Raw genomic sequence first — 57,671 nt, forward strand, 5'->3', positions numbered from 1 at the left:
GGCGGCTGGCTGCCGCTGATCTGCACGATGAACTGCACCGTGGCGACCGAACAGGTCGCCGCCGCGTTCGGCTTCAGCACACGCGACGGCGATGCGCATCTGCACGCCACCGCGCCCGGTGCCGACGGCCTGGTGATGCTGCCGTTCCTCAACGGCGAGCGCACGCCCGACCTGCCGCTGGGCAAGGGGGTGCTGGCGGGCCTGGACACGCACAACATGACCCCGGCCCACCTCTATCGCGCGGCGATGGAAGGGGCGACATACAGCCTGAAGTACGGCTTCGACGCATTCGTGCGCGCCGGCATGCACTTCGAGCGCATCGTGCTGACCGGCGGCGGCAGCAACAGCGGCGCGTGGCGGCAACTGGTGGCCGATGTGTTCGGCCTGCCGGTGGACGTGCCTACGCAGCCGGAAGGCGCGGCGTTCGGTGCGGCCTTGCAGGCGCTGTGGGCCGTGGGCCTGGCACGCGGCGATGCCGCTTCCATCGCCGACATCGCGCAACAGCATGTGGCGGTCGATCCGCAGCTGTCCGCCCGTCCGGATCCGGCGCGCACCCAGGCCTATGCCGCGGCCTATGCACGCTTTCTGCGCCATCTCGACGCCTGCCTGCCGCTGTTCCGCGGCTGATTCCCCGTTTCGCACGCCCTCCCACCACTACAGGAACCCGCACCATGCATACCCAGCCCTTTATCGGCAGCAAGGAATACTTCCCCGGCATCGGCCGCATCCCCTTCGAAGGCCGCGGCTCGGACAACCCGCTGGCCTTCAAGGTCTATGACCCCAACAAGGTCGTCGGCGGCAAGACCATGCAGGAACATCTGCGCTTCGCGGTCTGCTACTGGCACACCTTCTGCAACGCCGGGCAGGATCCGTTCGGCCCGGGCACGCGCCACTTCCCCTGGGAAGTCGGTGCGCCGCTGGCCAGCGCCGAGGCGAAAGTGGATGCGGCGTTCGAGTTCTTCACCAAGCTCGGCGTGCCGTACTGGTGCTTCCACGACATCGACCTGGCGCCGGACGCCGACGATGCCGGCCAGTACGAGAAGAACCTCAAGCACATGGTCGGCCTGGCCAAGGCGCGCCAGGACGCGACCGGCATGAAGCTGCTGTGGGGCACGGCGAATCTGTTCTCGCATCCGCGCTACATGAACGGTGCCGCGACCAATCCCGATTTCGCCGTGGTGGCGCGCGCCGCCGTGCAGGTGAAGGCGGCGCTGGAAGCGACGGTGGAACTGGGCGGCGAGCATTACGTGTTCTGGGGCGGCCGCGAAGGCTATGCCTCGCTGGTCAACACGCAGATGAAACGCGAACTGGAGCACTTCGCGCGCTTCCTGACCATGGCGCGCGACTACGGCCGCAGCATCGGCCTGAAAGGCAACTTCCTGATCGAGCCCAAGCCGATGGAGCCGATGAAGCACCAGTACGACTTCGACAGCGCGACGGTGGCGGGCTTTCTGAAGGCGCACGGCCTGGACAAGGACTTCAAGCTCAACATCGAGGCCAACCACGCCACGCTGTCCGGCCACACCTTCGAACACGACCTGCAGGTCGCTTCCGACCACGGCCTGCTGGGCAGCATCGACGCCAACCGCGGCAACGCGCAGAACGGCTGGGATACCGACCAGTTTCCGACCGATCTGTACGACACGGTCGGCGCCATGCTGGTGGTGCTGCGCCAGGGCGGCCTGGAGGGCGGCCTGAACTTCGACGCCAAGGTGCGCCGCGAGTCCACCGAACTCGAGGATCTGTTCATTGCCCACATCGGCGGCATGGATACCTTCGCCCGCGGGCTGGAAGTGGCCCACGCGCTGCTCACCGACTCGCCCTGGGAGCAGTGGCGCCGGGAGCGCTATGCCAGCTTCGACAGTGGCGCCGGCGAGCAGTTCGCGCGCGGCGCGCTCGGCCTCGCCGAGCTGGCGGCATTGGGCGCGAAGGGCGGCGAGCCGCGGCAGATCAGCGGCCGCCAGGAGCGCTACGAGAACCTGATCAACCAGTACCTGCTGCGCTGAGCGCGGCGGCAAGGAGCAGCGCCGTGACCGACACCGATTCCACCCGCCACAGCGGCGCGTTGCTGGCCGCACTGCTGCTCGCGCTTGCCGTGTGCAAGGGCGACGTCCAGGCCGCGGCGCCCGCTCGCGCGGAGGCCAGCCCCTGGCCCAGCGTGACCTGGCCGCTGCCCGAGGATCCCGCGCTGGAAAAGCGCCTCACCGCGCTGATCGCCACCATGACGGTGGAGGAGAAGGTCGGCCAACTGGTGCAGGGCGATATCGGCAGCCTCACGCCGGAGGACGTACGCAAATATCGCCTGGGGTCGATCCTGGCCGGCGGCAATTCCGATCCCGGCGGCCGCTACGACGCCGCGCCGGCCGAGTGGCTGGCGCTGGCCGATGCGTTCTATGCGGCGTCGATGGACACCTCGCATGGCGGCAAGGCGATTCCGGTGCTGTTCGGCATCGATGCCGTGCACGGGCAGAGCAACATCGTCGGCGCCACGCTGTTCCCGCACAACATCGGCCTGGGCGCGACCCGCAACCCGGCGCTGCTGCGCCGGATCGGCGAAATCACCGCGCTGGAAACCCGCGCCACCGGCATGGAGTGGACCTTCGCGCCGACCGTGGCGGTGCCGCAGGACGACCGCTGGGGACGCACCTACGAGGGCTATTCGGAATCGCCCGAGGTGGTGGCCAGCTACGCCGGTGCGATGGTCGAGGGGCTGCAGGGCAAGGTGGGTACGCCGGACTTCCTCGATGGGCGCCATGTGATCGCCTCGGTCAAGCACTTCCTGGGCGATGGCGGCACCACCGACGGCCGCGACCAGGGCGACACCAAAATCGGCGAAGCCGAGCTGGTCCGCATCCACGCCGCGGGCTATCCGCCGGCCATCGCCGCCGGCGCGCAGACCGCGATGGCCTCGTTCAACAGCGTCAACGGCGAAAAGATGCACGGTCACAAGACCTACCTGACCGACGCGCTGAAGGGGCGCATGCACTTCGGCGGCTTCGTGGTCGGCGACTGGAACGGCCACGGACAGGTCAAGGGCTGCACGCCGACCGACTGCCCTGCCACCATCAACGCCGGCCTGGACATGGCCATGGCCTCGGACAGTTGGAAGGGCTTCTACACCACCACGCTGGCGGCGGCGAAGAACGGCACCATCTCGCAACGGCGCCTGGACGATGCGGTGCGCCGGATCCTGCGGGTCAAGATGCGGCTGGGCCTGTTCGAGGCGGGCAAGCCGTCGGCGCGCGCGGTCGGTGGCCAGTTCGCGCTGATCGGTGCGCCGGCGCATCGCGCGGTGGCGCGGCAGGCGGTGCGCGAGTCGCTGGTGCTGCTGAAGAACCAGGGCGGCGTGCTGCCGCTGTCGCCGAAGCAGTGCATCCTGGTGGCCGGCGACGGCGCCAACGACGTCGGCAAGCAGGCCGGCGGCTGGACGCTGAACTGGCAGGGCACCGGTACCACCCGCAAGGATTTCCCGAATGCGGACACCATCTACGAGGGCTTCGCGCAGCAGGCCAAGGTCGCAGGCGGCGAGGCCGTGCTGTCGGTCGACGGCACGTACACGACCAAGCCGGACGTCGCGGTGGTGGTGTTCGGCGAGAATCCCTACGCGGAGTTCCAGGGCGATCGGCCGACCCTGGCCTACAAGCCGGGCGACGACACCGACCTGGCGCTGATCAAGCGGCTCAAGGCCGACGGCATTCCCGTGGTCGCGGTGTTCCTCAGCGGGCGCCCGCTGTGGGTCAACCGCGAACTCAACGCGGCCGATGCCTTCGTGGCGGCGTGGCTGCCGGGTTCGGAAGGTGCGGGTATCGCCGACGTGCTGCTGCGCAACCCGCAGGGCGGCGTGCAGCACGACTTCAAGGGCAAGTTGAGTTTCAGTTGGCCGCGCACGGCGACGCAATACGCCAACAACGTGGGGCAGAAGGGCTACGACCCGCTGTTCGCCTTCGGCTACGGCCTGCGCTACGCCGACAATGGCAACCTGGCCAGGTTGCCGGAGGTCTCCGGCCTCACCGGCAACGAAGCTGCGGCCGGCGTGTTCTTCGCCCGCGGCGCGGCCGGCCCGGGCATGGCGCTGCGCCTGGAAGGCATCACCGGGCAGGGCGTCACCGTCACCCGCGTGCCGGAATCGCTTGAGGGCGCGCTGCTCAAGGTCACCGGCGTGGACCACCTGGCGCAGGAGGATGGCCGCCGCCTCGCCTGGTCGGGTGGACGCGAGGCGGTGGTCGCGCTGCAGTCGCATACGCCGCTGGACCTGCAGCGCGAGAGCAATGGCGACCTGATGCTGGTGACCACGCTGCGCGTGGACGCCGCCCCGCAGGGCGAGGCGTGGCTGGCGGTCGGCTGCGGCAGCGGCTGCGCCGCGCGGGTGGCGATCAGATCGACGCTGACAGCCCTGCCGGTCGGCCAGTGGAAGCGCGTGGGCGTGCCGCTCAAGTGCCTGGCGGCGGCCGGCGCCGATCTGAGCAAGCTGGATCGTCCGTGGGCATTGACCACGGCGGGCGCGATGACGCTGTCGGTGTCGCGGGTCGCGCTCGGCGCATTGAACGAAGCGGAGAGCACTGTCGCATGCCCGAGCGCGTGAGCCTGCGTCCTGCGTCAGCGCCCCTTGGGTGGGCCGGCGACCGAACCGCGCAGCACCAGCCGGTGCGGGACCACGTGGTCGCTGGACATGCGTGCGTCGTCGCGCTTGCGGCGGATGCTGCGCAGCAGGATGTCGATGGCGGCATCGGCCATCGAGGCGATCGGTTGGTGGATGGTGGTGAGCTCCGGCCACACGGTGGTGGCGGCCGAGGTGTCGTCGAAGCCGACCACCGACAGATCGCGCGGCACTTCCAGGCCGCGCCGATGCGCGACGGAGATCGCCGCCGCGCCCATGTCGTCGTTGCTGGCGAAGATCGCGGTCGGCGGCCGCCGCTGCGACAGCAGCTTTTCGGCGGCGGCCAACCCCGAGCGATAGGTGTAGTCGCCCTGCTGGACCAGGCCGGGTTCGACCTTCAGCCCGGCCTCCTGCAGCGCAGTGACGAAGCCCTCGTAGCGCCGCGCACTGGCGCTGAGGTCCTGGCGCCCACGGATGAAGCCGATGCGCCGGTGGCCGTGCTGGATCAGGTGTTCGGCCATCTCCTTGCCGGCATGGAAGTCGTCGATGCGCACGCAGGAGATCGCGTCGCTGAGGCGCCCGGCAGCGATCGCGATCACCGGGATGCCGGCCTTCACCAGTTCGCTCACCGCCGCCTGCGATTCGCACAACGGCGGCGGCAGGATCACGCCATCCACGCGCCCGCCCAGGGCACGCGCGGCCTTGCGCTCGGCATCGGGGTCCAGGTCTTCCCAGTAGTGGATGACCAACTGGATGGCGGCGTTGGAGGCGACGCGCAGCAAGCCGACCAGCAGCTCGCGCAGGTAGGCGCCGCTGGGATTGGTGTAGATCAGGGCGATGCGGGTGTGCTGCGCGGCGGCCAGCGAACTGGCCGCCAGGTTGGGCGTGTAGCCCAGCTCGCGCACCGCACGCATCACGCGCTCGCGGGTGGCATCGCGCACCTTGCCCTGGTTGATCGCGCGCGACACGGTCATCGGCGAAACCCCGGCCAAGGCCGCCACCTCGTCGATCGTCACCCCGCTGGTCTTGCGGCGGACCGCTTTCTTCGGCTTGTCCAAAACGCGTTCCCTTTGTTGTTCCTGACGCTGCCGCGCCGCGGGTACGCCGTCAGCTTACAAGGTTTGCTGGCGGCGCTTGGGTGCCGTCCGCATGTCATGCGGTGTCAGTGGATGGCATGCGCTGCCATGGTGCTGATGGTCTGCGCGGGCAGCCTGCGCGCGGAGGACGGCGCAGCGCTGTGGCTGCGTTACCTGCCCTCGCAAGGCGCCGCACGTGCGGATGGCGACACGCGCCTGGACGAGGTGGTGGCGCCGGCGCGGACGCCGACGCAGCGGGTGGCGCGCGACGAGCTGGTGCGTGGCCTCACCGGCCTGCTGGGGCGCGCCCCGGCGACGCGTGCGGCCGCAAGCGGCGATCATGCGGTGGTGCTGGGCACGCCGCAGTCGTCGCCAGCGCTTGCGCCGTTCCGCGAGGAGATCGCGTCGCTGGGCGAGGAGGGCTACCTGCTCAAGCGCACCCGCATCGACGGGCACGCGGTGGTGCTGGTGGCGGGACGCCGGGACCTCGGTGTGCTGTATGGCGTGTTCCATCTGCTGCGCCTGCTGCAGACCGGCGCGTCGCTCGACGCGCTCGCGGTGCGCGAGTCGCCACGGATCCGCCTGCGCGTGCTCGACCATTGGGACGACCTGGACGGCCACGTCGAGCGCGGCTATGCGGGCCGCTCGCTGTGGGATTGGCAAAGCCTGCCGGAATGGCGCGACCCGCGTTACACCGACTACGCGCGCGCCAATGCCTCGATCGGCATCAACGGCACCGTGCTCAACAATGTCAACGCCAATGCGCAGAGCCTGGCGCCGGCCTACCTCGACAAGGCGGCGGCGCTGGCGGACGTGTTCCGGCCCTACGGCATCCGCGTCTACCTGAGCGCACGCTTCAGCGCGCCCATCGAACTGGGGGGATTGAACACCGCCGATCCGCGCGACCCGGCCGTGCAGCGCTGGTGGCGCGACAAGGCCGACGAGATCTATGCGCGCATTCCGGATTTCGGCGGCTTCCTGGTCAAGGCCAATTCCGAGGGACAGCCCGGCCCGCAGGACTATGGCCGTTCGCACGCCGACGGCGCCAACCTGCTGGCCGATGCGCTGGCGCCGCACGGCGGCGTGGTGATGTGGCGGGCCTTCGTCTACGCCCACGACGTGCCGGTGGACCGCGCCATGCAGGCCTACACCGAGTTCGTCGGCCTCGACGGCGCCTTCCGCCCGAACGTGATCGTGCAGGTCAAGAACGGGCCCATCGATTTCCAGCCGCGCGAGCCCTTCCATCCGCTGTTCGGCGCCATGCCGCGCACGCCGCTGATGCTGGAGGTGCAGATCACCAAGGAGTATCTGGGCTTCGCCACGCACCTGGTGTACCTGGGGCCGCTGTACGAGGACGTGCTGCAGTCCGACACCCACGCCCGTGGCGCGGGGTCCACGGTGGCGGATGTGGTGGACGGAACGCTGGAGGGCCACGCCCTGACCGGCATCGTCGGCGTCGCCAACATCGGCAACGACCGCACCTGGAGCGGCTCGCACTTCGACCAGGCCAACTGGTATGTCTTCGGCCGCCTGGCCTGGAATCCGCACCAATCCGCCCGCGCCATCGCCGAGGACTGGGCGGCGATGACGTTCTCGCCGGCGCCCGAGGTGGTGCAGCCCATCGTGGGAATGATGATGGGCTCGCGCGAGGCGGCGGTGAACTACATGACCCCGCTGGGCCTGCACCACCTGATGGCGCGCGGCCACCACTACGGCCCCGGCCCCTGGGTGGACGGCGGCCCGCGCGCGGACTGGACCGCGGTGTACTACCACCGCGCCGACCGCGATGGCATCGGTTTCGATCGCACTGCGCATGGCAGCAATGCGGTGAGCCAGTACGCCCCGGACGTGGCGGCCGTGTATGGCGACCCGGCGCGGGTGCCCGAGTCGCTGCTGCTGTGGTTCCACCACGTGCCGTGGGACCACCGCATGGCCTCCGGACGACCGTTGTGGGACGAACTGGTCGGCCGCTATACGCAAGGCGTGCGCCAGGTGCAGACCATGCAGGCCACCTGGGATGGGCTGCGCGGCAAGGTGGATGCCGAGCGGCACGCGCAGGTGGCGGCGTTCCTGCGCATCCAACTGCGCGAAGCGCAGTGGTGGCGCGATGCCAGCGTGGCGTACTTCCAGTCGGTCAGCGGACGGCCGTTGCCCGCGGGCGAAGCCGCGCCACCGCACCCGTTTGCCTGGTACCAGGCCCTGCAGTTTCCCTCCGCACCGGGAGATGGACGATGAAGCCGACCACGTGGACGGGCTGGTTGCTGGCGGCGGCCTTGGGGTGCAGCGCCACGCCCTGCGTGGCGCAAGACGCGGTGCCGCCGCTGTTGCATGCGCTGTTTCAGGATCACGCCGTGCTGCAGCGCGACCGGCCGATGCCGGTGTGGGGGAACGCCGCGCCGGGTGCCACGGTGTCGGTGACCTTCGCCCGCCAGTCGGTCAGCGCACGTGCCGATGCCGGCGGCCGCTGGCATGCCACGTTCAAGCCGGTCGCCGCGGGCGGTCCTTACGACATGACGGTGCGCGCGGGACAGGCGCGCCAGGTCGTGCGCGATGTGCTGGTGGGCGATGTGTGGCTGTGTTCCGGGCAGTCGAACATGGAGCTGCCGGTGTGGCGCGCGCTGGATGCGAGCCGCGAACTGGCCGCGGCCGCCGAGCCCAGCATCCGTCTGTTCACCGTGCCCAAGGCCGCGGCGGTCGCGTCGCAGGATGCGTTCCCTGCTGCGGTCGCATGGCAACCCGCGGCACCGGACACGGTGCGGGAATTTTCGGCCGCGTGCTTCTACTTCGCGCGGGAGCTGCAGAAGACGGTCAAGGTGCCGATGGGGCTGATCCAGGCGGCCTGGGGCGGTGCGCGGATCGAGGCCTGGACCAGCGCCGAGGCGCTGCGTGCGCAGGGCGGCATGGACGAGGCGCTGGACGTGCTGGCGCTGTACGCCACCGACCCCGTCGCCGCGAGCGCACGCTGGGGCCGGCACTGGCAGCATTGGTGGACCACGCGCGCTGGTGCCACGCCGGGCGATACGCCATGGCAGCCCGGTGCGGGCCGCACCGGGTGGCAGGACGCGCCGGCGGCACTCGGCGCATGGGAGCGCTGGGGCGTGCCCGCGCTCGCCGACTACAACGGCATGGTCTGGTACCGCACGCAGGTCACCCTGACCGCCGCGCAGGCGGCGCAGGGCGCACGGCTGGTGCTGGGGCCGGTCGACGAAACCGATGTGACCTGGGTGAACGGCGTGGCCGTGGGCAGCCAGAACGCGCCGAGCGATCCACGCCGGTATGCGCTTGTGCCCGGCCTGTTGAAAGCGGGCCTCAACACGGTGGTCGTCAACGTGCTGGATACCTACGGCGAAGGCGGACTGGCAGGCCCCGCCAGTGCGCATGCCGTCGAATTGGCCGATGGCACGCGCATCGTCCTGGATCGGCATTGGCAGTACCGGGTCGCGCCCGATCCGCAGTCACCGCCGCTGGCGCCGTGGCATGCGGCCTCCGGTATGTCGACGCTGTACAACGGCATGATCGCGCCGCTGGGGCGTTACGGGCTGCGCGGCATGCTGTGGTACCAGGGCGAATCCAACACCGGCGACGGCGCCGCCTACGCGACGCGGCTGCGCGGCTTGCGCGACGACTGGCGCCGGCAGTTCGGCGCAAAGATGCCGCTGCTGGTGGTGCAGCTCGCCGGCTACGGCCTGCCGCCGCAGGCCCCGGTGGAGAGCGGCTGGGCGCAGGTGCGCGAGGCGCAGCGCCGCGTGGCCGCGGAAGACCCGTACAGCGGCCTCGCGGTAGCCATCGACATCGGCGATGCCTACGACATCCATCCGCCGAACAAGCAGGAACTGGGACGGCGCCTCGCGCAGGCGGCGCGCCACGTGGTCTACGGCGAACACGCGCTGGCGCCGTCCGGCCCGATCCCCCGCACGGCAACGCGCACGCAGGGCGGAGTGCGCATCGTGTTCGACGACGTCGACGGCAGCCTGGTCACGACCGGGGCAAGCGGCCCCATCGGCTTCGAACTCTGCGATGCGCAGGCGCAGCACTGCACGTATGCCGACGCCGCGCTGGACGGGCGCACCGTCGTCCTGCGCAGTCCCCAGGTAGCCGCCGCCGCGCGCGTGCGCTACTGCTGGGCCGATGGCCCGGTCTGCACGCTGCGCGTCCGTTCCGGTGCGCCGGCAGGACCGTTCGAACTCGCACTGTCCGAAGGAGTTCCCTGATGCGCCCGTTGCTCGCCACGGCCGTCCTGCTGTTGTCCGCTGCGCTGCAACCGCTGTGGGCCGCGCCCGCACCGCCGGTCTATTTCGACTGGTTCGACTACGCCGGGCGCGACGCGGCCTTCGAGGCGCCCTTGCCGGCCGGGCATTACCGCAACCCGGTCCTGGCCGGTTTCCACGCCGACCCGAGCATCGTCCGCGCGAACGGGCGGTTCTACCTGGTCAATTCCAGCTTCACCTACTTCCCTGGCATCCCGGTGTTCGAGAGCGTGGATCTGGTGCACTGGAAACAGGTCGGCAACGTGATCGACCGGCCGACGCAAGTCGACTTCGATGGCCTGAGCGTGTCGCGCGGCATCTTCGCGCCGGCCATTTCCTATCACGAAGGGGTGTTCTACGTGGTCACCACCGCCGTGGACAGCGGCGGCAACTTCATCGCCACCGCGCGCGATCCCGCCGGGCCCTGGTCGGATCCGCACTGGCTGCCTGGCATCGGCGGCATCGATCCGTCGCTGTTCTTCGATGCCGACGGCCGCGTCTACCTGCTCAACAACGACGCGCCGCCCGGCCCGCCGCGCTACGAGGGCCACCGCGCGATCTGGATGCAGCAACTCGACCTGGCGAGCTTCACCCCGGTGGGGCCGCGCAAGGTGCTGATCGACGGCGGCGTCGAGCCGGCGAAGCACCCGATCTGGATCGAGGGGCCGCATCTGTATCGACGCGACGGCTGGTACTACCTGTCCGACGCCGAGGGCGGCACCGGGCCGCAGCACTCGCAGGTGGTGCTGCGCAGCCGCGAGGTCTGGGGCCCTTACCAGCCGTATGCGGGCAATCCCATCCTCACCCAGCGTGACCTGCCCGACGCTCGGCCGCTGCCGATCGCCAATGCCGGGCATGCGGACCTGGTGGAAGGGCCGGACGGTTCCTGGTGGGCGGTGTTCCTGGCCAGCCGCACCTACGACGTGCGCCACTACAACACCGGGCGCGAGACCTACCTGCTGCCGGTGCAGTGGCGCGACGGCTGGCCGGTGATCCTGCCCGCCGGGCAGGCCATCCCGTACGCGGTCAAGGCGCCGTCGTGGATGCAGGGCGAGGCGTCGCAGGCGCCGTCCACCGGCAACTTCGTCGAGCGCGATGAGTTCGATGCGCCGACGCTTGGCCGCGGCTGGTTGCGCGTGCGTGTGCCCAAGCAGGACTGGGCGGACCTGGGCACGCGTCCGGGCAGCCTGGCCGTGCATCCGCTGCCGGAGAACCTGGACACCTTGCGCAACCCCGCCTTCCTGGGGCGCCGCCAGCAGCATTTGCGGTTCGAGGCCAGCACCGCGCTGACGCGCCCCGAAGCGAGCATGGCGGCAGGGCTGGCGGCGTTCCAGAACGAAGATTGGTGGTACTTCCTTGGCGTGCGCCGTGTGGGCCGCGATCGCGTGGCCGTGTTCCTCGAAGCGCGCGCGGGCAAGGGAGCGACCAAAACTCTGGCCAGCCGCGAACTGGACGCGTCCAGCGCACTGCGCCTGAAGATCTCCGGTGACGAAGGAAAGTATGCGTTCGCGTTCGACGCCGGCACGGGGCAGGGCTGGCAGAGCCTCGCCGACGACGTCGACGGAACCGTGTTGAGTACGGATCGTGCTGGCGGCTTCGTGGGCGCCCTGCTCGGTCCTTTCGCGCGCGACGAGCGTGCCTCCAGGAGCAAACGATGATGACGCGCAGGTCTTCCTTTCGCAGCGGTGTTCGTGGCCGCCTGTTCCGCACGCTGGCCCTGTGCGTCGCTGCCACACTGGCCTGCGCCGGCCACGCCGAAGACGCCAAGCCGTGGCAGGACACCTCGGCCAGCTTCGAAGCCCGGGCGGCGGCGCTGGTCGCGCAGATGACCCTGGAGGAGAAAGCGGGGCAGATGCAGAACGCCGCGCCGGCGATCGAGCGCCTGGGCGTGCCGGCCTACGACTGGTGGAACGAGGCGCTGCACGGTGTGGCGCGGGCCGGGCAGGCCACGGTGTTTCCGCAGGCCATCGGGCTGGCCGCCACCTTCGACGTGCCGTTGATGGGGCAGGTGGCCAGCACCATCAGCGACGAGGCGCGCGCCAAGCATCACCAGTTCCTGCGCGAGGGCGCGCATGGCCGCTACCAGGGGCTGACCTTCTGGTCGCCGAACATCAACATCTTCCGCGACCCGCGCTGGGGCCGCGGCCAGGAAACCTACGGCGAGGATCCCTACCTCACCGCGCGCATGGGCGTGGCCTTCGTGCAGGGACTGCAGGGCGACGACCCGGTGTACCGCAAGCTCGACGCCACCGCCAAGCATTTCGCCGTGCACAGCGGCCCGGAGGCCGACCGCCATCACTTCGACGCGCGCCCCAGTAAGCGTGACCTCTACGACACCTACCTGCCGGCGTTCGAGGCGCTGGTGAAGGAGGGCAAGGTGGATGCGGTGATGGGCGCCTATAACCGGGTGTACGGCGAGTCCGCCAGCGCCAGCCAGTTCCTGTTGCGCGGCGTGTTGCGCCGCGACTGGGGCTTCACCGGCTACGTGGTGTCGGACTGCTGGGCCATCGTCGATATCTGGAAGCATCACCATCTGGCGCCCAGCCGCGAGGCCGCCGCGGCGCTGGCAGTCAGGAACGGCACCGAACTGGAGTGCGGCCAGGAGTACGCCACGCTGCCGGCGGCGGTGCGCCAGGGCCTGATCGGCGAAGCGGAGATCGACGACGCGGTGACGCGCCTGTTCGCCGCACGCATGCGACTGGGCATGTTCGACCCGCCCGAGCGCGTGCGCTGGGCGCGGATTCCGGCCTCGGTGAACCAGGCGCCCGCGCACGATGCGCTGGCCCTGCAGGCCGCGCAGGAATCGCTGGTGCTGCTGAAGAACGATGGCGTGCTGCCGCTGTCGCGCACGCTCAAGCGCATCGCCGTGGTCGGCCCGACCGCCGACGACACCATGGCCCTGCTCGGCAACTACTTTGGCACGCCGGCGGCGCCGGTGACGATCCTGCAGGGCATCCGCGACGCGGCCAAGGACATCGACGTGCGCTATGCGCGCGGTGTGGATCTGGTCGAAGGGCGCGACGATCCGAGCGCCACGCCACTGATCGAAGCAGCCTATCTTCGGCCCTCGGCGGACTCGCCGGAACGCGGCCTGCGCGGCGAGTATTTCCGCACGCCCGATCTGTCGGGGACGCCGGCGCTGGTTCGCACCGACGCGCAGATCGGCTTCCGCTGGGACCGCGGCTCGCCGACCGACAACCTGCTGGCCCGCGGCGAAGCGGGGCCGGGGCAGGGCATTCCCAACGATCATTTCAGCATCCGCTGGAGCGGTCAGTTGCTGCCACCGGTCTCGGGCCGCTACCGGATCGAGGCGGCCGCCGACGACGGCTTCCGCCTCTATGTCGACGGCAAGCTGGTGCTGGATCACTGGACCGACAGCGACCGCATGCGCGCCGACGGCGTGGACCTGGAGCTGCAGGCGGGCCGCGCCTATGCGGTGAAGCTGGAGTACTACGACGCCGAGCGCGACGCGAGCGTGCGCCTGGGCTGGCGCATGCCCGGGGCGAAGCCGCCGTTCGACGAGGCGCTCGATGCCGCGCGCAACGCGGATGTGGTGGTGTTCGTCGGCGGGCTGACCGGCGATGTCGAGGGCGAAGAGATGAAGGTCGACTACCCGGGCTTCGCCGGCGGCGACCGCACCGACCTGCGCCTGCCGGCGCCGCAGCGGGCCCTGCTGGAAGCGCTGCACGCCACCGGCAAGCCGGTGGTGATGGTGCTGACCGGTGGCTCGGCGCTGGCGGTGGACTGGGCGCAGGCGCATCTGCCGGCGATCCTGATGAGCTGGTATCCGGGGCAGCGCGGCGGCACCGCGGTGGGCCAGGCGCTGTTCGGCGAGGTCAACCCCGCCGGCCGCCTGCCGGTGACGTTCTACCGGGCGGACCAGGCGCTGCCCGCGTTCGACGACTACGCGATGGAAGGCCGCACCTACCGCTACTTCCGCGGCACGCCGCTGTATCCGTTCGGCCACGGGCTGTCGTATACGCGCTTCGACTACGGCAAGCTGCGCGTGGATGCGCCGCGCATCGCCGACGACGGACGCCTCAAGGTGCAGGTTGAGGTGGCCAATACCGGCAAGCGCGCCGGCGACGAAGTCGCGCAGCTGTACGTGCGGCGGCTGGCGGCCGCGCCCGGCGATGCGCAGCAGGCACTGCGCGGCTTCCAGCGCGTGCGCCTGGCCCCGGGCGAACGCCGGACCCTGACCTTCGAGCTTGACGCGCAACAGGCACTGCGCCAGTACGATGAGGCGCGCGGTGCCTACGTCGTGCCGGCAGGGAGCTACGAAGTACGGATCGGCGGTTCCAGCGCCGATGCCCGCGTGCGTGGGCGCTTCACCGTGGAGGCGCACCGTGACTGAGCCCCGCAGTGCGGAGACCGCCGTGCACGTGCTGTCGGTGCGGGAGAAGCTGGGCTACAGCCTGGGCGACCTGGCAGCGAACCTGATCTTCCAGACCCTGATCACCTACCTGGCGTTCTTCTACACCGACGTGTACCGATTGCCGGCCGCCACGGCGGCGACGATCATCTTCGTGATCGGCCTGCTGGGCGCCTTCGTGTTCACCCCGCTGATCGGCATCGCCGCAGACCGCACGGCCACGCGCTGGGGCAAGTTCCGGCCGTGGATCCTGTGGACGGCGATCCCGTTCGGCGTGCTGTCGCTGCTGGCCTTCAGCACCCCGGACCTGGGGGCGCGCGGCAAGGTGCTGTACGCGCTGACCACCTATGGCCTGCTGATGCTGGTGTATGCGGCCAACAACCTGCCGTATTCGGCGCTTAGCGGCGTGCTGACCGGCAACATGGCTCAGCGCAACAGCCTGTCGGCCTACCGCTTCGTGGCGGTGATGATCGCGCAGTTCATCATCCAGGTGCTGCTGCTGCCGCTGGTGCTGATCCTGGGCGACGGCGACAACGTGCGTGGTTTCGAGCGCCTGATGACGGTGTTCGCGGTGGTGGGCACGCTGTTCTTCCTGATCACCTTCGCCACCACCCGCGAGCGCATCGTCCCGGCCAAGGAACAGAGCGCCGGCGTGCTGCAGGACCTGTCCGACCTGCTGCACAACCGGCCGTGGAAGGTGATGCTGGCGCTGACCGTGCTGGTCTTCGTCAACCTGGCGCTGAAGGGCGGCACCTACATCTACTACTTCCAGTACTACCTGAGCGAGGCCGCGCTGGCGGGCTTTCTCGACGCCTCCGGCTTCAACGGCTTCATCGGTGGCGTGAACGCCCTGCTCGGCGGCTGGGGCCTGTCCGGCTTCACCTGGCCGCAGGATGCGGCGACCTCGGCGTTCAGCCTGTTCAATGCGTGCGGCATCCTGTGCATGATCCTGGGCATCGGCTTCTCCCGGCGCCTGGCCGACCGCTTCGGCAAGCGCGATGCCTTCGGTGGCGCGCTGCTGGTCTCCACTCTGTTCCTGCTGGTGTTCTACGTCCTGCCGCCCACTGCGATCGGCGTGGCCTTCGGCGCCTTCATGCTGCACGGCTTCTGCTACGGCATCACCATCCCCTTGCTGTGGGCGATGATCGCCGACGTCGCCGACTACTCGGAATGGAAGAACCATCGCCGCGCCACCGCGATCATCTTCTCGGCGATGCTGTGCGGGCTGAAGATCGGGCTCAGTATCGGCGGCGCGCTGGTCGCCGGCATCCTCGCGCACCACGGCTACCAGGCGGGCGCCGAACAACAGCCGCAGGCCGTGGTGGACGGCATCCGCCTGACCGTGAGCGTCTACAGCGCCATTCCGTTCCTGGTCGCGGTGGCGCTGCTGTGCTTCTACCGGATCGACAAGCGCATGGAACGTCGCATCGAACACGACCTGCAGGCGCGGCGCCAGGGCAGCGACCTCGACCACCTCGCGGCACACGCCGTCTCGCAACCACTGGTCACCCACATCTACACGGCCGATCCGTCGGCCCATGTGTTCGAGGGGCGCCTGTACATCTATCCGTCGCACGACATCGACAGCGGCGCGCCGTTCGACGACGACGGCGGCCACTTCGGCATGGAGGACTACCACGTGCTGCGCATGGACACACCTGAGGGAGCGGCCACCGACTGCGGCGTCGCCCTGCATGTGCGCGACGTGCCCTGGGCCAGCCGGCAGATGTGGGCGCCGGACGCGGCGGCACGCGACGGGCGCTATTACCTGTACTTCCCCGCCAAGGACGCGCACGGCCTGTTCCGCATCGGCGTGGCGGTAGCCGATCGTCCGGAAGGCCCGTTCGCCGCCGAACCCGAGCCGATCGCGGGTACCTATTCGATCGACCCGGCCGTGTTCGAGGACGACGACGGCGCGCACTACCTGTGCTTCGGCGGCATCTGGGGCGGGCAGTTGCAGAAATATCGCGACGATCGCTTCGATGCGGCGCACGTCGAGCCTGTCGGCGATGAACCGGCGCTGGGGCCGCGCATCGCCAGGCTCGACCCCGGCATGACGCAGCTGGCGGAGCGCACACGCGAAATCGTCATCCTCGACGAACACGGCCAGCCGCTGCGTGCCGACGACCACGCGCGCCGCTTCTTCGAGGGACCGTGGCTGCACAAGGATCAGGGCCGGTATTACCTGTCGTATTCCACCGGCGATACGCACCTGCTGTGCTATGCCATCGGCGACAGTCCGTATGGCCCGTTCACCTATCGCGGCGTGCTGTTGAAGCCGGTAGTGGGCTGGACCACGCACCACTCCATCTGCGCGTTTCAGGGGCGCTGGTACCTGTTCTACCACGACGCCCTGTTGTCCGGCGGCGTGACCCACCTGCGCTCGGTCAAGTGCACGCCGCTGCACGTCGAGCCGGACGGGAGCATTCGCACTGTCGATCCCTATGGTGGCTGAAAGGCCGTGGTCTAGTGACACTGCGCCGCCTGCGGAGTTGGCGGGCGGCGCATTGGCCTCCTCTAGGCGTCGGCTGCCATGCAGCCGAGGCGAGCGATGGGCTATGCATCCGATGGCGCAATGCGTCGGGACTGAAGTCCCTCCCACAGTGCACCCGGCAGGCTCCCGCAAGCCCCTGTGAGAGCGACTTCAGTCGCGACGAGTGAAGCCATGACCGATTGCTACAGCAGTCGGGACTGTAGTCCCTCCCACCGTGCACCCGGCAGGCTCGCCGCAAACTCCTGTGGGAGCGACTTCAGTCGCGACGAGTGAAGCCATGACCGATTGCTACAGCAGTCGGGACTGCAGTCCTTCCCACCGTGCACCCGGCAGGCTTCCCGCAAGCCACTGTGGGAGCGACTTCAGTCGCGACGAGTGAAGCCATCCAATGACCGATTGCGACAGCAGTCGGGAATGAAGTCCCTCCCACAATTGCGACAGCCAGCCATGCGCGGCGCCATTACACCGACCGCGGCAACAGTTCCAACCCCTGGATCTCGCGAATCCCCAATCCCGGCGCCTCGCCGATGCGGATTTGCGCCTCGTCGAACTGCACCCCGCCCACCACCGGGTCGAACGCGCCCAGCGACGGCCCGTCCAGGTCCACCTTTGTGATGACGTCCGCGCGCGCCACGGCAAGGTGCGCCGCCGCGGCCACGCTGATGCTCGATTCGAGCATGCAGCCGATCATGCACGGCACCCCGTACACCGCCGCGATATCGGCGATGCGCAATGCGTTGGACAGGCCGCCGGCCTTGACCAGCTTGATGTTGACGATGTCCGCCGCGCGCCGCTGCAGCAGCGCGATCGCCTGCGCCGGCGAGAACACGCTTTCGTCGGCCATCACCGGGGTCTGCACGCGCTCGGTCACGTACTGCAGGCCGTCCACGTCGCCGGCCTTGACCGGCTGCTCCAGCAGTTCCAGCGTGACCCCGGCATGTTCCAGTGCGTGCATCGCCTGCACCGCCTGCTTCGGCGTCCAGCCCTGGTTGGCGTCCAGCCGCAGTTGCGCGCGATCGCCGACCGCGGCATGGATCGCCTTGACCCTTGCGATGTCCTCGGCGAGATCGGTGCCGATCTTGATCTTCAGCGCCACGAAGCCGCGCGCCAGCGCCGACAGCGCGTCGGCCACCATCGTGTCCACGGCATTCACGCTGATGGTCAGGTCGGTGGTCAGGTGCGGCGTGCCGCCGCCGAGCAGGCGGTACAGCGGTGCGCCGTGCTGCTGCGCCCACAGGTCGTGCACGGCGATCTCCAGCGCCGCCTTGGCGCTGCTGTTGTGCTCCAGCGCGCCCTGGATCAGGCCGCGCAGGCGCTGCAGGTCGGCGATGTCCTCGCCGATCAGGCGCGGTGCCAGGCAGCGCTCGATCGCCGCAATGATCGCTCCATGGGTGTCGCCGGTGATCGGCGGCGTGGCCGGGGCGCTGCCATGCCCGATCCGGCCATCGTCGGTGTGGACCATGACCACCACGTCCTCGATCGCCTGCACGGTGCGCAGCGCGGTCTTGAACGGGGTCTTCAGCGGCACGCGCAGCATGCCCAGGCGGATCTCGGTGATCTTCATTCGGCGGTCGGCGCGCGCAGGCGCTGGATGCGGGTGATGCGGTCGATGAAAGGCGTGCCGTCGCCTAGCAGCAGCGATTCCAGTGGCGTCACCGACACGCCGTTGAGGCGCACGCGCTGCAGCTGGCCGGCGGCGTTGCGGTAGCTGGCGCCGGCCACGTCGTGGATCACCCAGGTCTGGCCGTCTTCGTGGCCGATCACCAGCATCACGTGGCCGGGGATATAGACCAGGTCGCCGACGCGCAGTTGCGCCAGCGCCTGCCGCCGCTGCGGCAGCGGGTCGCTGGCGGTGTAGGGCACCGACATCAGTGCGGGGCTGCGCGCCTGGTCGCCGGTGTTGCGCGGCAACTCGATGCCGAGGCTGCGATGCAGGTCGACGACGAAGCCGCTGCAGTCGCGCGCGTCGTAACTGTTGCCCCAGCCGTAGCGTTCGCCGAGGAACTTGAACGCCTGCTGCAGCAGCATCTGCGGCGTGGCCGGCAGCGGCGCCTCGGCGACGTCGGCGCTGCGCGGCATCAGCGCCGGCACCAGTTGCAGGCGTCCGTCGCGGTCGCGCAGCGGCAGCTGCACCACGTAGGCGGCCAGCGGCGACTGGCCGTTGACCACGTTCTGCGGCGGCCAGTCGCGCAGCAACGGCAGCGCGCTGCCCATGTCCAGCGCCACCTGCGAGGCCGCCGGCAGGTCCGGGGTGAACACGGTGGCTGCGCGCGCACCGGTGACCAGCAGCCGTGGCGTGCGCTGCGCGTAGGCCAGCACGCTGGCGCGGTCGCCCTCGGCGAGGTGGTTGCGGGCGATCCAGGCAGCGTAGTTGTTCGCCAGCACGAACAGCCACTGCCCATCGGCGCTGGCATGCAGGATTGCCACCGGGCTGCCTGGATACAGCGCCGATTCCTGGAAGCGGTCGATGTCGCGATCGGCGCGGTCGCTGAACACGCGCTCGGCGGTCGGGAAGCGCCGCAGGTCGGCGCGTTGCACCACCAGCGCGTAGCGCGGCTGCACCTGCGCCGGCAGCGCGTCCAGCGCCAGCGCGCGCTGCAGCGCCTGCAATCGCGCGGGGCCCAGTACGCCGCCCTGGATGTCGTACAGCGTGCGCGTCGGTGGCGCCGACAGCGCCAGGATCTGCGCGCGTACCTGCGCGGCGGGCAATTGCGTCGGTAGCGCCGTCAGGTCGTGCATCGACGGGTCGTCGCGCAGCAGCCGGGCGTTGAACGCGGCGCGCTGCGTCGCCTCCAGCAGCGGTGCCGACGCCGCCGGCAGCCGCGCGATCCAGTGCGCGGCCTGCAACTGCACCGGCTGTGCCTGCAGCGGCATGGCCTCGGTGGCGCGTGCCGTGGCGATGGCGCCGCTCGCCGCCGCGGCGAGCAACAGGCACAGGCCGCGCATCGTGATCATGGGAACCCACTGTCTGGAAAGAAGGTCGGCGTGTACTACACGCCGACGCCAGGATCTTCGATTCCCGGTTTTTTTCTGTCAAGGCGCTGCGTTGACAGGTTTTGCGAGCGCGTGTTACATCCGACTGCACAGGGGGCGCGTGGCGATGGCGCTGGGGAACGTGCAGGCAGCGCACGGCAGCGCCGCGTCCGCTCGGCAAGATGCAGGAACCCGCAACACGATGGCCGCGTGCCGCGCACGCGCCATCGCCGTGTGCGTGGACGCCAGGGACAGGCGCTCGGCCGTGGCCGCGCCCGCGGCGTTCGCGCCATCCACCCACGCCAGCAGGAGAGCCGCGTGCCCATGCGAATCGTTCGTCGTCCTTTTCCCTTGCGGTCCGTGCGCGTGGCGCTGGCGTCGCTGACGACGCTGGTCGCGGCCTTGCCGGCCGCGGCGCAGGAACAGGCGGCGACGCCGCGCGATCTCGATGCGGTGCTGGTCACCGGCTCGCGCATCGCCCGCGCGCAGGTGGAAGGCCCGGCGCCGGTCACCGTCATCACCGCCGAGGACATCCGCAAGCAGGGCTTCGCCACGGTGTGGGAATCGCTGGGCACGCTGACCCAGTTCAGCGGCAGCACCTTCAACGAGAGCGACCAGACCGGCAGTTCGCCCAACGGCCAGTACCTCAACCTGCGCGGGCTGGGGCCGGGCTACCAGCTGATCCTGCTCAACGGCAAGCGCATGGCCGACTACCCGCAGCCCTACGGCGCCAACGGCACCGCGGTCAGCCTGGGCAGCATTCCGGCGGCGGCGGTGGAACGCATCGAGGTGATGAGCGGCGGCGCCTCGGCCATCTACGGCTCCGATGCGGTCGCCGGCGTGGTCAACATCATCACCAAGCGCGATTTCCAGGGCGACAGCCTGCGCGTGCGTGCCGGCACCACCACCCGCGGTGGCGGCGATAGCGGGCAACTGCAGTGGACCGGCGGGCGCCGCGGCGACGGCTGGAGCGTCACCTACGCCTTCGAGCGGCTGGATCGCGAACCCATCGTCGCCCGCCAGCGCGACTTCATGGATTCCTACGACGACCATCCCGCCAACAAGGCCGATCCCAGCTCGCCCAACGTGTCGATCTCCGGCGTGTACCTGCGCCGCGGCACCACCTATCTGTGGCCGCAGGCGGGCACGCTGTCGACCTCGCCGCAGGCGCTGGCCGCGGCCTGCGCCGCGACCAATCCGGCATTCCGGCCCTACCGCACCAGCGACAGCCTGCCCGCAGCCAACCGCTGCGGCGCGTTCGACTACTACGCCGGGCGCTCGGTGCAGAACGGCTACGGCAAGACCTCGGCCTACCTGGCCGGCGATGCCGAACTCGGCCACGACGTCACCGCCTACGCGCAACTGCTGGCCAACCGCTCGCAGGACAAAAGTTCCAGCCAGACCCACTACTACATCGGCGAAGGCGCGTTCACCGCCTACGATCCGGACCTGGGGCTGGTCACCGCGCAGCGCATCTTCCTGCCGGACGAGGTCGGCGGCATCAAGACCATCGACTACGACGAGCGCAGCTGGAACCTCAACGCCGGCGTGCGCGGCAAGGCCTTCGATGGGCGCTTCGACTGGGATGCCAGCGTGTCGCTGTCGCGCTACGACATCACCACGCGGCGCCCGCGCTTCCTCACCAACGCGGTGCGCGATTACTACTTCGGGCCGGTGCTGGGCTATCGGCCGGACGGCACCGAAATCCGCCGTGTGCGCCCGGACCGGTTGTTCGCGCCCGGCAGCCCGGCGTTGTACCAGCAGCTCACCACCGAGGTGACCAGCCGCGGCGAATCGGCCACCGACCAGGCGCAGTTCGTGGTCAGTGGCGACCTGTTCGAGCTGCCGGCGGGCATGGTGCAGATCGCCACCGTGCTGGAAGCCGCGCGGCAGACCTACGACCTGCAGCCCGATCCGCGCACCACCGTCGACTACACCGGCAGCGAGCGCATCTACAACCTTACCCAGACGCCCGGCGGCGGTCCGCGCAAGCGCTACGCCGCCGGCCTGGAACTGCGCGTGCCGATCGCCAGCCGGCTCAGCGCCACCCTGGCCGCGCGCTACGACGCCTACGACGACATCACCGCGGTCGATGGCGCAGCGACCTGGCAGGCCGGACTGGAGTGGCGCCCGTTCGACACGCTGCTGCTGCGCGGCAGCCACGCCACCAGCTTCCGCGCGCCTGACCTGCTGTGGATCTACGCCGGCACCAGCGCCAACAATCCCACCGTGGTCGACGAATACCTGTGCCGCCGCGACGGTCTGGATCCGTTGTCGGCGGCCTGCGCGAGCGCGCACGAGTATCAGACCTTCTCCACCCAGGCCTCCAATCCGCTGCTGCGCGAGGAGACCGGCAAGTCGACCACGCTCGGCGCGGTGTGGGATGCGCTGCCGGCGCTGTCGCTGAGCGTCGATTACTACCGCATCGAACTCAAGGGCCGGGTCGAGGCCATCTCCAGCGAAACCCTGTTGGAGAACAACGCCAACTGCCTGCTCGGCCGCGACCGCGCCGGCGCCGCGGTGGACACCGCCTCGGCGGCCTGCCGCTTCTACCTGGACGCGGTCACACGCAGCCCCGGCACCGACCTGACCAGCGAAGGCCAGATCACCGCGTTCAAGACCTTCCCCATCAACCAGTCGCTGATGCGCACCGACGGCATCGACGCCAGCCTGCGCTACGACCTCGACCTCGGCGCCTGGGGCACGCTCGGCCTGCAGGGCGGCCTGACCCGGGTGCTGCGGATGGAGGTGGCGCAGTTCGCCGGCGCGCGCCCGGTGGACGTGATGAACGACGTCGACTACCTGGCGTTCCGCACGCGCAGCAACTGGCGTGCGAACTGGAACCGCGGCGACTGGTCGGCCAGCGTGTACGGCTACCGCTACGGCTCGCGGCCCGACTACGCCGAGCGCGGCCGGGTGGCACCCTACCTGGTGTGGAACCTTGACCTCGCCAAGCAGATCACCGACAAGGCGACCATCGGCCTGAGCGTGCTCAACGTGTTCGACGCGCTGCACCCGCGCGACGACACCTACACCACCTGGCCGTACTTCCCGCGGGTGTACAGCGCGATCGGCCGGCAGTGGTACGTCAACTTCAACTACCGCTTCTGAGTGCGCGCCGGTGAGCGTCGGCCGTCCCTGCACGCCGTCGCCGCGCCGATTGCGTACGCTTGTGCGTCGCCGACCAGGATGTGTCCATGACCCGCGTTCCCGTGCCGTCCCCATCCGCCGTGCGCCGGCTGCTGCTGCTGGGCGCGCTGGCCTTGCTCGGGGCCTGCGCGCACGCGCCGCAGCGCAATCCGCTGGCCACCTGGGTGCCGTCGCCGAACTACGACGCGCGCCGGCCGATCCTGATCGTCATCCATTACACCGACCAGCACTCGGTGCAGCAGAGCCTGGACACGCTGCGCTCGCACAACAGCAAGGGCAAGGTCAGCGCCCACTACCTGATCGGCCGCGACGGCACGCGCTACCAACTGGTCGCCGACCAGGACCGCGCCTGGCACGGCGGCGCCGGGCGCTGGGGCACCATCACCGACATCAACTCCGCCTCGATCGGCATCGAACTGGACAACGACGGCAAGACCCCGTTCGCACCGCAACAGATCGACAGCCTGCTGGTGCTGCTCGAGGACCTGTGCACGCGCCTGCGCATCCCGCGCACCCAGGTGGTCGGCCACGAGGACTTCGCGCCCTCGCGCAAGGTCGACCCAGGCCCGCTGTTTCCGTGGAAGCGACTGGCCGACGCCGGCTTCGGCCGCTGGCCGGCCGCCGACACGCCGCCGGCCCCGCCCGGCTTCGATCCGTGGCAGGCGCTGGCGCTGATCGGCTATCCGGTCGACGACCGGGCGGCGACCCTGCGCGCCTTCCACCACCACTACCGCGGCAACGACGCCACCGCCTTCGACGCCGAAGACCTGCGCATCCTGTACGCGCTGACCCAGCCGCTGCTGGCGCGCCCGCAGCCGGTGCCGGCGATGGAGCCGGACGCGCCCTGAGCCGGGGCGCTGCGGCCTGGGCGCCGGTCCCGGCGGCGTGCACGCCTGTCACTTGGCGTCGCCGCGGTTCTTGGTAGCATCGCGCGCCAACGGACTCCAAAGGACGCAGTGCGATGAGGCGAGGAACCACGGCCCTGTGGGCGGCAACCTTCCTGCTGTTGGGCGGGTGCAAGGACAAGGCCGCCGATGCGCCGGCCGCGGCGCAGACCCCGGCGACGGCGAGCGCGCCCGCATCCGCCGCACCCGCCGACGCGAGCGCCGCGGCGCAGCCGGCCGCCGCCGAGGTGCCGGCGCCGGGCCAGGTGCTGGCCGACATCTACGGCGCCAAGGGCGACGGCTCGGCGTCTTACGCCATCGACAACGGCGCGGTGGCCAGCTTTTGGTACGGCTATCGCTTCGACCTCGGCGGCAAGCAGTACTACACCGGTTTCGCCAATGCCACCGGCGGCAAGTACGCCAAGCCCGGGGACCCGGCCGGCGACCAGGACCTGCCCGACCCGGCCGCGACCGTCAGCATCAGCCAGGCCACCTACGTGCTCGACAGCGCCGGCGGCAAGCCGGCCTGGACCCTGTTCCACGCGCAGCGCTGGGCCGGCGACTTCGGCTCCGACGGCAAGGCCGACACCCTGGACGAGCAGCGCAAGCCGCAGAGCACCGAGACCAAGGATGGCCACCTGCTGCTGGCGCTGCCGACCACCCGCTTTGCCGACGGCATCACCAGTGCCGGCTTCGCGGTGTTCACCTTCGACCCGAACAAGAACGATCTCGGCGACTACAAGGGCTGGGTCTACCTGGGCACGGTCGCCGCCGGCGAGGACAACAGTGCCGCGTGCGACGACCAGGGCACCATGAGATGCGCCACCAGCACCGGCACGCTGAGCTTCGTGCCGCCGGCCAGCGGCAATGTGCCGTCGCTGCGGATCGCCCTGCAGGGCACGGCGGTGGAAGGGCCGGGCAAGGTGCGCACGCTGGGCCCCGCCGACGCCGTCACCTACACCTACGACGCCGCCAAGCAGCACTACACCCCGCCGCTGGACCGCTGAACGGACGGCGCGCGGATGTGACGCGGCGCGCGCGGCAGCGGTGGTTTCGGGCGTAGGACCTGGTTTAAGATGCGCCCCACGGGGCCTGATGATCAGGCGAGTCATTCGCGAGCGGCATGGGATGCTGCACTCGCCCGAAATGCCGGCGTGGATTGCCGGCGTGCGGTTCGCCATGCGCGACCGCCATCACCGCCCCTGCTCGGGGCCGGCGTGCACGTCACCTTGTTCCGTCCGAAGCTGCGCCTGCGGGGAGTGTGCTCTCCGTGCAGCGCGCCGCGTCCGCGTCGTGCGCCTCCTGCGTCACGCCGGCCGCGGTAGCGGGGCGCATCGGAATGTGCAGGTGGGTTCTTCCGGCTTCTTCACCGAATACAGGATGTTCTGGACATGTCGAACGACAACAAGCGCGCCGCTCCCGAAGTGCCACCCGATGCGGGCAGCGTGCTGTACCTGATCTACGGCTGGGACGGCGATGGCGCCGTGTCCTACGAGATCGACAACGGTGCCGTGGTGAATTTCTGGGGCGGCCGGCATTTCGAGCTGGACGGCAAGCAGTACTACACCGGTTTCAGTTACGCCACGCCGGGCCGGTACGGCATCGACGATGCGGAAACCTTCCCGAACCCCGGCGAGGGCGTCTCGCTCGGTGCCGCGACCTTCCAGCTGACCACCCCGGGCGGCGAGCGGCCGTGGATGGTGCTGCATGCGCAGCGTTACGTCGGCAGCTTCGGCGCCTACGCGCGCGCCGATGCGTTCGATACCACCCGCGCGCCGCAGCAGCATGCGCTGGGCGATGGCCGGTTGCTGCTGGCCGTGCCGACCACCCGCTTCGAAAACGGCATCACCGAAGCCGGTTTCGCCATGTTCGTGTTCGATCCGAACCGGCACGACCTCGGCGATTACCGCAGCTGGGTCTACTGCGGCACGGTGGCGGCCGGCGAGGACAACGAGGCGGCCAGCGACCCGGACGGCGTGGTGCCGCACGTGTCCAGCACCGGCACCCTGGAATTCCAGGCGGTGCCCGGCCAGCGCATGCCGGCGCTGCGGGTGGCGCTGCACGGCACCGCGATCGCCGGTCCCGGCCGCGCGCGCCTGCTCGATGGCAGTGACGTCCTGCAGTACGCCTACGACCCGGACAGCGGCCAGTACCAGCCGACGCCCGTCGCATGACTCCACGGCGCGCGGCGGCGCGCCGGTGACGCAGCACCCGATGTTCCGCAGTACGCAATCGTTCTGTTGACCGCGCACTAACAAGCTCATGGACGAGCTCGGTTGACCCAGGCGGCCGCGATGGCCGTACCTCAACCTCAAGGAGTTACACGAGATGGCACGCGATACCACCAAGGCAGAGAATCTCGACATCATCGAGCGGGAAGCCAGGCAGCGGCAGATTCCGGTCGACGATTTCATGCGTTTCGCCTACATCGAAACCGGCGGCCGCTTCGACGAGCAGGCCAGCCGCGGTCCCAACAGCGCCAAGGGCCTGTTCCAGTTCACGCCCGGCGCCGCCAGCGCCTACGGCATCCGCGGTCGCGAGCTCGACGCGGTGGCCAACACCGATGCCGCCGCGCGCATGTACCAGGACAACCGCAACAGCCTGACCCGCCAGCACGAGCGCGACGGCCGCGCCTACCTGTCCGGCAAGGCGCAGCCCGACGGCCTGGACATGTACATGGCGCACCAGCAGGGCGCCGGCGGCTATCGCTCGATCCAGGCCGCGATCGCCACCGGCCACTTCGAGCTGAAGGGCACCCGCGCCAACATCCTCAACAACGTCCCCGGCGAAAAGGATGCGCAGGGCGCGCGCCAGTTCCAGGCCTACACCGGCACCTGGCTGGCCGACTTCAAGAAGCTGTCCGACCAGGACATGGCCAAGGCCTTCGTGAAGTACTGGGACGCCAAGTACGACCACATCGCGATCCCGGAAAAGGGCATCAAGCCGCTCGCCGAGGGCCAGGCCGCCCAGGCGCCCGCGCGCACGCCGGCACCGGCCGGCGGCAAGCAGGGCGGCCACGACGGCATCGCGCTGACCGCCGCCTACGACCTGGGCGTCAAGCACGACGACGTCAAGTACGCGATCAACGTCAAGAGCAGCAAGTACTACCACCCCGGCGTGGACGGCAAGCATCTGTCGCAGGGCTACATCGACTGTTCCGGCTGGGTCACCGAGCTGCAGAACGCGACGATGAACGAGATCAACCGCAAGGCCGGCCGCGATGTGTTCGCCCAGAAGGACATGCTGGTGCAGGGCATGTCCGGCTCCGGCGAGATCGTCAAGAAGGCCTACGACAGCTCCGGCGTGCTGCTGGAGGGCAAGGACGTGTTCAAGCCCGGCGCGCTGAAGGAAGGCATGGTCATCGGCGTGGATTCGGGCAAGACCGCGCACGAGCACTGGAAGGGCATCGACCACATCATGATGGTCGTGCGCGATCCCAAGAGCGGCGAACTGCTGGTCAGCCAGTCCACCGGCAGCAAGGGCGTCAACACCATGCCGCTGGACGACTACCTGGCCACGCATCAGAACGCCAAGCTGTTCGCCTCCGATCCGCTGGCCAAGGGCCGCGACCTGCTGCAGGACCGCCAGCAGACCCAGGCGCAGACGCAGGGCGCGCAGGAGCCGCGCACGGCGCTGAAGCCGGGCGAGCAGGGCGCCGACGTCAAGGCGATGCAGCAGCGCCTGATCGAACTGGGCGTCAAGGACGACCAGGGCAAGCTACTCAGCGGCACCGGCTACTACGGCGATCGCACCAAGGAAGTGGTCGCCAACCTGCAACGCGAGAAGGGCCTGGCGCCAACCGGCATCGCCGACAAGGCCACCCTGGAGGCGATCGCCAAGCAGCCGGCGCAGGCCAAGGCGGAGGCTGCGGCGCTGGCCGACAACCCGCTGTACAAGCAGGCCATGGACCACCTGCAGAAGCAGGGACCCAACGGCGGCTTCAAGAGCGCCGAAGAGATGCAGCGCGCCGCCGGCCAGGTCGCGTTCGAGGCCAAGGTCAGCGGCATGAACCGCATCGACGACCTGGTGCTCAGCGGCGACCGCCGCGGCCTGATCGCCGTGCAGCGCAATCCCGACAACCCGCACGACGTCAATCGTGCCTACGTGGACAGGCAGCAGGCCGCGGCGGTGCCGCTGGAGCGCAGCCAGCAGCAGCTGGCCGCCGAAACCCAGCGGCAGGCGCAAGAGCAGCAGCAGCCGGATCCGCAGCGCGAGAAGACCCAGGCGCCGCGCTGATCGGTCTCGCGGCAACGGCCGCCGTCGCGCGTGGCGCGGCGGTGGTCGTGCGTGGCGATGTCGAGCGCTGCGCAAGACCGCCGCGCATGCGCCGGTGCGACATTGCCCAACGCCGGCCAAACACGATTGCCTGCCATCGCGGCGTGCGATGGACAGTGTGCACGACGATCGATTAGAACCTCGCCTTCCCGCTCGCGCAAACGACAAGGACGCAACCCCACCATGGCCATCGCCAAGGCGTTCCAACGCTCTTCCCTGCTGCTGTTGTGCGTGGCCGCCGCCGCGTGCAGCGCGCCGTCTTCCACACCCGGCCAGACGCAGGCACCGGCCGCTCCGGCGGCAGACGCTGCGGCCGCCGCGTCCCCTGCCGCCGCGCACGATGCCGGTACCCAGGCCGATGCGGGCGCCGCCACGCCGGCTGCACCGGCTGCGGCACCCGCCCCTTCCACCGCTTCAGGAGATTCCCCCGTGCTGCGACCGTCCTACGACACCTGCATCACCGCCGCCGGCGGCGCGACCCCGGCGATGCTGGACTGCATTTCCGACGAACACGCCTACCAGGACCAGCGCCTCAACACCGCCTACAAGGCGGCGATGGCCAAACTGAGCGAGGCCGAGCAGCACGCGCTGCGCGAGCGGCAGCGCAAGTGGATCGCCGAGCGCGACGAAAAGTGCGTCGCCGATCCGGACGGCGGCCAGGCCGAGCGCGTGGATGCGGCCGAATGCCGGCTGGAAATGACCGCGCACCGCGCCGACGAACTCGAAGCGCACTGACCACCCCCGTATCGAACCCGACGCGCGGCGCTTTCCACGCCGCGCGTCCTGCCAAGGAGAACGCGATGAGCGACAAGGATTGGGAACTGGGCCAGACCTCCAAACACTACGAGACCGGCGGCCGCGGCGCGTCGACCGTGTCCTCCGGCGTCGACGACCCGGGCGGCGTGTCCTACGGCTCGTACCAGATGACCTCGCAGACGACGACCCGTGAGGGCAAGGTCATCAACGGCGGCACCGTCGCCGCGTTCGTCAAGGACAGCAAGTACAGCGACGACTTCGCCGGCCTCAAGCCGGGTTCCGCCGAGTTCAGCGCCAAGTGGAAGGAACTGGCCAAGACCGACCCCGGCTTCGGCCAGGAACAGCACGACTACATCAAGCGCACCCACTTCGACAAACTGGTCGACCGGCTCAAGGACAAGGGCATGGACCTGTCCGACCGCGGCCCGGCGGTGCAGGACGCGATGTGGAGCACCGCGGTCCAGTACGGTCCGGGCAGCGACAAGAAGCCGGGCGGGTCCGGCGTGTTCCTGCGCGCCATGGAAGAGAAGTTCGGCAAGCAGGCGGATCTGTCCAAGATTTCCGACAAGGAGATCGTCAGCGCGGTGCAGGACTACAAGGCCGAGCACGTCAAGGAGCTGTTCCCGCGCGTGCACAAGCAGAAGACTCTGGACTCGCTGGAGAACCGTGCCGAGAACGAGAAGGCCGACCTGCTCAAGCTGGCCGACCTCGGCAAGACCGTGGCCAAGCCCGGCGAGCAGCGCGACGGGCACACCGCGCCGAAGCCGCACGACGGCCATCGCGAGCCGGCCGCGCACAACGGCGTGCTGGCGCGCAATGCGCAGGGCGAGGCGGTGAAGGGCCTGCAGGAGAAACTGGCCACGCTCGGTTACCTGGAGGCCAAGGATGCGATCGGCACCTACGGCCCGAAGACCGAAGCGGCGGTGGAGAAGTTCCAGCAGGACCAGCACCTGAAGGGCGTGGACGGCAAGGCCGGCCCGGAGACGCTGGGCGCGATCGACCGCAGCGTGCAGCGGCAGCAGGGCGTGGAGCAACTGCGGCGCGACAGTCCGCTGTTCGACCAGGCGGTCGCGCAGCTGGAAAAGCAGGGGCGCAACGGTGGCTACGGCGACCGCGAGTCCATGCAGCGTGCGGCCGGGCAGTTGGCGTTCGAGGCCAAGGTCAGCGGCATGTCGCGCATCGACGACCTGGTCGCCAGCACCGATGGCCGCGGCATGATCGCGGTGCAGCGCAATCCGGAGAACGCGCACGACGTGCATCGCGCGTATGTCGACCGTCAGCAGGCGGCGACCGTGCCGCTGGAGCAGAGCCAGCAGCAACTGGCGGCCGAGACCCAGCGCCAGGCGCAGGAGCGGCAGGTACAGGACCAGCAGCGCACCCAGACCCAGTCTCAGACGCCCGGGCGCTGAGTCGCCCCGCGCAGGGCGGTCATCGGCACGTGCCGCTGGCCGCCCTGCCTTGCGCAGTTCGCATCGCGCGTCGTTGCAGGCGCGCGGCAGGACAGCGGCCGCGGCCATGGCCTATGCTGCACACATGTCGCATGACCGCTTCTGCCGCCACCTTTCTTCGTCGCGCCCTGGGCGCCGGGCTGGCGCGCTGCGCGCAGTGGGCCTGACGCTCGCGTTCGCCGTCGTGCCTGCTACGTTCGCGGTGGAACCGACCACCTCACCGGCGACCACGCCGGAACAGGCGGGACTGGTCGACGTGCACACGCTCGCGCCGGACATCGCGATGGACATCCGTTACGCCGGCCACGACAACTTCACCGGTCGCCCGGTGCCCGGCTACGACGCGCCCAAGTGCTATCTGCTGGCGCCGGTGGCCAAGGCCCTGGCGCAGGTGCAACGCGACCTGCAGGCCAAGGGCTACCGCCTGCAGGTGTTCGACTGCTATCGGCCGCAGCGCTCGGTCCGCGCCTTCGTCGCCTGGGCGCGCGATCCGCAGGATCAGGTCGCCAAGGCGCGCTACTACCCCAAGCTCGACAAGGGCGTGCTGCTCGGCGACTACGTCGCCGAACACTCCGGCCACAGCCGTGGCGCCACCGTCGATCTGGGTCTGCTGGACTGCCGCCAGGGCGCTTGCCGCGCAGTGGACATGGGCACCGGCTTCGACTTCTTCGACCCCAGCGCGCACACCGACACGCCGGCCATCGACGCCACCCAGCGCGGGCATCGTCAGCAGCTCCTGAAGGCGATGGCCGCGCGCGGCTTCGTCAACTATCCGATGGAATGGTGGCACTACACCTTCCAGCCCGAGCCCAGCCCCGGCGTCGCCTTCGACGTGCCGGTGCGCTAGCGCCTCCTCGTCTTCGCCACGGACCACCCATGACCGGCACGCACCAGTTCGTCGACCTGCAATGCCCTTACTGCGGCGAATGGATCGACGTCGCCCTGGATCCGTCGGTGGACGTGCAGCAGTACGTGGAGGACTGCCAGGTGTGCTGCAAGCCGATGCTGATGACGGTGCGCTGGGACGAGGACGGCGCACCGGTGGTGAGCGCGATCGCCGAAAACGCCAGTTGATTCGCGTGCTGGCGTGGCGCGGCGCACGCCGATGCGCGACACCCTCTAGACTTGCGGCCTTGCCGACCGAGGACACCCGATGAACCTGCCGCTGCACTTCGGCCTGCTGGGCTCGCTGGAAGCCGGGCTGATCGCCTTGGCGGTCGGCTTCCTGGTGTATGCGCTGTGGCAATGGCTGGGCCGGCGGCTGGGCTGGTCCGAGGGCCAGCAGTTGGGCGGCGCCTGCCTGATCGCGGTGGCGGTGGCGGCCGGGATCGACTGCTGGAACCTGTTCTACACCAGCATCGTGCGCCTGGAGTCGCCGCTGTACGCGCGCATCGCCTTGGCCAGCATCCATGATCCGGACGAACTGGGCTCGCGGGTGGTGCTGGAAGTGGCCGGCGCCCTCTCCGGCGTGGCCCTGGCGTGGGTCGTATTCAGGGCGCGTTCAAGCGAAAACGCCGGCGACGGCGGTCACGAAACACGCTGAAACAGACGTTTTCTTTCTGCAATCCAAACGTCTTGAATGGTCGCCTTACCGCGTGCTCACCGATCCCTAACCAGCGCGGTAACGCGCTGCGCGGACGCCGTGGTTAACGAAGCGTTTTTCGGCGAATTTCGACAGGGAATGGATTCAGTCTGAGACCGGCACGGTAGCGCCGTGTTCCGGAATCGACCGGACATGCCACACCGAGAGAGCCAAGGAGAATCCACCCATGAACATTCGCACCCGCACCCCGCTGATCGGTACCGCCGCCCTTCTCGCCGCCGCGCTGGCCCTGCCGGCGTTCGCCCAGGACGCGCAGGCCGATGCCGCCGCGCAGGCGCAGACGCAGTCGTCCACCAGCGCCACCGGCCAGAGCGGGCAGGCCGGCGCGGCCTCCGGCGGCGCCCAGACCTGGGCCGACGTGGATACCGACAAGGACGGCGCCATCAGCAAGCAGGAGGCGCAGGTCAACGCCGGCCTCAGCCAGATCTTCGCGCAAGCCGACGCCAACCACGACGGCAAGCTGACCCCGGACGAGTACAAGGCCTACGTCGCCAAGCAGCAGGGCGGCGCGGCGACCGGCAGCGACAGCAACGGCGGCCAGTAACCGGAGCGGTACCGGCAAGGCGGTCGCGCGGCGATGAGGACGCGCGCCGCCTGGCCGGGGCCGACCCTGGTGTACCACGAGCGACCCTGGTGTACCACGAGCCTCGTGGTGCACGCTGACGCTTCACCACGACGGCGGCCTTGGGCCGCCGTCGTGCGTTGTGCTGCAGGACAGTGCCTGTCGTCTATTGGTCGGCGACCCGCTGCTATGCTTGGCGGATGATGCCGACACCTACCGCCTTGCGTTCCTCTCCCATCGCCCTGGTCGGCTTCGACGGCGACGACACCCTGTGGAAGAGCGAGGACTATTACCGCGACGCCGAGGCCGCGTTCGAAGCCATCCTCGGCCAGTACCTGGACCTGCAGGACGCCGGCACCCTGCAGCATCTGCTGGCGGTGGAGCGCCGCAATCTCAAGGTCTTCGGGTATGGCGTGAAGGGCATGACCCTGTCGATGATCGAAGCGGCGATCGAGCTGACCGAGGCGCGCATTTCCGCGCACGACATCGGGCGCATCGTCGAGATCGGCCGCGCCACCCTGCAGCATCCGGTGGAGGTGATCGCCGGCGTGCGCGAGGCGGTGGCGGCGATCGCGGCCGAGTTCGAGATCGTGCTGATCACCAAGGGCGACCTGTTCCATCAGGAAGCCAAGATCGCGCAGTCCGGCCTGGGCGAGCTGTTCCCGCGTATCGAGGTGGTGTCGGAGAAGGATCCCAAGACCTACGCCAAGGTGCTGTCCGAGTTCGGTATCGGCGCCGAGCGCTTCGTGATGATCGGCAACTCGCTGCGCTCGGACGTGGAGCCGGTGATCGCGCTCGGCGGCTGGGGCATCCATACGCCGTACACCACCACCTGGGCGCACGAGGCCGAGCACGGGCTGTCGGCCGACGAACCGCGCCTGCGCGAAGTGGCCGCGGCCGCGGACTGGCCGCAGGCGGTGGCCGATCTCAACCGGCATGCGGCGAGCCTGCAGCGGGGCTGAGCCGCTGCCGCGTCAGGCGGCGTGGCGTACCGGCCTCTGGCCTTGTCGCGTAGGAGGGGCTTCAGCCGCGACACCGCCGAGCCTGCGGTGCACATCCCTGCCAGCTTGCCGCGCTGACAGCGCCCACTGCCTCCGGCAGAATCGACGCATGCCTCCGCTTCCGTCTCCTGCCGGTCTGTTCCTGTGCGCTGCCCTGTTGGCTGTCGGCCCGGCCATGGCGCAGGGGACGGTAGCGCCCGCGCGCGCCCCTGCCTTCGAGAGCGGGGAAACGGCACCGGTCGAGGTGCCCGGTACCGACGATGCCTGGATCGATCGGCAGTTGCTGGACATCGACCGCTACGCCGCGCGCTACCCCGACAGCTTCCTGGACGAGGTGGCGCGCTACGCGCAGATGCCGCGAGGCTATGCCGAGGTGCTGCTGCGCGAGCGGCGCTGGCCGCCGCGCGATGTCTATGTCGCCGCGTTCCTGGCCAAGGCCGCGGGACGGCCTTACCGCGAGGTGGTGCGCGCCCGCACCGCGGCCGGCGTCCCTGCCGGCTGGGCAGTGGTGGCGAGCGACATGGACGCGCCGCCCGGCTCGCTGGCCTACCGCGCGCTGCGCCATGCCATCGTCGCCAGCTACGACCACTGGGATCGGCCGATCGTGCTGGACGCGCTGTTGCGCCGGCAACTGGGCGACCGCGCCGCACGCGATCGCGCCGCGGCACAGCCGCAGGACGGATCCACGCGTACGCAATAAGCGCGGTGCAGCACAACGACACAGAGCGGCCGCCTGCACGTGCGCCCATGTCGTTGCGCGAACGTCCCGTTGCCCTGCACGGCATGCAGGCACCGGTATGCATCAACGTCAGCGCACACAAGCCCCTCTCCCCCCGGGAGAGGGGTTGGGGTGAGGGTCGGGGCGCGCAGCGCCCCAGGCAGTTTGGGTGCACAAGGCTGCGCCCGGATCCTCATCCGCCCCTGCGGGGCACCTTCTCCCGGCGGGAGAAGGAGACAGCGGTGCCGGCCACTCGCGTGCCGCACCGGTACGCGCCGCGCATTCATCCGCACTGGCCGCGCCGCCGCCACAGCGCGAGAATAGGCGTTCTGCCGGTCCTGCCGCCGGCGCCACCGCCGTCCCGGACCGCCCGATGACCAATGCCTTCGTTTCGCCCGACGCTATCCGCAGCCTGTTCGCGCAGGCCATGTCCGACATGTACCGCACCGAGGTGCCGCTGTACGGCACGCTGATGGAGCTGGTGGCGCAGGTCAATGCGCAGACCCTGGCCGCGGACCCGGCACTGGAGGCGCAGCTGCAGCGCAACGACGAACGCGCGCGCCTGGACCAGGAGCGGCACGGCGCGATCCGCGTCGGCACCGCCGAGGAACTGGCCACGCTGCGCCGCCTGTTCGCGGTGATGGGCATGGCGCCGGTCGGCTATTACGACCTGTCGGTGGCCGGCGTGCCGGTGCACTCCACCGCGTTCCGCCCGCTGGAGGCGGCGGCGCTGGCGCGCAATCCGTTCCGCGTGTTCACCTCGCTGCTGCGGCTGGAGCTGATCGAAGACCCGGCGCTGCGCGAGCAGGCGGCGCAGATCCTCGCCAAGCGGCGCATCTTCACCGACGGCGCGCTCGCGTTGATCGCGCAGTGCGAACGCGACGGCGGCCTGGCCGACGCCGACGCGCAGCGCTTCGTCGCCGAGGCGCTGGAAACCTTCCGCTGGCACAGCGACGCGACCGTGAGCCTGCCGACCTACCGCGCGCTGAGCGAGGCGCACAAGTTGATCGCCGACGTGGTCAGCTTCCATGGCCCGCACATCAACCACCTGACCCCGCGTACCCTGGACATCGACGCGGCGCAGGCGGAAATGCTGCGCCGGGGCATCGATGCCAAGGCGGTGATCGAAGGCCCGCCGCGTCGCGCCTGCCCGATCCTGCTGCGCCAGACCAGCTTCAAGGCACTGGAGGAAACCGTGCGCTTCCCCGCCGGCGCGGACGACGCCGAGGCCGGCACCCACACCGCGCGGTTCGGCGAGATCGAGCAGCGCGGGCTGGCCCTGACGCCGAAGGGCCGCGCGCTGTACGACGCGTTGCTGGAACGCGCACGCGCCGCCGACGGCAGCGCCGGTGCCGACTACGCCACGCGCCTGCAGGCGGCCTTCGCCGATTTCCCGGACGATTACGCCACCCTGCGCCGCGAGGGCCTGGGCTACTTCCGCTACGCACTGACCGACGCCGGTCGCGCCGCCGGCGCCGAGGCCCTGGCCGGAAAGCCGGCCGAAGCGCTGATCGCCGACGGCCTGGCCAGCGCCGACCCGATCGTCTATGAGGACTTCCTGCCGGTCAGCGCCGCCGGCATCTTCCAGTCCAACCTCGGCGGCGGCGAACAGCGCGCCTACGCCGCGCACGCCAACCGCGCCGCGTTCGAGCAGGCGCTGGGCGCGACGGTGCACGACGAGTTCGCCATCTACGCCGGTATCGAGCGCGATTCGCTGGAGGCGTTGGCGGGTTGACAGCTGTGTTCCTGTTGTCAACGGCGGTAAGACAAGGACGATGTCCGACGTCGTGGCTACTTGTCTCTGGATGTCCGAGGTTTGGTTGCACCACCAATGATGTCGCCTGATTTGAAACTGCCGGCGTCACTGGTAAGGGTTTCACTTGACGGTACCGTCGATTGGTATCAGTATTTGAACCGAAAACCGGCCGTTTGCAGGTGACATATAAGCGGGGCTTGCCCCCCACCTGCATCCGGCCATCTTATTGCCTAGGGAGATGGGCATGCATCGGCGCTTTGCCGTCCTGCTGGATGCGGGATTCGTCAAAAGAAAATTGAAGTCAAGCGGTGAAGTTTCCGCCAACCGCATACAGCAACTTGTAGAGGCAATTCGCAAGCACGAATGCCTTCAGGATTGCCTTCTGCATCGCGTCTACTACTACGACGCTGCGCCACTTGGAAGATCGGTTGAGCAGCCTGTCACTGGCGAGGTCATCGAGTACGACAAGACGCCTGTGTTCCAATCCAACGTGGCCTTGGTGAGGGATGTTGCCAAGCTTCCCCATTTTGCGCTTCGTCAGGGCGAATGCAGCCACGATGGTTGGATGGCAAAGTTCAAGTCGCTGAAGAGCGCGGGGAACTACGATGCCGGGTCTGACACGTTGAAGCTGAAAAGCTCGGACCTGAAACCGGTCATCAAGCAAAAAGGCGTGGACATGCGTATCGGCATGGATATCGCTGCCTTGACTCTAAAAAAGCATGTGGAAGTCATCGTACTTGTCACGGCAGACAGTGACTTCATTCCTGCAATGAAGTTTGCGCGTCGGGAAGGCGCGCAACTCTATTTGTTCAGTCTCGGCCATGGAACAAAAGAGGATGTGGTCGAGAACGCAGATCTTATGATTGTGTCGACAGCTAAATCTCTGATGGACGCGCTGGCGGCATGACCGGTTCCGCGCCTCGGAATTCGAAACGGATGGCGCGAGGTGCTGTGCTCGACAAGATCTAGGTCGCGCGCCGCGCTCCCGCCGGATTAACCCGCGTAACGCGCCTTCAGCATGGCATACGCCGAACGCAGCGCCAGTGCTTCGCCACCCGCCGGGCGGCCGGGGCGGTCGCTGTCGTTCCAGGCGTACACGTCCAGGTGTGCCCAGGCCTGCCGCGCCGGCACGAAACGCTCCAGATACAGGGCGGCGGTCACCGCGCCGGCCATGCGCGAGCCGGCGTTGGCCAGGTCGGCGACCGAGCTGGTGAGGTAGCGCAGATAAGGACGCCACAGCGGCATGCGCCAGACCGGGTCGCGGGTGCGCTCGCCGGCGGCGATCCAGGCCTGCGCCAGCGTGTCGTCGTTGCAGAACAGTGCCGGCAGATCCGGACCCAGGGCGATGCGCGCCGCGCCGGTCAGCGTGGCGAAATCCAGGATCGCGTCGGGGCGCTGCTCGCCGGCGTAGGCCAGCGCATCGCACAGCACCAGGCGGCCTTCGGCGTCGGTGTTGTCGATCTCCACGCTGGTGCCCTGACGGGTGGCGATCACCTCGCCCGGGCGGAAGGCGTTCGGGCCGACGGCGTTTTCCACCGCCGGCAACAGCACGGTCAGCCGCAGCGGCAGGCGCTGCGCCATCACCAGCCCGGCCAGCGCCAGCGCGTGTGCGGCGCCGCCCATGTCCTTCTTCATGTTGCGCATGCCGTCGGCCGGCTTCAGGTCCAGGCCGCCGGTGTCGAAGCACACGCCCTTGCCGACCAGCGCCACGTGCGGATGCGCCTCTTCGCCCCAGCGCAGCACCAGCAGGCGCGGCGCGCGGTGCGAGGCGCGGCCGACCGCGTGGATCGCCGGGAAGTTCTGCTCCAGCAGCGCGTCGCCGACGATGCTCTCGAACTGCGCGCCGTGTTCCTGCGCGATCGCGCGTGCGGCCTCTTCCAGTTGCTCCGGCCCCATGTGCTCGGTCGGCGTGTTGACCCAGTCGCGCACGCGCAGGCTGGCCGCGATCAGGTCGCACACTTCGGCCTGCGGCGTGGCCAGCAACTGTGCCGGCAGCCGCGGCGGTTGCTTGTAGCGGGCGAAGCGGTAGCTGCCCAGGCCCCAGCCCAGGTGCAGGGTCGCCAGCGTGTCGGCGTCCAGCGCGCTGTCCACGCGCCAGGTGCTGCCGGCCGGCAGCGCGAACGGCGCATGCGCGTAGGCATACGCATCGCCGCGATCGCCAACGCCCAGCACCGCGGCCGCCACGCCGTCGGCACCCGGCAGCAGCAGCACGCTGCCCGGCGCGGCCATGAACTGCTGGGTGTCCATCCACGCCACCCACGCGGGCGATTGCGCCGCGCGCCATTCGGCCAGGTGCTCGCGGTCGAGCACGTACAGCGGCAGCGCATGGGTGGAGGCGTCGGTGAAGCCGGTCGGCAGGGACATCAGCGGATCCTTGGAAGAGGGAGAAGACCGGTGGGCGAGAGGGCGCGGATCAGGCGCGCGCCGCGTCGGCCGGCTGGGTCGCGTCCAGCCAGTCGGCCAGGCCGGTGAGGGTGTCGAAGTGCAGATCGGGTGGGGTCGGCGGATGCCAGGCCTGCGCCTCGCGGTTGATCCAGCAACCGCGCAGGCCGGCCTGCATCGCACCGACCACGTCGATCTCGATATGGTCGCCCACGTGCAGCACCTGTGCGCAGGGCAGGCCCAGGCGCGCGCAGGCGGCGCGGAAGATGCCCGGGTCCGGCTTGGCCGCGCCGTGTTCGCGGGCACTGAGCTGGAAGGCGAAATGGTGGTCCAGGCCGATCGTGGCCAGGTCGGCGTTGCCGTTGCTCAGCGCCACCACCGGCACGCGCGCGGCGATGCGCTCCAGCGCGGCGATGCTGTCCGGGTAGCACTCCACCTGATTGCGCGCGGCATGGAACACCGCATACGCAGGTTCCAGCAACGCTTCATCGGCGCCGCTGTCCTGCAGCGCACGGCGCAGGGTCAGCCGACGCAGTTCGCTGAGGTCGTGGTGCAGGTGCGGATGCGCGGCGAACACCGCTTCGCGCAGCTGCCGCATCGCCGCGACCGGGAAGCGCGCGGCGGTGGCCGGGCTGTGCTGCAGCAGCCAGTCGTGCAGCACCTGCTCGATGCGCGCGCCGATCGGTGCGAACGGCCACAGGGTGTCGTCCAGATCCAGCGTGATCGCGCGGACGGGGAAGGAGGGCATGGAAGTCACCGGCGCATTTTACGCCAAGCGTCGCCGCCGCCGCGGGCCGGGCCCGGTAGACAGCACTCGCGCGCTTCCGCCAATCCCCAATCCCGACTCCCCAAACCCGGCTTCACTCCAGCAGCCGCGCCCAACGCTGCATGCCTTCGACCCGCGCCAGCACCATTTTGATGCACACCAGCAGCGGCACCGCCAGCAGCAGGCCGATCATGCCCCACAGCCAGCCGAACAGCATCAGCGCCAGGATCAGCATCAGCGGCGAGATCGCCATGCGCCGGCCGAGCACGATCGGCGTCACCACCTGGCCTTCCAGGGTGTGCAGCGCCAGGTACAGGATCGCCGGCAGCGCCGCGCTCAGCGGTTCGCGGAAGGCGACGAAGCCCATCAGCAGCATCAGCACCGCGCCGATCAGCGGCCCCACGTAGGGCGCGAAATTCAGCAGCGCCACCACCGTGCCCCACAGCAGCGCTTCCTGTGGCGGAATGCCCAGCAGGATCAGAATGCCGGCGAAGATCAGGCCGACCAGCGTATTGATCACGGTGATGGTCAGGACGTAGCGCGAGACCTCGCGTTCGATCGAGCGCAGGATCTCGGTAGTGAATTTCTGTTGCTGGCGGCTGGGCAGCAGCGCGATCGCATGGCGCTGCAGGTTCTCGCCGAACACCATGAAGAAGAACGTCAGCAACACCACCGCCAGCGCCGAGGCGGCCACCCGCGGGGTCCGCACCAGCGCCTTGTACGGGTCGTCCATCTGCGTGCGGATCACCTGCACGCGGCGTCCGCTCTCGCCGCCGGCGGCGCGGGCGAAGTTCTCCGCGGCCTGGTTGGCCTGCTGCATCGGCTTGGTCAGGTCGCGCACCTGGGTGGCCAGATGGCGCAGCTGTGCCGGCGCCTGCTGCGCCCACTCGGCGGCGGGGCCGGCCAGTTGCACGGTCAGCGTCGTCGCTACCGCCATGCCCGACAGCAGCACCAGCAGCGCGGCCAGGAAGCGCGGCAGGTACAGCCGTTGCAGCATGCGCAGGATCGGGTTGCCGACCAGGGCGAAGAAGGCGGCGAGCAGGATCGGCAGGATCACGTCCTGTGCGGCCCACAGCGTGTAGCAGACCGCCAGGGTGGCCAGCACCACCAGCGAGACCGGTCCGCGCGGGCGTGGAGCGGGCGGCGGCGGCAGGGGGCCGTGCGGGGCGTCGTCGGCGACGACCGCGGGATCGGGAACTGTGCTCATCGGACCTGCGATGCAGTGGCCGCGGCGCGCGCCGCAGTGCACGCGCCGAACGGCGTCGAAAAGGAAGCGAAGTGTAGGCCGGATCGTGGCCGGCGCGATATCAAGGCGGCGTGGCCGCCGCGTGCGCGCGGCGTGGCGGCCCAGGCCAGCCACGCGCCGCCCAGGAACGTCAGTCCTTGCCCTGGCGCTCGGACAGGTCGGTGGCCGCTTCGGCCGCGGCGGGTTGCCCGGGGCGCGAGGCCATCGGCGGCCGCGGCGGCTGCGGGCGGACAGCGGATGGGGGAACGGGTGCAGCGGGGGGCGGGGCCTGGGTGGCGGCATCCACGGCCGCATCCTGTGCGGTGTCCGCCGCTTCCTCGGCATCGTCGGAGGCGCGCTCGGCGTCATCGGACGCGCTCTTGGCGGTGGTGGCGTTGATCAGGCTGGAGAGCGCGCTGAGCATCTGCAGCCAGCGCGCGCCACCGAGCTTGCCGACCACCGCCGCCGGTTCGGCGCGGCCGACCAGGAAGCCGGTGCCGAGGCCGACGATCACGATCCGCCACGGCGTCCAGCCTTCGCGCCAGACCTGCTGCAGGGTCGTCCAGTGCGTGCGCACCTGCTCCTGGCGTCCTTCCAGCACCGCTTCGGCGCGGGCGATGCGGTGCTGCAATTGCCGCAGGGTCATGGTGTGGCCTCGCGCTTGGCGACATCCTCGTCGCCGTCCTCGTCGTCGCCGCCGATGCCCAGCTTGGCCAACTGGCGGCGGGTGGCGTCGAGCTTGCTCATGTCGAAGTAGCGCAGCGCCTGCCAGGCGCCGAGCGCGGTGACCACCAGGCTGAAGGCCGCAGTCGCCGAGATCGACGCCAGCCACGACCAGCCCATGCGCTGCAGCAGGGCGATCATCGCGCCCATCAGCAGCATCCAGGCCGAGGCGCCGAACGCCACCGACACGGTCAGCCACACCAGTGCCCGCGCCAGTGCGGCGCGGGCCAGGGCGAAGTCCGCGGCCACCAGCTTGCGCAGCGCGCGGCCGGTGTCCAGGGTGGCATTGAGTCCTTCGCGCCCGGCCGTGCCGAGCGCGCGGAAGGATTCCTCCAGCGACGGTGCGGCCGCGGCGTCTGCCGGGGCGCCGTCGGTGCGGGCCTGCTCCTCGCTCACGCGCGGCTTACTTGTCGCCGCCGCTGCGCGCCAGCTTGGCGATGATCCAGCCGGTGGCGAAGGCCACGCCGAACGAGGCCAACGGACGCTCGCGGATCAGCTCGGCGGCGCTGTCGATCAGGTCGCGGCCCTTGTCCAGCAGCACGTCCACCTGCTCCTTCGCCGCCGCACCGCCGAACTCGGCCGCCGCCAACCCGGACAGCGCGCTGTCGGACAGCTCGGCCTTGACGTTGGCCTTGCCCAGCTTCAGTTCTTCGCCGGCGGCACCGGCAGCGCCCTTGATCGCGTCGCCGGCGTAGCTGGCCGCGGACTTCAGGTGCGCGCCGGCTTCGCTCAGGTTGTCCTTGAGGTTCTCGGTATTGGTCGGGCTGGCATTCATGGGCATGTCTCCTCTGGGGTTTGGGGGCCTGCCGTCCGCCATCGCGGACGCTGCGCAGAACGGGGCGACACCAATACCATCGGCGGGGTGTACGGGGTGTTAGCTCGTCGCCGCAGGCAGTGCGCCATAGTGTCGGCGCTCGCCGCCGAGCGGCCAAGTCCCGGAGTGACTGTAATGCACGCGTACGGCAACCGGAGCGGCCATGCCGGGGTGGTCGCCTACGACAGCGGCCCGGACTGGATCTTGCTGCGCTTCGCCGACGGCGCCACCTACCGCTACGACCGTCAGCATCCCGGCCTGCTCCAGGTCATGGAGATGCAGCGCCTGGCCGCCGCCGGGCGCGGTCTCACCACCTACTTGAACCAGCACGTGCGCGACGATTACGCCGCGCGCCTGGACTGAGCGTGCCGGCTCACTGCATGACCAGGTCGGCCTGCGCGCCGCCGCGCACCACGCGCAGCACCAGTTGCGCCGGCTTGCGCGCGAAGTTGGCGCGGTAGCTGGCCAGGTCGGCGAATTCGCCGACCGAGGCGGCCACCACGATGTCGCCGCTGGCCAGGCCGTTGCGCGCCGCGCGGCTACCGCGCGCCACGTTGCCGATCAGCACGCCGGAGATGCCTGACTGGCGCAGCGATTCGGGCAGGTCGGCGAAGGTTGCGCCGCTCAGCCGCGGATCCAGCGACTCGCCGCTGATCGCACGCGGCTGTTCCTTGAGCGTGGCCTTGAGCTGCAGCGGCTTGCCGTCGCGGCGCACGTCCAGGGTCACCGTGCTGCCCACCGGCTGCAGGCCCTCGTAGTTGTGCAGCGCCTCGGCGCTGTCCAGGCGCTCGCCGTTGGCGCCGGTGATCACATCGCCCGGCTGCAGCCCGGCGGCCGCGGCCGCCGAGCCGGCCAGCACCCGCGTCACCAGCGCCCCGCGCGGCGCCGACAGGCCCAGGCCCTGCGCCATCTGCGTGGTCAGGTTCTGCGTCTCGATGCCGAAGGTGCCGCGGATCATCACCCCGTTGTTCTTGATCAACTGGTCGACCACCGCGCGCGCCAGGTTCGACGGGATCGCCAGGCCCAGGCCGATGTTGCCGGCCATGCTGCCCTGCGGGTTGAAGCTGGCGGTGTTGATGCCGACCAGTTCGCCGCGCAGGTCCACCAGTGCGCCGCCGGAGTTGCCGGGGTTGATCGAGGCGTCGGTCTGGATGAAGTTCTGGTAGCCCAGGCCGCGGATGCCGTTGCGGCCCATCGCCGAGACGATGCCGGAGGTGACGGTCTGGGTGAAGCCGAACGGGTTGCCGATGGCCGCGACGAAATCGCCCACGCGCAGCTTGTCGCTGTCGCCCAGGCGGATCTCGGTGAGGTTGTCGGCCTTGATCCGGATCAGCGCGATGTCGGTGTCCGCGTCCGAGCCCATGAACTCGGCCTTGAAGCTGCGCCCGTCGGCCAGGGTCACCTGCACGTCGTCGGCGTTCTCCACCACGTGGTGGTTGGTCAGCACGTAGCCGTTCTTCGCGTCGATGATCACACCCGAACCCAGCGACTCGTTGATGCGCTCCTGCGGGATGTCCGGGAACAGGCGGCGCAGGATCGGGTCGTTGAAGAACGGATTGCGCACCCGCACGACTTGCTTGGTGTTGATGCTCACCACCGCCGGCATCACCTTCTGCAGCATCGGCGCCAGCGACGGCAGCGGCTCGCCGGCCACCGCGGACGGCAGGCGCGCGGCCCCGGACAGCGGCGGCGCCGCGACCGGCGCCGCCTCGGCGCGGTTGTCCAGTTGCGCATTGATGGCGGTGGCGGCGAAACCGCCGAAGGCAGCGGCGGCGGTCAGGGTCAGCAGCGTGGGCAGCGGTCGCATGGGGTCGGTTTCCGGGGAACACGGGAGACGTGGGGCAGATGGGCGCGCGTGCGCGTAAATCAAGATGAACGCGCGGCGTTTAACCGCCAGTGAAAGCGTTCCGACGCCGCCTGCGCAAGGCCGCCACGGCACCCCGCGTGCACACCCGCTCGACGGCACGTGATCGGCGCGCGACGACGTTGACAGTCGGCCTGCCCGGCGTTAGCGTTCACGCTTGCATTAGCCACTACATGTAGCGGTATCGATTCGGTACGGCACTAGAACTAGGGTTTTCTTCACCAGGACTTCACATTCAGGGGCGCGCTCGGCGGTGCATGACGGGACGGTGACAGGGGACGTCGCGGAATCAGGGGATTTTTGATCGGTCGAGGGCAGGCGCCGCGTGCGCTGCCGCGGCCGTCGCTGCCGTGCAGCGCAAGTGCGATATAGACAAGACACACGGCGGATGACCACCCATCCGCCCCATCGGGACAGGTTCGAGGAGAACACAGCAGAATGAGTACGGTGCGCCTGGAAGTCGTCCAGACCGGATCCAAGCACGACCCCATCCCGATGCAGCCGGCGTCGCAGGACATCTGGGACAAGAAGTATCGGCTCAAGACCAAGCAGGGCGATCCGCTGGATGCCGACATCGACGGCACCTACCTGCGCGTGGCCCGCGCGCTGGCCGACGCCGAGGTCGGCGAGGAGCAGCGCGCCTACTGGTTCGAGCGCTTCGCCTGGGCGCTGCGCCGCGGCGCGATCCCGGCCGGGCGCATCACCTCCAATGCCGGCGCGCAGGAACACAAGCCGGCCACCAGCACCATCAACTGCACCGTGTCGGGCACCATCACCGACTCGATGGACGGCATCCTGGAGAAGGTCCACGAGGCCGGGCTGACCCTCAAGGCCGGCTGCGGCATCGGCTACGAGTTCAGCACGCTGCGCCCGCGCGGCGCGTTCGTGGCCGGCGCCGGCGCCTACACCTCCGGGCCGATGTCGTTCATGGATATCTTCGACAAGATGTGCTTCACCGTGTCCTCGGCCGGCGGCCGCCGCGGCGCGCAGATGGGCACCTTCGACGTGTCCCACCCGGACGTGAAGGATTTCATCCGCGCCAAGCGCGAGGACGGGCGCTTACGCCAGTTCAACCTGTCGCTGCTGATCACCGACGGCTTCATGCAGGCGGTGGAGCAGGACGCCGACTGGCCGCTGGTATTCCCGGTGAACCGCAAGGAAGAGGCCGACGTCGACCTGGCCGACGCCAGTGCCGTGGTGTGGCGCGACTGGCCCACCCACAAGGACTACATCGTGCGCGACGACGGCCTGGTTGCGTGCAAGGTGTACGGGCACATCCGCGCCCGCCACCTGTGGGACATGATCATGGTTTCCACCTACGACTACGCCGAACCGGGCTTCATCCTGATCGACCGCGTCAACGAAATGAACAACAACTGGTGGTGCGAGAACATCCGCGCGACCAACCCTTGCGTGACCGCCGATACCTGGGTGCAGACCGCCGAGGGGCCGCGTCAGGTCGCCGATCTGCTGGGCACGCCGTTCCTGGCGCGGGTCGATGGCGGCGACCATGCCACCGGTGCGGAGGGTTTCTTCAAGACCGCGCACAAGCAGGTGGTGCGACTGCAGACGCAGGAAGGTTACGCGCTGCGCCTGACCGCAGACCACCGCGTGCGGCGCGTGGTGCGCCAGACCCGCTGGTCGCTGGACACCCAATGGTGCCAGGCGGACCAACTGGTCGCAGGCGACCGGGTGCTGCTCAACAATCACCGTGCCGGTGCGGAGTGGGGCGGCGCACGCAGCTACGAGGAAGGTGTCCTCCTCGGCATGCTGGTGGGCGACGGCACGCTCAAGCAGGACGCCGCCGTGTTGTCCGTCTGGCCGCAGGCCGCCGCCGTCAATGCGGCGCCGCTGGCACCGGTGGCGCTGATGGACGAAGCCCTGCGCTGCGCGCGCAGCCTGCCGCACCGTGCCGACTTCGCCGGCTGGAGCGAGGTGCGCGACCGTGGCGAGTACCGTCTGAAGTCGGCCGCCTTGCGCGATCTGGCGCTGGAGCTGGGCCTGCGTCCGGGCGACAAGACGATCACCCCGGCCGTCGAGAAGACCTCCAGCGATTTCCATCGCGGCTTCCTGCGTGGCCTGTTCGACACCGACGGCTCGGTGCAGGGCAGCCAGGAGAAGGGCGTCAGCGTGCGCCTGGCACAGTCCGACCTGACGCGGCTGGAGGCAGCGCAGCGCATGCTGTTGCGGCTGGGCATCGCCTCGCAGATCTATCGCGACCGGCGCCCCGCCGGCACCGCGTTGCTCCCCGACGGGAACGGCGGCACGCGTGCCTACGCCACCAAGGCGCAGCACGAACTGGTCGTCAGCGGCGACAACCTCGATGCCTTCGCCCAACAGGTGGGCTTTGCCGACACCGCCAAGGCCAACCGCCTCAAGGCGCTGCTGTCCGGCTACCGTCGCCAGTTGAACCGCGAGCGCTTCGTGGCGACCGTGCAGTCGGTGGCCGCCGATGGGATCGAAGACGTCTACGACGTGCAGGTCCCCGGCATCAACACCTTCGACGGCAACGGTCTGCACGCCCACAATTGCGGCGAGCAACCATTGCCGCCCTACGGCGCCTGCCTGCTCGGCTCGATCAACCTCACCACCTTCGTGCGCGAGCCGTTCACCGAGCGCGCCCGCTTCGACTGGGAGGAATACAAGGAAGTGGTGCGGGTGTTCACCCGCATGCTCGACAACGTGGTCGAGGTCAACGGCCTGCCGCTGCAGCAGCAGCGCGACGAGATCATGCGCAAGCGCCGCCACGGCATGGGCTTCCTCGGCCTGGGCTCGACCATGACCATGCTGCGCATGAAGTACGGCAGCGCCGAGTCGTGCGAGTTCACCGAGTCCATCGCCCGCGAGATGGCCGTAGCCGGCTGGGAGACCGCGCTGTCGCTGGCCAAGGAGAAGGGCCCGGCGCCTATCATGCAGGAGACCTTCGAGGTCACCGCGGCGATGCTGCGGCAGCGCCCGGAGATGGTGCGCGATGGCTGGCGCGTCGGTGAGCACATCGAGGGCCGGCTGCTGCACGCCAAGTACAGTCGCTACATGCAGCGCATCGCCGAGGTGGCGCCGGCGCTGGTCGAGGAACTGGCCGAGGTGGGCGCGCGCTTCACCCACCACAGCTCCATCGCCCCCACCGGCACCATTTCGCTGAGTCTGGCCAACAACGCCTCCAACGGCATCGAACCGAGCTTCGCCCACCACTACAGCCGCAACGTGATCCGCGAGGGCAAGAAGAGCAAGGAGAAGGTGGACGTGTTCTCCTTCGAGCTGCTGGCCTACCGCCACCTGGTCAACGCCAAGGCGATGCCGTTCGCCGAGGACGCCGCCGCGCGCCTGCCGGACTACTTCATCGCCGCCGACGACATCCACCCCAAGGAACACGTGGACGTGCAGGCCGCCGCACAGAAGTGGGTGGACAGCTCCATCTCCAAGACCGCCAACGTCCCCACCGACTATCCCTACGAGCAGTTCAAGGACATCTACCGCTACGCCCACCAGCAGGGGCTGAAGGGCTGCACCACGTTCCGCTTCAACCCGGCCGCCTTCCAGGGCGTGCTGGTGAAGGAGGCGGACCTGGAGAACACCACCTACCGCTTCGAGCTGGAAGACGGCAGCGTGGTCGAGGTCAAGGGCAACGAACAGATCGAATACGACGGCGAGATGCACACCGCCGCCAACCTGTTCGATGCGCTGAAAGAAGGGTATTACGGCAAGTTCTGACGCCGTCCCGTCTCCCCTTCGCGCCGGCGGAGGGGAGGGCGGCGGTGGAAGCCCCGGAAGTGCGGTGCGCCGCGCTTCCCCAACGTTTCCCCACCGTCCGCCGAATGTCGCCGTTTCCGGCTCCCCGCTTCGCTGCAATCGGTATAGCATCGCCCGCGTGACATAAACACTGACACCCTGAGGAGGGTTTTATGAGCAATGGGAATGGCGTCACGGCGACGCTGACGCAGGTCGCCGAGAACGTGAAAGAAACCGCCACCAACGTCGGCGAGACCATCGCCGCCACCGCCAGCGAGGCCGTCGCCACGGTCAAGCAGACCGCCGAGACCGTGCAGAAGCGCGTGCAGGACCAGGTCGCCAAGACCCGCAAGGCGGTGAAGAAGGCCGAGAAGGCCGTCGCCAAGCGCGCCGAAAAGGCCGGCAAGGCCGTCAAGAAGACCGTCGCCAGCGCGCGCAAGAAGCTGGAAGCGGCCAAGGCCAGCGCCCAGGCCGAAGCGGCCGCGCTGACCAAGGGCGGCAAGAAGACCGCCAAGAAGGCGGCTGCGAAGAAGGCGCCGGCGAAGAAGGCCGCGGCCAAGAAGGTCGCGGCCAAGAAGGCCCCCGCCAAGAAAGTGACCGCCAAGAAGGCCGCGCCGAAGAAGGCGGTCAAGAAGGTCGCCGCCAAGAAGGCCGTTGCCAAGAAGGCAGTGAAGAAAGCGGCGAAGAAGGTTGCAGCGAAGAAGGCCGTCGCCAAGAAAGCGGTGAAGAAGGTCGCCAAGGCGGTCAAGAAGAGCACCGCCAAGGTCGCCAAGAAGAGCACCGCCGTGAAGAAGACCGCCGTGCGCAAGGCCGCCGGCAAGAAGGCCGCGGCCACCCGCGCCAAGAAGTAAGCCGTCCCGTCGCACCCTCTCTCCCGTGCGCGGGAGAGAGGCTGGGCCCACGCCCGTCCCGCTCTGCCTTCCAGGAACGCACGCCTCATGGCCATCAAGATCGACCAGAAAATCAAGGGCTACGCCGTCGTCACCCCCGAGGACAAGGCGCGCGACGCCGCCGCCGCGGTGCCCGCCTCGTCGATCGACCGCGCCACCGCCGAGGCCGAAGCGCCGGCGGACAACATCATCCACATGCACGAGCGCATCGAGCGCCCGGACGTGCTGATCGGCAGCACCTACAAGATCAAATCGCCGTTGGTGGAACACGCCATGTACGTGACCCTCAACGACATCGTGCTCAACGCCGGCACCGAACACGAACTGCGCCGCCCGTTCGAAATCTTCGTCAACTCCAAGTCCATGGAACACTTCCAGTGGATCGTGGCGCTGACCCGGATCATGTCCGCCGTGTTCCGCAAGGGCGGCGACGTCACCTTCCTGGTCGACGAGATGAAGGCCGTGTTCGACCCCAAGGGCGGCTACTTCAAGGCCGGCGGCGTGTACATGCCGTCGCTGGTCGCCGAACTGGGCAGCATCGTCGAAGAGCACATGAAGTCGATCGGCCTGCTGCACGACCCGGAAATGAGCGACCACCAGCGCGCGCTGATCGCCGAGAAGCGCAAGCAGTACGAAGAGCGCTCAAAAAAAAACAGTGAAGTGAAGCCGGCTGTTCCTTCTCCTGCGGGAGAAGGTGCCCGCAGGGCGGACGAGGGGGCGGTTTCCGCCGACTCCACCGCCGACCACGAAGAGGACATCGCCGTCACCGGCGACGGCGCGAGCTTCCCGCCGTCGGCCACGATGTGCCACAAGTGCAATACCAAGGCGCTCGTCATTATGGATGGGTGTGCTACTTGTTTGAATTGTGGGTATTCGAAGTGCGGGTGAGCCAATAAATTCGAAAAGAAAAGGATTTCTTATGGGTGAGTCCCAAACCTGGGCTGGCGATCTGCTGGATAGAAAGCCGCTGGCTGACTATCTAACAAAATCTCTTAAAGCTCAATCTGCATCTCTAGCCGCTAGCGAGCGTGGTTTGACAGTCGCGCTAGATGCGGATTGGGGTGCGGGAAAGTCTTTCTTTGTGATCAACTGGTGTGATGAATTGCGCGCGGCAGGTCATCCTGTTGTTTACTTCGATGCGTGGGAGAATGATATTGGTGACGAGGCTGCTATTAGCTTGATGGCAGCTATTTTGTCCGAGATCAAGGTCTACTTGCCTAAAGCAGAACTGGTCGTTGAGAAAGCTAATCAACTAAGAAAAAAGTCGATCAAGAATCTGCGTAGAGCGCTAATGCCTGCAGCTGGACTGGTAATTAAAGGGGTTATTAAGAAAACTACATCTATTGCAGTCGATGAGCTCATGGATGTTTTTGTCGAGTCTAATGAAGATGATGGTGAAGGCTCGTCTATAAAAATGGATGACGTACTGGATGGTCTGTTTGAGAAAGCACTTTTAGAACATGATTCAAGAAAGCAAGAGTTGATCGCATTCAAGTCCTCATTAACTGGGCTCCTGGGGTTGGTTTGCGGGAATGGCAAAAATATCCCTCTTTTTGTTTTTGTCGATGAGCTCGATCGGTGTCGGCCATCCTATGCAATTAAATTGCTTGAAGAAATAAAGCATATTTTTGGCATAAAGGATGTTGTGTACGTCGTTTCAACTAATATCGATCAGCTGCAAAGTTCGGTTCGTGCTGTTTATGGTTCTGATTTCGACGGTCGAAGGTATCTGCGTCGCTTATTTAATCGAGAGTATTCATTGCCGAAAGTTGGCGGAACAGGTTTCGCAAAGGGTTTCATTGCTAGAACGGGGTGGTCGCCTCCGAATTTTGAGTTGGGATTGCCACGCCAGTCTCAGTCCGCTGGGGAAAATTTACTATCGCGGATACTTGGGTTCTAGTTTCCGAAGCTTTTGGTTTTGACTATAGGACTCAAGAGCAAGTTTTTTCTTTGGCCGTGGAAGCCTCCGGTTTCATAACTCAAGGTGAAGATAAGAACCCTCTGCATGTTTTGTGGCTTTTTTATTTATCTGGGCTTTATTATTCGTCTCCATCTTTTCTGAAAGATATTGCATCTGGATCTGTTGGTCAGGCGCGCGAAAAGATAAGTGAGAGCATCAAGAGGGACGTTGAAATAGCCTACACCGTTCCTCGTGATAGCTTTGACCGGGATGCTGGTCCAAAGACAAAAAATATTTCAGCTGTATTGCTTGAATATCTTGGTTTGAGTTTGATGTCGGCAAGGAAAGTTTTTGATATGGATCAAGTAAATTCTTACGACTATCCTGCCAATATCCGAAATGTATTGATGTCAGAACTGAATGGCTATTACCCTAATTTATCGTCATCTTTTCTTTCTATCAATAAATATGCAAAACTAGTTCTAAGCTCTGGATATATGGTTAATGCTGAGAGGGAAAATCGATAACAGGGCCGGCTGCACTTCATGCGGTCAGGAATGATGTCGATAAAGTAAAAAGCCGCAGGGGGCGGAAAGATGATTCAAGGCCAGGAGAGATGGATCTCAGGAGCCATCCTGCTATTCGTGTTTGTGGGTTTTTTGCTCACGGTTGTGCTGGCGCGACGGGCCAACAGGCGGGAGCGCGCGCTGGAAGCCCTTCCAGCGGTGCCGATGGAGCGCGTGAGCGTAGGCATGCACTGGGACAGCGATGCCAGCATGCCCATTCCTAATTGGGAGGCCATTGCAGAGGCTGAGCCAGCGGACGCGGGGGCGGACGCTTTGCATGTCTACTGGACCTCTGCCGCGCGACAATGGCTGGAGGTCTTGAACCAACAGTTGGGCGAGCACTATGCGGTGACCGAGTCCGCCGACTTCCTGCTGCTCTCGAATCTGCAGGCGCGGCCGGCAACGGTGGTGCTGCAGACCTGCCAGCGCATGCTGGCCAGGATCCGTGGCAACCTGGGGGCGCTGGCGGTCGAGCAGGGCATGGGCAAGCATGTGCTGATCGTGTTCGCCGATGACGACGACTACTACGGCTATGTCTCCAATTACTACCCCGAGGGCGGGGAATATGCGATGTCCTCGGGGATGTTCATCAGGGCCGGCTACGGGCACTTCGTGGTGCCACTGGCGATCATGGACGCGATGGAGCCTGTGATCGCACACGAGCTGACGCATTGCTTGCTGCAGCACTTGCCGATCCCAGCGTGGTTGAACGAAGGCCTGGCGGTCAACACCGAGCACACCATGTTCCCGCATCTGGCCATGCCAAGCACACAGAAGTATTTCCAGCATGAGATCCCGGCCCGCCATGCAGCGTACTGGAATGCGGACAGCATCCAGACGTTCTGGTCAGGAAAGTCGTTCCTGGCGACCGACGATGGCAATGAGCTTTCCTACGATCTGGCCAAGAAGATCACGGCACTCGCCGCCGGGGACGAACCCGCGTTTCGTGCGTTCGTCGCTGAAGCAAGCATGGACGACGGTGGCGTGGCCGCTGCGCAGCACCTGGGCTATCCGCTCGAACACCTTGTCCAGGCCGTGCTGGGTGAAGGGGATTGGTCGCCGAAGCCGGAGCGCTGGCGTCGGGACGTCGAGCGTGGGCAGTTCTGATCAGACGTCAGGTGCCGCAAGCTATGCACCGGTCGAAGTGCCGACCGGGAATTGCCGCAGTGCACCCGGGACGCGCTGTACTAGCTTGACTGGATTGGTCTACGCGCCGCGCGCATCACGCCGCGCCGGGTTGAACTGCACGCCGTCGCGTGACGCCGCCACCGATGTCCCTGGTCATGCCACCCTGCTACGGTGCGCCCCTGGTGGAAAGCGGCGGCGACGCCGTTCCGGCGCGCAGCGAACGACAGGGGAGTGTGGATGCGGGAACGTGGGGAACCCTCAGGCGTTTGGGGCGAGTTGCTGCTGGTGATGGCAGTGGCATTCGGGTTGCCGATCTATTGGAGTGCGCTGGCGGTGCTGGCGCCGGTGGTGGAGCCGTCGTTTTCCGACGCGAACCTGTGGGGCATGGTGTTCTACGAGCTGCTGGTGCTGGCGTTGTTGCTGCCGACGCTGTGGTTCCGCGGCTGGACGCCGCAGGCGCTGGGGCTGCAGTGGCAGGCGCGCGACATCGGCGTGGGCCTGGCGCTGTTGGCCGCCTGTCTGGTGGCGACCTACCCGTTGAATCTGTTGAACGACAGCGTGGCGGCCGAGGTGAATCCGTCGATGGACGCGATGGTGGCCGGGCCACTGTCGGCGGGCGTGGTGGTGCTGGTCTCGCTGCTCAATCCGATCTTCGAGGAAGTGTTCGTCTGCGCCTACGTGATCCGCGCGCTGGAACGGCGGCACAGCCCGGCGTTCGCGGTGAACGTCAGCGTGGCGATCCGCGCGTCGTACCACCTCTATCAGGGGCCGGTCGGCACCATCGCCATCGTGGTGATAGGGCTGATCCTGGGCTGGTGGGTGGCGCGCACCGGGCGGCTGTGGCCGGCGATCGTGGCGCATGCCGCGCTGGATTTGCTGGGATTGATGGTCTACGTCTGATGCGCTGGGCGCGCGCGCCGGCAGGGTGACGTGCACCGGCTGGTCGCAGCGTCGGCATGCGCGAGCCCGGCCGCCCATTCCATCGACGACACGGCGTCGGCCACCATGCCTGATCACTCCAGCGCCGGTGGTCGCCCGCCCGTTGGCTGGATTCGCGGCGGCGGACTCACCGAAGCGGTCGCTGCCGTAGACAGCTTGATTCCTGAACAGGCCAGCGCTTTCGCGGCTGTACGTCACGCTTTACAGTCGAATGACACGGACGTGTCGCCCGCTGGACAACGGGGAAGGTCCGGGTTCCGGCCGCTCGATCACCTCGCCTACGGCGCAGCGCCGTGCGCGGTGCGCGCCGCACGGGCCGCAACGCTTTCAGGGGAGAAGCGGGATGGCGTCGACCGAGGATCTACCAGCACCGCATCCGTTGTTCGAGCTGCTGTCGGGCGAGATCAGCGACCGCGAACTGCGCCGCTGCCTGCGCGTGGTGCGTCGGCATCTGGGCATGGACGTGGCGTTCCTGTCGCGCTTCCGCAAGACCGATCGCGTGCTCGATCACGTGGACGGGCCGCCCGACGGGCCGATCCACGAGGGCCAGATCCTGCCGTTCGCCGATGGCTACTGTATGGGCGTGGCGCAGGGCGAGCTGCCGCAACTCATCCCCGACACCTCGCTGCTGCCGGCGGCGCAGTGCATTCCGGCGACGCAGGAGATTCCGATCGGTGCGCACATGAGCGTGCCGATCCAGGTGGGAGGGCGGATCTACGGCACGTTGTGCTGCTTCAGTTTCCTGCCGCGGCACGATCTGGGCGAGCGCGACATCGGCATGTTGCGTGCGTTCGCCGAGATCTTCGCGCTGCGCCTGCACGAGGTGGAGGCGCACAAGCTGGAACGGCAGGCGATGATCGACGAGATCGATGGCGCGCTGGCCGCGGGCGCGCCGCGCATCGTGTTCCAGCCGGTATTCGCGCTGCAGGAGCTGCGCCTGCATGGATTCGAGTGCCTGTCCCGTTTCGACGTGGCGCCGCAGCGTGGGCCGGCGCAATGGTTCCAGCAGGCCGAGCTGGCCGGGGTCGGCATCCGCCTGGAATTGCATGTGCTGGCCAAGGCGCTGGCCCATCTGCGGCGGTTCCCGCCGCAGTACCGGCTCAGCGTGAACCTGTCGCCGGAACTGATGACCTCCGCGGCGCTGGCGGGCGTGCTGGGCGCCGATGCCGAGGTGGCGCGGCTGACCCTGGAGATCACCGAGCACGCCATCGTGCGCAACTACCAGACGCTGGCGCAGGCGCTGGCATCGCTGCGCGAGCGCGGCGCGCAGGTGGCGGTGGACGATGCCGGCGCCGGCTACGCCAGCATGCGTCACATCCTGCAGTTGCAGCCGGACGTCATCAAGCTCGACATGAGCATCACCCAGTGCATCCATTCCGACCGCAGCCGCCGCGCGCTGGCCAAGGGGCTGACCAACTTCGCCCACGAGATCGGCACCCAGGTGTTGGCCGAAGGTGTGGAGACGGCGCAGGAACTGGACGCGCTGCGCGAGCTGCAGGTCGATCTGGTGCAGGGGTATTTCCTGTCACGGCCGCTGTCGGAGGATGCGGCGCTGGCCCTGGCGCTGTCCGACGCCGGCTGAGCCGCGGTTCGTCCTTGCAGGCGCGGCGCGATCGATCGAAAGCTTCGCCGATGCAGGCCTGCGGCCGATCACGCGGCGTCCTCTACCACGGCACCACGCGGCCCAGGTAATCCAGGTAGTGCAGGCCGCCGCGGCCGTGGGCGGCATCGATGGTGTCGAGCAGGGGCAAGATGCTGTCGTCGATGTACAGGCGCGCCTGCGGCCCGCCCATGTCGGTGCGCACCCAGCCGCGCGGCTCGGACTTGATCGCATTGGTGCCGGCCTCGTTCATGGCGGCGCAGCCCGACATGCTGCGCGAGCCTGCTTGCACGTTCGCGCTGCCGGTGGTCACCGAGCCCATCACCGTATCGATGCTGTGGCATCCGCGCCTGGAGCACGATGCGGCGCATCGCTGGCTCCGCGGCCTGTTTCTGTCCGAGTTCCGCTCGCGCGTGCCGCTGCGCTGAGTCGCACAGGCCGTTGCTGTCGGGATGCGACATCGGCACTGGTCCGCCGCCGCGGCGATGCCGCACACTTGCCGGCTCTGATCGAAGGCAGGAACAGGCGATGGCACGGCGATACGGATGGAGCGCGATGCTGGTGGGGCTGGTGGCGTTCGCCGCGGCGGCGGCCGGCCCCGCACCCGGCGAATACAGCACCAAGGAAGGCTGGGGCAGCATGCGGGTCACCGACAAGGGCGGCGCGCGCCAGTTCGACCTGTTGTCGGTCGGCGCCAACGGCCACACCTGCTCGCTGTCGGGCACGCTGCAGGGCGACAAGGCGGAGGTGAACGACGCTGGCGACGTGCCGTGCAAGCTCGCCTTCAAGCCGGTGCCGGGTGGGTTCAACGTGGCCGCGCTGACCGAGGAAAGCTGCCGCGACTATTGCGGCATGCGCGCCAGCTTCGAGGGAGACTACCTGCAGTTGCCGGCCGGCTGTACCGCCGCGGCCAGCAGCCGGCGGCGCGAGGCGTATCTGCAGGACTATCGCGGCAAGCGCTACGACAAGGCGCTGGCCGGCATGCATGCGTTCGCAGGCGAGTGTGGCGGCTTCCTCAACTGGCTCGATCGCGACCGCTTCGCCAATGACCGCGCCATCACGTTGCTGCGCCTGGGCCGGCCGCAGGAATGCCTGGCGACGCTGGACGGCACCCTGGCCGGCCGCAGCCACGACGAGGCCTCGTTCCAGGCGGAACTGGAAAAGCAGAGCACCATGCTGCCGCCCAGCGACTGGGACGCCTACCTGCCGATCGCCAAGTCCACTTGGTTCAACCGCAAGCTGTGCGAGGCGGCCAGGCGCTGACAGACGCTGTGTCGGTGCGGCGCGCCGATGGCCGCTGCACCGGGGGCCGTCCGCCGCTGCGAGACGCGGCGCGGTGGCCGTGGATGTGCTGCGGTTGGCGTGCGACGCGAGAGACGCCAAGGCCCCTGGCGCCGTTCCATGGCCCGCTGGTCGCCGGGGCGGCGTGGCGTCGCCGGTTGCCGTGGCCGCGGGCGACTGCGCATACTTCCGGCGATCAATGGCGCGTTGGACGCCCTGGAGCAAGGATGATCGATCGACTGCGACGCCTGTTGTCCCGCACCTCGCCACGCGGGGCCGATACCACCCACGAGGCTGCAGCGCCGGAGCCCGCGCCCGAGGCGCAGCCGCGCCATGCACTGCAGCAGCTCTTGCTGCAGGTGCTGCAGCGCGAGGGGCATGCGGCGACCCTGCACGACGAGGTGGTCGCGCTCGGCAACGGCCTGCAACTGCTCACCGAACTGGTGGATCTGGCCGAGTTGCGCAAGGGCGTGCGCACAGCCAGCTGCATTCGCGTGCATCACCGCAGCCTGTTCCCCGACGGGATCGTCGAGTTCCAGCATTCCATCGGCGAGGACACCGACGCGAGCCTGGCTTCGGGCTTCACGACCTGGGCGCGCACCGATCTGGTGGCGCTGTCGGAGGCGGTGGCCGCGCCGGCCGATGCGCGCTGCATGACGCTGCAGATGGAGTTCCCCGCCTCGGCCACGGCCGAGTCGGCGCTGCGGCGCACGGTGGTGCTGGGGCCGGTGGCGCACATGAATGGCGACGCCGCGCGGGCCGCGGCGGGCGACGACACGGAGCACGCGTTCTGCCCGTGCTGCCTGTTCACCAACAGCCTGGACGCCTTGATGCCGTTGCTGCAGCGGGATCAGCGCATGCTCGGGATCCGTCTGTTCGCCTCGCGCGACGCCGACGGCGAGGTCGCGGCCGACTGCCGGGTCAACGGCGAGGACTTTCCCGACGGCGTGGCCTGCCTGCGCCGTTATGCCGAGACCTGGCCGGCACTGGGCGCCATGGAATTCCGCAAGCAGTACGCGGTGGTGCGCCTGCCGGAGCCGGTAGCGCCGGACACCTCGCACTGACGCGTCATCGTGCGCTGCCCGAGCGCGTGCGCAGTGTTGGGCAGCGGCGGTTTAGGCCGCCGCAGCGGCATCCGTCGGCGCGCTGGGCAGCGCCGACGCCACGATGCCGTGCAACTGCGCGGCCAGCGCCTTGCGGTCGCTGCCCGGCGCCACCGCGAGCGGTGCGTGGAAGGTCACCCTGACCACCGCGCCGGACAGGCGCAGGAAGTGTGCGACGTGCGCACCGGCCTGCATCTCGCCGTAGAAAGCGTAGGCATCGCGATCGCCGCCTTGCGCGATGGGGTGCCCGTCGACGCTGCGCACCTCCAGCGTGAACGGCTGCAGCGTCCACTGCCGCGCGCCCGGGTCGGCACTGAGGAACAGCGAGAACAGGCTGGACTTGAACGGCGCGACGCGCTCGCCGGAGGAGGTGGTGCCCTCGGCGAACAGCACCACGTCGTGATCCGGGCGCAGTTGCGCCGCCACGGCGGCGGCCACCGCGGCCGCATCCTGGCGGCGCCGGCTGATGAACACGGTCTGCGCCAGCGCGCCGATGTGGCGCATGCCCGGCCAGCGTTCCATATCGTTCTTGGCGATGAAGCGCGCGCGCAGCAGGCTGCCCAGCACCACGATGTCGAAGTGGGAGATGTGGTTGCCGACGAACAGCGTCCCGCCCGCGTCGCGCGGCGTGCCCACCACCTCGACGCGAATGCCCAACGCGCGCCGCAGGCAGCCGAACCACAGCCGCGGCAGCACGAACGCGGCGCGGCCGCGGGTGAAGCGCATCAGCAGCCACTGCGGGGGGATCAGCAGCACGCTGGCCGCGATGCAGACGGCGAGTCGGACGATGGCGCGCACGCGGCCAGTCGGGGCGTCTGCAGCATGTCGAGGCGAAGCGGAAGGCATCGG

Annotated in this window: 47 protein-coding genes and 1 pseudogene (1 of these 48 running past the window's edge); 36 read left to right on the forward strand and 12 right to left on the reverse strand. The window is 68.6% G+C overall.

The window, feature by feature from the left end:
• From xylB to SLW56_RS15890, 3 genes are all read left to right on the forward strand, one after another.
• Nucleotides 1-627 carry the 3' portion of a xylulokinase gene (gene xylB / locus SLW56_RS15880; RefSeq protein ID WP_320695127.1) on the forward strand. 906 nt of this gene lie to the left of the window's left edge, so 627 of the gene's 1,533 nt are visible here — the last part of the coding sequence; the start codon falls outside the window, past its left edge; the stop codon is at nucleotides 625-627.
• Between the two features lie 44 nt (nucleotides 628-671).
• Entirely contained in the window at nucleotides 672-2,006 is a 1,335-nt protein-coding gene (gene xylA, locus SLW56_RS15885) for a xylose isomerase (protein ID WP_320695128.1), read from the forward strand.
• Nucleotides 2,007-2,095: 89 nt separating this feature from the next.
• A complete protein-coding gene (locus SLW56_RS15890) occupies nucleotides 2,096-4,582 on the forward strand; it encodes an exo 1,3/1,4-beta-D-glucan glucohydrolase (RefSeq protein WP_320695162.1) in 2,487 nt (828 codons plus the stop codon).
• Nucleotides 4,583-4,596: 14 nt separating this feature from the next.
• On the opposite strand, the gene SLW56_RS15895 is transcribed toward SLW56_RS15890, so the two are convergent.
• A complete protein-coding gene (locus tag SLW56_RS15895; protein ID WP_017908659.1) occupies nucleotides 4,597-5,655 on the reverse strand; it encodes a LacI family DNA-binding transcriptional regulator in 1,059 nt (352 codons plus the stop codon).
• 111 nt (nucleotides 5,656-5,766) lie between these two features.
• Between SLW56_RS15895 and SLW56_RS15900 the strand changes: the two genes are divergently transcribed.
• From SLW56_RS15900 to SLW56_RS15925, 6 genes and pseudogenes are all read left to right on the forward strand, one after another.
• Nucleotides 5,767-7,908 (forward strand): alpha-glucuronidase family glycosyl hydrolase, encoded by a 2,142-nt coding sequence (locus tag SLW56_RS15900; RefSeq protein ID WP_320695129.1) that lies wholly within the window; start codon nucleotides 5,767-5,769, stop codon nucleotides 7,906-7,908.
• Entirely contained in the window at nucleotides 7,905-9,884 is a 1,980-nt protein-coding gene (locus SLW56_RS15905) for a sialate O-acetylesterase (RefSeq protein ID WP_320695130.1), read from the forward strand. Before SLW56_RS15900 ends, SLW56_RS15905 begins: the two co-directional genes overlap by 4 nt.
• Nucleotides 9,884-11,578, forward strand: coding sequence for a glycoside hydrolase family 43 protein (locus SLW56_RS15910; RefSeq protein ID WP_320695131.1), 1,695 nt, complete (start codon nucleotides 9,884-9,886; stop codon nucleotides 11,576-11,578). Before SLW56_RS15905 ends, SLW56_RS15910 begins: the two co-directional genes overlap by 1 nt.
• A 77-nt stretch (nucleotides 11,579-11,655) precedes the next feature.
• The gene (locus SLW56_RS15915) at nucleotides 11,656-14,274 is read left to right on the forward strand and encodes a glycoside hydrolase family 3 C-terminal domain-containing protein (RefSeq protein WP_320695163.1); all 2,619 of its coding nucleotides are present in this window, start codon (nucleotides 11,656-11,658) and stop codon (nucleotides 14,272-14,274) included.
• A gap of 22 nt (nucleotides 14,275-14,296) precedes the next feature.
• Nucleotides 14,297-15,757 (forward strand): annotated as a pseudogene (locus SLW56_RS15920) (MFS transporter); the annotation flags it as partial.
• A complete protein-coding gene (locus SLW56_RS15925; protein WP_320695164.1) occupies nucleotides 15,731-16,747 on the forward strand; it encodes a glycoside hydrolase family 43 protein in 1,017 nt (338 codons plus the stop codon). The pseudogene SLW56_RS15920 and the gene SLW56_RS15925, both read left to right, overlap by 27 nt.
• Before the next feature lie 499 nt (nucleotides 16,748-17,246).
• Here the strand turns inward: SLW56_RS15925 and SLW56_RS15930 are convergent, their stop codons facing one another.
• A complete protein-coding gene (locus tag SLW56_RS15930; protein WP_320695132.1) occupies nucleotides 17,247-18,350 on the reverse strand; it encodes a dipeptide epimerase in 1,104 nt (367 codons plus the stop codon).
• Complete coding sequence (locus tag SLW56_RS15935) at nucleotides 18,347-19,741, reverse strand: SH3 domain-containing protein (protein ID WP_320695133.1); 1,395 nt, start codon at nucleotides 19,739-19,741, stop codon at nucleotides 18,347-18,349. The genes SLW56_RS15930 and SLW56_RS15935 overlap by 4 nt, the downstream gene beginning before the upstream one ends.
• A 342-nt stretch (nucleotides 19,742-20,083) precedes the next feature.
• Between SLW56_RS15935 and SLW56_RS15940 the strand changes: the two genes are divergently transcribed.
• From SLW56_RS15940 to SLW56_RS16010, 15 genes are all read left to right on the forward strand, one after another.
• A complete protein-coding gene (locus SLW56_RS15940; RefSeq protein ID WP_320695134.1) occupies nucleotides 20,084-22,870 on the forward strand; it encodes a TonB-dependent receptor in 2,787 nt (928 codons plus the stop codon).
• Nucleotides 22,871-22,956: 86 nt separating this feature from the next.
• Nucleotides 22,957-23,757 (forward strand): N-acetylmuramoyl-L-alanine amidase, encoded by an 801-nt coding sequence (locus SLW56_RS15945; RefSeq protein ID WP_152238227.1) that lies wholly within the window; start codon nucleotides 22,957-22,959, stop codon nucleotides 23,755-23,757.
• 113 nt (nucleotides 23,758-23,870) lie between these two features.
• Nucleotides 23,871-24,800, forward strand: coding sequence for a hypothetical protein (locus SLW56_RS15950; protein ID WP_152238226.1), 930 nt, complete (start codon nucleotides 23,871-23,873; stop codon nucleotides 24,798-24,800).
• Nucleotides 24,801-25,184: 384 nt separating this feature from the next.
• Nucleotides 25,185-25,967: a hypothetical protein gene (locus SLW56_RS15955; RefSeq protein ID WP_320695135.1), complete on the forward strand. Its 783-nt coding sequence runs from the start codon at nucleotides 25,185-25,187 to the stop codon at nucleotides 25,965-25,967.
• Between the two features lie 154 nt (nucleotides 25,968-26,121).
• A complete protein-coding gene (locus SLW56_RS15960; protein ID WP_320695136.1) occupies nucleotides 26,122-28,029 on the forward strand; it encodes a peptidoglycan-binding protein in 1,908 nt (635 codons plus the stop codon).
• Between the two features lie 222 nt (nucleotides 28,030-28,251).
• Nucleotides 28,252-28,803 carry a lysozyme inhibitor LprI family protein gene (locus tag SLW56_RS15965; protein WP_267085017.1) on the forward strand — a complete coding sequence of 184 codons (552 nt, stop codon included), beginning with the start codon at nucleotides 28,252-28,254 and terminating at the stop codon, nucleotides 28,801-28,803.
• Nucleotides 28,804-28,868: 65 nt separating this feature from the next.
• Entirely contained in the window at nucleotides 28,869-30,233 is a 1,365-nt protein-coding gene (locus SLW56_RS15970; protein ID WP_320695137.1) for a peptidoglycan-binding domain-containing protein, read from the forward strand.
• Nucleotides 30,234-30,429: 196 nt separating this feature from the next.
• Complete coding sequence (locus tag SLW56_RS15975; RefSeq protein WP_267123128.1) at nucleotides 30,430-31,119, forward strand: M15 family metallopeptidase; 690 nt, start codon at nucleotides 30,430-30,432, stop codon at nucleotides 31,117-31,119.
• A gap of 29 nt (nucleotides 31,120-31,148) precedes the next feature.
• Nucleotides 31,149-31,346, forward strand: coding sequence for a CPXCG motif-containing cysteine-rich protein (locus SLW56_RS15980; RefSeq protein ID WP_010340161.1), 198 nt, complete (start codon nucleotides 31,149-31,151; stop codon nucleotides 31,344-31,346).
• A gap of 79 nt (nucleotides 31,347-31,425) precedes the next feature.
• Entirely contained in the window at nucleotides 31,426-31,815 is a 390-nt protein-coding gene (locus SLW56_RS15985) for a hypothetical protein (protein WP_017910737.1), read from the forward strand.
• A 226-nt stretch (nucleotides 31,816-32,041) separates the two neighbouring features.
• Nucleotides 32,042-32,419 carry an EF-hand domain-containing protein gene (locus SLW56_RS15990; protein ID WP_320695138.1) on the forward strand — a complete coding sequence of 126 codons (378 nt, stop codon included), beginning with the start codon at nucleotides 32,042-32,044 and terminating at the stop codon, nucleotides 32,417-32,419.
• Nucleotides 32,420-32,640: 221 nt separating this feature from the next.
• Nucleotides 32,641-33,399 (forward strand): HAD family hydrolase, encoded by a 759-nt coding sequence (locus SLW56_RS15995; protein ID WP_039729194.1) that lies wholly within the window; start codon nucleotides 32,641-32,643, stop codon nucleotides 33,397-33,399.
• Nucleotides 33,400-33,547: 148 nt separating this feature from the next.
• Nucleotides 33,548-34,138 carry a hypothetical protein gene (locus SLW56_RS16000; protein ID WP_226977710.1) on the forward strand — a complete coding sequence of 197 codons (591 nt, stop codon included), beginning with the start codon at nucleotides 33,548-33,550 and terminating at the stop codon, nucleotides 34,136-34,138.
• A 391-nt stretch (nucleotides 34,139-34,529) separates the two neighbouring features.
• Nucleotides 34,530-35,891, forward strand: coding sequence for a VOC family protein (locus tag SLW56_RS16005; protein ID WP_152237035.1), 1,362 nt, complete (start codon nucleotides 34,530-34,532; stop codon nucleotides 35,889-35,891).
• A 265-nt stretch (nucleotides 35,892-36,156) separates the two neighbouring features.
• Complete coding sequence (locus SLW56_RS16010) at nucleotides 36,157-36,819, forward strand: NYN domain-containing protein (RefSeq protein WP_026144719.1); 663 nt, start codon at nucleotides 36,157-36,159, stop codon at nucleotides 36,817-36,819.
• An 86-nt stretch (nucleotides 36,820-36,905) separates the two neighbouring features.
• Here SLW56_RS16010 and SLW56_RS16015 read toward each other — a convergent pair whose 3' ends face one another.
• From SLW56_RS16015 to SLW56_RS16040, 6 genes are all read right to left on the reverse strand, one after another.
• On the reverse strand, nucleotides 36,906-38,276 hold the full coding sequence (locus tag SLW56_RS16015) for a leucyl aminopeptidase family protein (RefSeq protein WP_148829544.1): 1,371 nt from the start codon (nucleotides 38,274-38,276) through the stop codon (nucleotides 36,906-36,908).
• Nucleotides 38,277-38,325: 49 nt separating this feature from the next.
• The gene (locus tag SLW56_RS16020; protein WP_017910744.1) at nucleotides 38,326-39,042 is read right to left on the reverse strand and encodes an HAD family hydrolase; all 717 of its coding nucleotides are present in this window, start codon (nucleotides 39,040-39,042) and stop codon (nucleotides 38,326-38,328) included.
• Nucleotides 39,043-39,154: 112 nt separating this feature from the next.
• Nucleotides 39,155-40,267 carry an AI-2E family transporter gene (locus tag SLW56_RS16025; RefSeq protein WP_017910745.1) on the reverse strand — a complete coding sequence of 371 codons (1,113 nt, stop codon included), beginning with the start codon at nucleotides 40,265-40,267 and terminating at the stop codon, nucleotides 39,155-39,157.
• Between the two features lie 169 nt (nucleotides 40,268-40,436).
• On the reverse strand, nucleotides 40,437-40,931 hold the full coding sequence (locus SLW56_RS16030) for a hypothetical protein (protein ID WP_267110498.1): 495 nt from the start codon (nucleotides 40,929-40,931) through the stop codon (nucleotides 40,437-40,439).
• The gene (locus SLW56_RS16035; RefSeq protein WP_152237030.1) at nucleotides 40,928-41,404 is read right to left on the reverse strand and encodes a phage holin family protein; all 477 of its coding nucleotides are present in this window, start codon (nucleotides 41,402-41,404) and stop codon (nucleotides 40,928-40,930) included. Before SLW56_RS16035 ends, SLW56_RS16030 begins: the two co-directional genes overlap by 4 nt.
• Before the next feature lie 7 nt (nucleotides 41,405-41,411).
• Nucleotides 41,412-41,783 carry a hypothetical protein gene (locus SLW56_RS16040; protein ID WP_010340149.1) on the reverse strand — a complete coding sequence of 124 codons (372 nt, stop codon included), beginning with the start codon at nucleotides 41,781-41,783 and terminating at the stop codon, nucleotides 41,412-41,414.
• Between the two features lie 174 nt (nucleotides 41,784-41,957).
• Between SLW56_RS16040 and SLW56_RS16045 the strand changes: the two genes are divergently transcribed.
• Nucleotides 41,958-42,185 carry a hypothetical protein gene (locus SLW56_RS16045; protein WP_320695139.1) on the forward strand — a complete coding sequence of 76 codons (228 nt, stop codon included), beginning with the start codon at nucleotides 41,958-41,960 and terminating at the stop codon, nucleotides 42,183-42,185.
• 10 nt (nucleotides 42,186-42,195) lie between these two features.
• Here the strand turns inward: SLW56_RS16045 and SLW56_RS16050 are convergent, their stop codons facing one another.
• A complete protein-coding gene (locus SLW56_RS16050; protein ID WP_017913191.1) occupies nucleotides 42,196-43,629 on the reverse strand; it encodes a Do family serine endopeptidase in 1,434 nt (477 codons plus the stop codon).
• 495 nt (nucleotides 43,630-44,124) lie between these two features.
• Between SLW56_RS16050 and SLW56_RS16055 the strand changes: the two genes are divergently transcribed.
• From SLW56_RS16055 to SLW56_RS16090, 8 genes are all read left to right on the forward strand, one after another.
• Nucleotides 44,125-47,397: an LAGLIDADG family homing endonuclease gene (locus SLW56_RS16055; RefSeq protein WP_267085013.1), complete on the forward strand. Its 3,273-nt coding sequence runs from the start codon at nucleotides 44,125-44,127 to the stop codon at nucleotides 47,395-47,397.
• Nucleotides 47,398-47,588: 191 nt separating this feature from the next.
• Complete coding sequence (locus SLW56_RS16060) at nucleotides 47,589-48,266, forward strand: hypothetical protein (protein WP_320695140.1); 678 nt, start codon at nucleotides 47,589-47,591, stop codon at nucleotides 48,264-48,266.
• Nucleotides 48,267-48,353: 87 nt separating this feature from the next.
• Nucleotides 48,354-49,193: an NrdJb gene (locus SLW56_RS16065; protein ID WP_267116995.1), complete on the forward strand. Its 840-nt coding sequence runs from the start codon at nucleotides 48,354-48,356 to the stop codon at nucleotides 49,191-49,193.
• Nucleotides 49,194-49,224: 31 nt separating this feature from the next.
• The gene (locus SLW56_RS16070; RefSeq protein WP_320695141.1) at nucleotides 49,225-50,205 is read left to right on the forward strand and encodes a P-loop NTPase fold protein; all 981 of its coding nucleotides are present in this window, start codon (nucleotides 49,225-49,227) and stop codon (nucleotides 50,203-50,205) included.
• Nucleotides 50,206-50,255: 50 nt separating this feature from the next.
• Entirely contained in the window at nucleotides 50,256-50,732 is a 477-nt protein-coding gene (locus tag SLW56_RS16075; protein WP_320695142.1) for a hypothetical protein, read from the forward strand.
• 69 nt (nucleotides 50,733-50,801) lie between these two features.
• On the forward strand, nucleotides 50,802-51,878 hold the full coding sequence (locus SLW56_RS16080) for a hypothetical protein (RefSeq protein WP_320695143.1): 1,077 nt from the start codon (nucleotides 50,802-50,804) through the stop codon (nucleotides 51,876-51,878).
• Between the two features lie 309 nt (nucleotides 51,879-52,187).
• The gene (locus SLW56_RS16085) at nucleotides 52,188-52,799 is read left to right on the forward strand and encodes a CPBP family intramembrane glutamic endopeptidase (protein WP_320695144.1); all 612 of its coding nucleotides are present in this window, start codon (nucleotides 52,188-52,190) and stop codon (nucleotides 52,797-52,799) included.
• Nucleotides 52,800-53,181: 382 nt separating this feature from the next.
• On the forward strand, nucleotides 53,182-54,420 hold the full coding sequence (locus tag SLW56_RS16090; protein WP_152237024.1) for an EAL domain-containing protein: 1,239 nt from the start codon (nucleotides 53,182-53,184) through the stop codon (nucleotides 54,418-54,420).
• A gap of 82 nt (nucleotides 54,421-54,502) precedes the next feature.
• On the opposite strand, the gene SLW56_RS16095 is transcribed toward SLW56_RS16090, so the two are convergent.
• A complete protein-coding gene (locus tag SLW56_RS16095) occupies nucleotides 54,503-54,691 on the reverse strand; it encodes a hypothetical protein (RefSeq protein ID WP_320695145.1) in 189 nt (62 codons plus the stop codon).
• Between SLW56_RS16095 and SLW56_RS16100 the strand changes: the two genes are divergently transcribed.
• The 3 genes from SLW56_RS16100 (at nucleotide 54,690) to SLW56_RS16110 (ending at nucleotide 56,783) form a co-directional block, all read left to right on the forward strand.
• Complete coding sequence (locus SLW56_RS16100; protein ID WP_017916390.1) at nucleotides 54,690-54,866, forward strand: hypothetical protein; 177 nt, start codon at nucleotides 54,690-54,692, stop codon at nucleotides 54,864-54,866. The genes SLW56_RS16095 and SLW56_RS16100 overlap by 2 nt on opposite strands.
• Before the next feature lie 100 nt (nucleotides 54,867-54,966).
• Nucleotides 54,967-55,701, forward strand: a complete 735-nt coding sequence (locus SLW56_RS16105; protein ID WP_320695146.1) for a hypothetical protein — start codon at nucleotides 54,967-54,969, stop codon at nucleotides 55,699-55,701.
• Between the two features lie 245 nt (nucleotides 55,702-55,946).
• Nucleotides 55,947-56,783, forward strand: a complete 837-nt coding sequence (locus tag SLW56_RS16110) for a DUF6348 family protein (RefSeq protein WP_152237023.1) — start codon at nucleotides 55,947-55,949, stop codon at nucleotides 56,781-56,783.
• Between the two features lie 51 nt (nucleotides 56,784-56,834).
• Here the strand turns inward: SLW56_RS16110 and SLW56_RS16115 are convergent, their stop codons facing one another.
• Entirely contained in the window at nucleotides 56,835-57,620 is a 786-nt protein-coding gene (locus tag SLW56_RS16115; RefSeq protein ID WP_295966335.1) for a lysophospholipid acyltransferase family protein, read from the reverse strand.
• Nucleotides 57,621-57,671 lie beyond the last annotated feature (51 nt).

Origin of the sequence: Xanthomonas sp. LF07-6, assembly GCF_034105445.1 — a bacterium.
Classification (GTDB): Bacteria; Pseudomonadota; Gammaproteobacteria; order Xanthomonadales; family Xanthomonadaceae; genus Xanthomonas_A; species Xanthomonas_A sontii.

What these genes read in the sequence shown, in the direction of transcription:
- xylA (WP_320695128.1), top strand. Translation starts at nt 672, where the DNA reads ATGCATACCCAGCCCTTTATCGGCAGCAAGGAATACTTCCCCGGCATC.
- SLW56_RS15900 (WP_320695129.1), top strand. Translation starts at nt 5,767, where the DNA reads ATGGCATGCGCTGCCATGGTGCTGATGGTCTGCGCGGGCAGCCTGCGC.
- SLW56_RS15905 (WP_320695130.1), top strand. Translation starts at nt 7,905, where the DNA reads ATGAAGCCGACCACGTGGACGGGCTGGTTGCTGGCGGCGGCCTTGGGG.
- SLW56_RS15910 (WP_320695131.1), top strand. Translation starts at nt 9,884, where the DNA reads ATGCGCCCGTTGCTCGCCACGGCCGTCCTGCTGTTGTCCGCTGCGCTG.
- SLW56_RS15930 (WP_320695132.1), bottom strand. Translation starts at nt 18,350, where the DNA reads ATGAAGATCACCGAGATCCGCCTGGGCATGCTGCGCGTGCCGCTGAAG.
- SLW56_RS15935 (WP_320695133.1), bottom strand. Translation starts at nt 19,741, where the DNA reads ATGATCACGATGCGCGGCCTGTGCCTGTTGCTCGCCGCGGCGGCGAGC.
- SLW56_RS15940 (WP_320695134.1), top strand. Translation starts at nt 20,084, where the DNA reads ATGCGAATCGTTCGTCGTCCTTTTCCCTTGCGGTCCGTGCGCGTGGCG.
- SLW56_RS15945 (WP_152238227.1), top strand. Translation starts at nt 22,957, where the DNA reads ATGACCCGCGTTCCCGTGCCGTCCCCATCCGCCGTGCGCCGGCTGCTG.
- SLW56_RS15950 (WP_152238226.1), top strand. Translation starts at nt 23,871, where the DNA reads ATGAGGCGAGGAACCACGGCCCTGTGGGCGGCAACCTTCCTGCTGTTG.
- SLW56_RS15955 (WP_320695135.1), top strand. Translation starts at nt 25,185, where the DNA reads ATGTCGAACGACAACAAGCGCGCCGCTCCCGAAGTGCCACCCGATGCG.
- SLW56_RS15960 (WP_320695136.1), top strand. Translation starts at nt 26,122, where the DNA reads ATGGCACGCGATACCACCAAGGCAGAGAATCTCGACATCATCGAGCGG.
- SLW56_RS15965 (WP_267085017.1), top strand. Translation starts at nt 28,252, where the DNA reads ATGGCCATCGCCAAGGCGTTCCAACGCTCTTCCCTGCTGCTGTTGTGC.
- SLW56_RS15970 (WP_320695137.1), top strand. Translation starts at nt 28,869, where the DNA reads ATGAGCGACAAGGATTGGGAACTGGGCCAGACCTCCAAACACTACGAG.
- SLW56_RS15980 (WP_010340161.1), top strand. Translation starts at nt 31,149, where the DNA reads ATGACCGGCACGCACCAGTTCGTCGACCTGCAATGCCCTTACTGCGGC.
- SLW56_RS15985 (WP_017910737.1), top strand. Translation starts at nt 31,426, where the DNA reads ATGAACCTGCCGCTGCACTTCGGCCTGCTGGGCTCGCTGGAAGCCGGG.
- SLW56_RS15990 (WP_320695138.1), top strand. Translation starts at nt 32,042, where the DNA reads ATGAACATTCGCACCCGCACCCCGCTGATCGGTACCGCCGCCCTTCTC.
- SLW56_RS15995 (WP_039729194.1), top strand. Translation starts at nt 32,641, where the DNA reads ATGCCGACACCTACCGCCTTGCGTTCCTCTCCCATCGCCCTGGTCGGC.
- SLW56_RS16000 (WP_226977710.1), top strand. Translation starts at nt 33,548, where the DNA reads ATGCCTCCGCTTCCGTCTCCTGCCGGTCTGTTCCTGTGCGCTGCCCTG.
- SLW56_RS16005 (WP_152237035.1), top strand. Translation starts at nt 34,530, where the DNA reads ATGACCAATGCCTTCGTTTCGCCCGACGCTATCCGCAGCCTGTTCGCG.
- SLW56_RS16010 (WP_026144719.1), top strand. Translation starts at nt 36,157, where the DNA reads ATGCATCGGCGCTTTGCCGTCCTGCTGGATGCGGGATTCGTCAAAAGA.
- SLW56_RS16015 (WP_148829544.1), bottom strand. Translation starts at nt 38,276, where the DNA reads ATGTCCCTGCCGACCGGCTTCACCGACGCCTCCACCCATGCGCTGCCG.
- SLW56_RS16020 (WP_017910744.1), bottom strand. Translation starts at nt 39,042, where the DNA reads ATGCCCTCCTTCCCCGTCCGCGCGATCACGCTGGATCTGGACGACACC.
- SLW56_RS16025 (WP_017910745.1), bottom strand. Translation starts at nt 40,267, where the DNA reads ATGAGCACAGTTCCCGATCCCGCGGTCGTCGCCGACGACGCCCCGCAC.
- SLW56_RS16030 (WP_267110498.1), bottom strand. Translation starts at nt 40,931, where the DNA reads ATGACCCTGCGGCAATTGCAGCACCGCATCGCCCGCGCCGAAGCGGTG.
- SLW56_RS16040 (WP_010340149.1), bottom strand. Translation starts at nt 41,783, where the DNA reads ATGAATGCCAGCCCGACCAATACCGAGAACCTCAAGGACAACCTGAGC.
- SLW56_RS16045 (WP_320695139.1), top strand. Translation starts at nt 41,958, where the DNA reads ATGCACGCGTACGGCAACCGGAGCGGCCATGCCGGGGTGGTCGCCTAC.
- SLW56_RS16050 (WP_017913191.1), bottom strand. Translation starts at nt 43,629, where the DNA reads ATGCGACCGCTGCCCACGCTGCTGACCCTGACCGCCGCCGCTGCCTTC.
- SLW56_RS16055 (WP_267085013.1), top strand. Translation starts at nt 44,125, where the DNA reads ATGAGTACGGTGCGCCTGGAAGTCGTCCAGACCGGATCCAAGCACGAC.
- SLW56_RS16060 (WP_320695140.1), top strand. Translation starts at nt 47,589, where the DNA reads ATGAGCAATGGGAATGGCGTCACGGCGACGCTGACGCAGGTCGCCGAG.
- SLW56_RS16065 (WP_267116995.1), top strand. Translation starts at nt 48,354, where the DNA reads ATGGCCATCAAGATCGACCAGAAAATCAAGGGCTACGCCGTCGTCACC.
- SLW56_RS16070 (WP_320695141.1), top strand. Translation starts at nt 49,225, where the DNA reads ATGGGTGAGTCCCAAACCTGGGCTGGCGATCTGCTGGATAGAAAGCCG.
- SLW56_RS16080 (WP_320695143.1), top strand. Translation starts at nt 50,802, where the DNA reads ATGATTCAAGGCCAGGAGAGATGGATCTCAGGAGCCATCCTGCTATTC.
- SLW56_RS16085 (WP_320695144.1), top strand. Translation starts at nt 52,188, where the DNA reads ATGGCAGTGGCATTCGGGTTGCCGATCTATTGGAGTGCGCTGGCGGTG.
- SLW56_RS16090 (WP_152237024.1), top strand. Translation starts at nt 53,182, where the DNA reads ATGGCGTCGACCGAGGATCTACCAGCACCGCATCCGTTGTTCGAGCTG.
- SLW56_RS16100 (WP_017916390.1), top strand. Translation starts at nt 54,690, where the DNA reads ATGGCGGCGCAGCCCGACATGCTGCGCGAGCCTGCTTGCACGTTCGCG.
- SLW56_RS16095 (WP_320695145.1), bottom strand. Translation starts at nt 54,691, where the DNA reads ATGAACGAGGCCGGCACCAATGCGATCAAGTCCGAGCCGCGCGGCTGG.
- SLW56_RS16105 (WP_320695146.1), top strand. Translation starts at nt 54,967, where the DNA reads ATGGCACGGCGATACGGATGGAGCGCGATGCTGGTGGGGCTGGTGGCG.
- SLW56_RS16110 (WP_152237023.1), top strand. Translation starts at nt 55,947, where the DNA reads ATGATCGATCGACTGCGACGCCTGTTGTCCCGCACCTCGCCACGCGGG.